Source organism: Brevibacillus sp. NPDC003359 (assembly GCF_042878995.1).
In the GTDB taxonomy this organism is placed as follows: domain Bacteria; phylum Bacillota; class Bacilli; order Brevibacillales; family Brevibacillaceae; genus Brevibacillus.
Window position 1 is genome coordinate 1,572,745 of the sequence record NZ_JBIAOR010000001.1, and the last position, 56,341, is coordinate 1,629,085.

The window sequence follows — 56,341 nt, forward strand, 5'->3', positions numbered from 1 at the left end:
CGCCGAGAAAGTCTTTTTCCACTCGAAACGTCTGTTGTTCCATTCTTATCAGACCAGCCTTCTAGGAATAGTGGTTGCTACTTCCCCTCCATTCTACCACAGTTTGACCTAGGAAGACCTATCCACCTGAAACACTCTTATTTGTTTTTACGTCTTACTATTTATAGGTACCATTTCATACCAGACAGAATCGAGGGATACCATGAAAAAAATGCTTTTGCTGCTGTTGACGATCGGCTTGCTACAAGGATGCACGAGTGGCACAAATAGCCCTTCCACTCCAACAGAACAACAGAAGCCACCCGTTGCAACCGAACCCGAGACACCTGCTTCTGAGCCACCCACAACCACGCAACCACCTACAACGGCTGAGAAGCCATCAACGGAACAACCTGACCAACAAGAGACTGTCTATGCCAATGATATTTTCCGCAATGTCACTGTGAAGAAAACCGCCCAGGACACGTTTGAAATCAAAGGACAGGCGCGCGTGTTCGAAGCTGCCCTCAATTATGTCGTAGAAGATGGACATAACGAGCTGACGCAAGGAGTCGTGCAAGCTACGACGGCTGCTCCTGATTGGGGAGATTTTACCCATACACTGAAAGTGAAAAAAGCGGAGCCGAACAGCACACTGACACTGATCTTGTTTGAAACAAGCATGAAGGACGGTAGCCGAAGAATGGAACTCATCATTCCGCTCCCGGAATAAGGTTTGCTAAAAAATCAGACCCTCTCTATTTAAAGAGAGGGTCTGATTGAAAGGGTCTATTATTAGATAGCAGTAGACAGTCAGTTGCCGTATGCTTTGCTGTGACTTTTACTCGCCTTGTTCTTCCTTGAAGCATTCCATGCAAAGTGCACCATTGTTCTCGATTTCATACTCGGTCAAGCGAACCTGGCAAGACTTGCATTGTTTTTCCGTGAGCACTAAGTTCAAGACTATATCTCCTCTCAATGATGTAACGTAGTCTATTTATATTATAACCAAAGATTTATATGAGACAAATAGCTATCTGTTAAAATTTCGTGAATTTTCAAATATAAAAAATAATAAACAAAGAGGAGACCATCATGACCTCACCCTATTTTTCACTTGTCCTGACAGGGGAGCCCTTTCGGCTGTTTTCCCCTTCCCACCTGATCACCTTGATCGTTGTGCTCTGTCTGGTCATCCTTACCTATTTCTTTCGGAAAAAACTCCAAGTCCCGTCAAATCAACTCGCCACACGCTACGTACTCGCGGGTGTCTTACTTCTGTCAGAGGTTTGTTATCAGCTTTGGCATTTCTATACCGAGAGCTGGACCGCTGCTTACACATTGCCCTTGCAGCTGTGTAGCGTGACCCTTCTTCTTTCTGCCATGATGCTGATGACGAGAAGCTACGGGTTGTATGAGATTACGTTTTTTGCCGGGATTGGCGGCGCCATGCAGGCATTGCTTACACCCGAATTATTTTATCCGTTTCCGCATTTTCGCTTTGTGCATTTTTTTGTAGCCCACGCAGGAATCGTCCTTGCTTGCTTGTACATGACGTGGGTAGAAGGCTTCCGTCCGACTGTCCGTTCGATTTGGAAAACGATGGGCTTTCTAAACCTGCTCCTGCTCGTCGCCCTTCTCGTAAACCAATGGACGGGAGGAAATTACTTATTTGTCTCGCGCAAACCGGACAATCCCAGTCTGATTGACTTTTTGGGCCCATATCCATGGTACATCGTTTCGTTGGAAGGCGTAGCACTCGCGTTGTTTTTCGTGTTGTACCTGCCCTTTGTCCGAAAGCAGCCACAGCGGCAGGATTTCAGGGGCGATTTGTCTGTCTGAATCACGCCTGTTGCTCATTTACCCATTCCGTTACAAACTGCAAAAAACGTTTGGCAGCCGGTGACTGCTTGGCAAAAGAGGTTGCTGCCACCCCCAACGAACGGTAATGCTCCCCTTCGAGCGGAATCATCCGGATATTTGCAGGCAAGCGGAACAATATCATTTCCGGGAGAATGCTGATCCCGAGCCCATTTTGCACCATCGCAATAATCGCATGATCATCTCCCACTTCATATTTGATTCGCGGCACGATCTGATACTGGGCCAGTAAGCGCTGTATATCATTGTCACAGCCCGTCTTCGGCATAATAAATGTCTCGTCGGCCAATTGATTCACATGCACCCGCTCCTCTCCATAGAGCGGGTGTTCGTCTGTCACCAGCAGATACATTTGATCCTTTTTTAATGGCATACATTCCAAATCCTCTGTTGTCGGTAAGGAGACGAAGCCGAAATCAATCTCTCCGGTTTGAATCCAGCTCTCAATCCCATCGTAATATCCTTCCATCAGCTTAATCTCGATTGCCGGATACTGATCTTGAAACCGTTTGAGGATTCCGGGAAGCCATTGCGTGGATACACTCGTAAACGTTCCGATTCTTACCGTCCCGACCTCCAACCCGTTGATGGCAAACACCTCTTGTTTCATCCGCTCATGACAGCGCAAGGTCTCACGCATGTACGGTAGCAGTCGCTCTCCATTACTCGTGAGGCTAATACCCGATCGTCCTCTCGTCAAAAGCGAAAACCCATATTCCCGCTCCAGACTCGCAATCGCATGGCTAATCGCTGATTGTGTCAGACCTAGTATTTCTCCAGCTTTGGTTAAGCTCCCCGACTCAATAACGGTGATAACTACCTCAAACTTATTCAAACTCACCTTTCTTCGTCTCCTTTGCATGAATCTGATTCATGAAAATCATCACAAACATTCATTTTTCTTATTTAAACGATACTCGTATACTGTTTATGGCGCAACACTGATTAGGACCCGCTTTTTCCCGGGCAAGGAGGCTCATCCCATCATGAAACCGCAAGTGAAAGCCGATTTGGCTATGATTTTGGTCACCCTGTTTTGGGGAACCTCGTATGTGTTTATGCAAATGGGATTGAAGGATTTGGAGACTTTCAATCTGATCGGCATCCGCTTTGGCATTGCTTTTGTACTGGCAGCCGCCTTATTCCATAAACGCTTGCGTGCCACGAATCGAAAAACATTGCTCCATGCATTCGTACTCGGTTCGCTCCTTTTCGGGGTTTTTGCCACCATCACGAACGGAGTAAAATCAACGACGGCTTCCCAGGCAGGCTTTCTCGTTAGCTTGACCGTTATCTTTGTTCCGCTCTTATCTATTCTTTTGAGAAATCGGCCAGAAAAAAGAGTCTTTGTCGGCGCTGGACTGGCCATGATCGGCATCGGCCTGCTCACACTAAGCGCTGAATTTCGCATCAGCCAAGGAGATCTTTTGTGCATTGCTGGCGCCCTCTTTTATGCGACACATATTACCGTAACAGGCCGATGGGCCACTCAATCGGATACGATCCAGTTGGGGATTTACCAGCTTGGCTTTACGGCACTGTTGGGCATTATTTTTTCGTTTGCGCTGGAGACTCCCACATTGCCGCAGACGACAGAGGCTTGGATCGCCGTCCTCGCCCTTAGCGTATTGTGCAGCGCAATTGGTTTCGTCGTACAAACGGTGGCCCAAAAATATACGACCGCTACGCACACCGGTGTTATTTTTTCCTTGGAGCCAGTCTTTGCTGCCCTGTTTGCCTTCTTGGTCACAGGCGAAACGCTGTCTGCTCGCGGGTACATAGGCGCAGGTCTCGTTTTGATCAGTGTGCTGATTGCTGAAATCGATGTGAAGAGCTTGCTGCGCACAAAGCAGCTGACAAAAAACCCGACTCACTTATCCTGAGCCGGTTTTTTTGTATGGGTTATTTGCTATGATAGAAAAAATGAGTTTGGAGGGATGTACTTGAACCAAAACAGCGAAACAAACAAAATCGCAACGCAAGTAGGAGAATGCGAGATTGCCATCACCCGCGTATTGGATGCTCCACGCGACCTTGTGTTTGATGCTTGGGCGAAAGAGGAAAACCTGTCGAAGTGGTGGGGACCTCGAGGTTTTACGACGACTTTTCAGAAGTTTGATATGAACCCGGGCGGTACATGGGAGTTTATCATGCACGGTCCTGATGGCGTTGATTTTCCCAACACCAACGTCATTGTCGAGGTCATCAAACTCGAGCGAATCGTCTTCAAACATGCTGTGTTTCCCCATTTTCTAGCGACAGCCATCTTTGAAGATCTGGATGGTAAGACCAAACTCACTTATCGCACAGTTTTTGAAGAAACTCCCGCTGTATTCGATAAGGTGAAAACATATGCCGTCCCAGGTGCCGAACAGACCATGGACCGTCTTGAGGAACTTCTGGCAAGTATGTCTGAAAAGTAGATCGTTCACTAAAACAGCGGCCGTCTAGGACTTTATTTTTCTTGTCCAAGGCAGCCGCTGTTATGATTTTCGGGGTCAGTTTACTACTGTTTTTTCAAGACGTGTAGCATACTTTTCCGCCAATGACCGTCATCATGACCTTTGTCGAGAGCAGTTCGTCTGGATCGATGGTAAACAGGTCTTTGGAATAGACGGTCATATCCGCATATTTTCCACGAGACAGCGTACCTTTGACATGATCCTCGTTCGTCACCTGTGCACTACCCAACGTAAACAGATGAATCGCCTCCTCCATCGTCAGCTTTTCTTGCGGGAAGTATCCATCGTGTGTTTCTCCTGGTGCTTTACGCGTGACCGCTGCGTGCATCCCCAACAGAGGATCGATTGGTTCTACCGGTGTGTCCGAGCCCGCAGCGCAAATGATTCCGTAATCCATCATCGTTTTCCAGATGTACGAGTGTTGGATCCGCTCCTGTCCTACGCGATCCATCACCCACGGGAAGTCTCCTGCGAGAAAACGCGGTTGGATATCTGCGATTCGATGAGGATGTTTCAAGCGGTCGAGCAGGTCTGGCCGCAAAATTTGTGTGTGAATGAGGCGATCCCGATAGGCGACTGCCGGGAACTGGTCCAAGCTGTCTAGCACCATTTCCAGTGCTTTGTCACCAATGGTGTGTACGGCGATTGGCATCCCGAGTCCACGTGCTTGTCGAACCAGCTCTGTCAGCTCGTCTTGCTCATGCACGGGATAACCGCTGGTGCTCGGATCATCGGCGTACGGAGCAGACAGGTAAGCCGTCCTGCGTCCCAATGCGCCATCTGCAAAAATTTTCACCGCACCAATTTGCACATGAGCGTTACCGTAACCTGCCGTCATGTTTAAGTCCCGCAGTTCATGCATATGCGGATAGTAGACAAGCAGGTTGCTGCGCAGCGCAAGCTCTTCGCCATTGATTAACTCATCATAGAGTCGATACGTTTGCGCCAGTCCGCCCAATTCACGTAAATCCTCCGTATGCGCTCCTGTCAATCCATGCGCCATTGCATAGCGAATCGAGCTGTGCAGGCTCTGCTTCAGCTGATCGTAGTCGGGCCTCGGGATATGCTTCGTAATCAGGTTGGAGGCTGTTTCCAACAACATGCCCGTTGGCTTTCCGCTCACAGGATCATGGACAATGACTCCCCCCGCAGGCACCTCCATGTCACGATGATAGCCACATAGCTCCAATGCTTTGCTGTTGACCAGATTCGCATGTCCACATATTCGTGCCAGAAGAATCGGGCAATGCGGTGCAGCTTGATCAAGCTCCTCGATGGTAGGGATACCGCCACCATCCGCGAACAAATTCTCATCCCAGCCGTAGCCCTGTAACCACGCATTTTCAGGTGTAGCTTGCGCTTTCTCTTTTAAGAGAAACAGCATCTCGTCTTTGGAGCGAGCTTTACTCAAATCCAGCTGCATAAAGGTGAGGCCGAGCCACCCCAAGTGCAGATGACTGTCAATCAGTCCTGACGTTGCGGTACATCCTTGCAGATCAAGGACCGTTGCATCACTGCCTCCGTATTGAAGAAGCATGTCCGCATCGCTGCCCAAGTCATAGACAATTCCATCCCGAACGACCAGAGCTTGTACGAACAAATGCCTGGAATCCCCTGTGTAAATGCGTCCATTTCTGAAAATGGTTGTCGCCATCTCGTGACCTCTTTTCTGTTCGCTTCTGTATTTTCGCATGCCTATCCTCACTTAATTTGTTTGCCGCTAGTCGTTTTCCTCCCTGAAATGAAATAACGTTCAAAAAATTGCGATCTTCACTATTCATTTGGAAAAGCATGGTGTTTACTCACTTCTCTGTTGAAAGCAGCAGCGGTGGGGCACGTTATGTTCATGTCCTATTTTTGCGCGGAGGGAACGTATGCAACAAAAAACAAAAAAACGCCTTCCACCCTTCCTTCAAATTCAGGAGTCCACTGGTCTGAAAATGTCGCGCCACGAGCCTTCTCATCAAAAGCAATCAGGTCGTCTGGACAATCAAGCCAAGCTGCTGCTCCTGGTCAACGCAGTATTCATTGCCGCTGGGGCGCTTTCCGGCACGTTTGTAAACGTCTATTTGTGGAAGGTAAAAAGTCAGTTTGCTCCGATCGCCTGGTTTACTTTTGCCGCCCATCTCGCTGGTGCACTTACCTTCTGGCTTGCTGGCTGGTACGTCAAGCACTTGAATAAAATGAATGTCCTGCGTGCTGGAATGGCGGTTTCTGCCCTTTTTTATTTGCTCGTTCTTCTGGCGGGTCCCAAAGCTGTCTCTTATACCGTACCGCTTGGTCTCGTACAAGGCATGGCGAATGGCTTTTTCTGGCTTTCTTTTAATGTGGTGTACTTCGAAATCACGAATGCCGACAATCGCGACCTTTTCAACGGTTGGGCGGGATTACTGGCTTCCATCGGGGGCATGCTCGCTCCATGGATATCAGGCTTGCTCATTACGCGGCTTCCGGGTAATAGCGGCTACTCCCTTATTTTCGGAATCTCTCTTGCGCTATTTGTCGTCGGCGTGTTCATCAGCTTTTTTCTGAAAAAACGCCAGTCGGAAGGGACGTATTCCTGGAGCTTTTCCTTGCGTTGTTTGCGAGAAGAGCCTGAGTGGCGCTGGGCGGCTGGAGCTTTAGCTGGTCAAGGACTTCGCGAAGGCGTATTCGGCTTCGTGATCGGTCTACTCGTCTACATTTCCACGAGAAGCGAGATGACTCTGGGCAACTACTGGCTGACTACATCTGCCGTCGGGCTTGTGAGCTACTTCCTGATCGCCAAATGGTTCGCTCCTCGCTATCGCAAGTGGGGAATGCTCGCTGGCGCAGTCATCATGTGGGGTATTCTCCTCGTGTTCTTCTGGAAGGTGAGCTTTACGACACTGCTTATTTTCGGGATTGCCGTGTCCATCGCTTATCCGCTGTATTCTGTACCCATGCTCTCCACGATTTTTGATCTGATTGGCACTAACGAAGAGAGCGCACGCAATCGTGTCGAGTATGTCGTGCTGCGAGAGTTCGCTCTGGATGTTGGTCGGCTCGTAGGGATTCTGATCTTTCTGCTGGTAACGTCCTTGAGCGTCTCTCCTCTTACGCTGAATTGGTTGATTCTATGTATCGGAATCGGTCCACTCATCGCATGGGCGTGCATGACCAAGCTCTTCCGTCACGTCCCTGCTGCTAAAAAAGCAAACAACTAAACAGGAAGTGCGCCCATGACAAAACCCGCTTCGGCTGACTACCTAGCGGGTTTGTCACTGATTTATGAAGACAGTCTCCAGCCACCTGTCGTTTGCTGTAGCTTCCAAAGCCGTGCATACAAACCGTTTTGCATCACAAGCTCATCATGCTGTCCCTGTTCGACGACCGTACCATTTTCCAACACGTAGATGTTGTCAGCATTACGGATGGTTTTCAGGCGATGAGCAATGGCAATAACCGTTCTCCCCTCGATAAGCGTATCGATTGCTTTCTGAATTTGCGCCTCATTTTCGGGGTCTAGGGAGGCTGTTGCTTCATCCAAGAGAATGATCGGGGCATTTTTCAAGATCGCTCGGGCAATGGAAATGCGCTGTTTCTCCCCGCCTGATAGCGTGCTTCCCCCTTCCCCTACGAGCGTATCGTAGCCATCGGGCAGCTTCATGATGAAATCATGGCAACACGCTTGTTTGGCCGCCGCCTCGACCTCAGCCTGCGTCGCATCCCTTTTTCCGAAGCGAATGTTGTTTGCAATCGTGTCCTGGAATAGATACACATCCTGAAACACCATCGACACGCGGGAGAGGAGTGCTTCCGGGTCCATATGAACAAGTGGTTGATTCCCCAGCTGAACAGTGCCTTGCGACGGGTCATAAAATCTGGCAATCAGCCTCATCACGGTGCTTTTTCCACTGCCGGACGGCCCGACCAATGCTGTAAACGAACCGACTGGCATATGCATGCTCACGTTGTGCAGGACATTCTTTTCGATATAGCCAAAAGAGACGCCTTCGAGCTTCACGTCGTTTTCCGCAGGCGGTTGCTGCTCGCCTGTCATAATCGGCTCCGTCAGTAACCGTACAATCCGCTCCCCAGCTTGTTCGTGGTAACGGAATTCAGCATAGTTGACGAGTGCCGCTGTCAATGGATCAAAGATACGTGTCCCAACCAGCAGGAACATGACAAACGTGATCAGGTCTATGCTGCCCGCTACGAGCAAATACACGCCGACCATGACCATGAGTGTGAGGCCAGCCCGGATAAAAGCAATGGCGGCCAGCACAATCGGTCCCAGCAAACCTTCGATCCGTATGCTCTGCCGCATGAACTCGCGAAAGGATTGCTCCAGCCGCACAAAGCGTTCTCCTGTCAGATTGTACGCCTTGATGACGCGGATGCCGTTCAAATATTCCTGCAAGCGATTGGCGGCGTCAATTTTGGCTCGCATATGTGTCGCTCCGAGCCTCCGCTGCAGTCCTGATGTCATCAGCACCAAAAGAATCGCAATGGGAAACGCAGCGAACAAGGCTAGTGCCATGCGCCAATCCACGAAAGAAAGACCTACGATCGCCATGACAGGCATGATGATCGCCCCCAACATTTGTGGTACGAGATGGGAAATCCCGTGCTCCACCATGGTGAAATCCCCCATCATCATATTGGCCAAATCCCCTGGGTCTCTTTTGTTCAAGTAACCGAGTGACAGCTTGCGAAGGTGCTCTGCGAGCTTGGTTCGCCCCTCAGCAGCCGTGCTGTAGGCGCCGCGAAACTGTGAGCGATACGCTGGAATTTCGCATACAAATAAAATCAGCAACGAGACGACCATCCATCCGCATACCCACCAGAGTCGCTCAATGTTCAATGGGGCACCCGGCTGAGCAAATGGTTCAAAAATCAATCGGGCAGCCTCCATCAGGAAGGCAAACGGCAATATTTGCGCAAGGTTGGCAAGTGTCGTGTACATAACGGGTTTGATCAGCGCCCGCGGCTTACCTGCTGTGATATTGTTCAGCATACTCATCTGCATCCGCACTCCCCTTTCCTTCGCCCATTTCCCAATCCTGCGCATCGGTGTAAGCCTTCCACATCCGCGCATAGAGCCCATTGGCCTCTACCAAGGATTGATGCCTTCCTTGTTCGATCAGCTTCCCTCTTTCCAGCACCAAAATTTGATCTGCATCCCGAATCGTTGACAGGCGATGCGCAATGACGATGACAGTTTTGCCCTTCATCAGCTCTGCCAGAGCCAGTTGCATCTCATACTCATTTTCTGGATCCGCAAAGGCGGTTGCTTCGTCGAGGACAAGAATCGGTGCGTTTTTCAGGATCGCCCGTGCGACCGCCACACGCTGCTCTTCTCCCCCGGACAAGTAGACTCCCCCTTCCCCGATCAGGGTGTCGTAGCCTTGCGGAAGCTTTTGAATAAAATCATGGCATTGGGCTGCCTTCGCCGCTGCATAGACCGCCTCTGGCGTTGCATCTGGCAATCCGATGGCAATGTTGTTGTAAACCGTGTCGTAAAACAAAAACGTATCCTGAAAGACGAAAGCAACGTTGTTCATCAAATCGGTGCTCGACAGCTCCCGAACGTCTACATTGCCAATGCGAATCGCTCCCTCCGAAACATCCCAAAATCTCGGAATGAGATTCGCTACCGTAGACTTCCCTGCACCAGACGGTCCGACCAGAGCTGTCACCTGCCCGTGCTTCGCCATAAAGGATAGGCGAGAAAGTGCCTCTCCTCCTGTTACCCCCTCTGTTGCGTAAGAAAAAGAGACGTTTTCAAACGCGACATCAAAGCTCTGTGGGCGCTGGGAGCTAAGCGGTTCCGCAACGGGTTGCTCTGCCAAAATCCGATCCATGCGCTCCACCCCCTCGCCAATGTCACGCAGGGTAGAGGTCAAAAACAAGAGCTTAAACATCGGTGCAGATACACCTGGCGCCATTACGAGAAAAAAGAGCAGAACAGAAGCAAACGCGACATTTTGCGGATCTTGGCTCAGCATGAACACCCCTACCGGGAGAATAAAGGCCGCAAATGAACCAAGGATCACTTTGAACACCAAAAATCCGTTTTGAAAATCATCGGTATGCTTGACGCAATAGTCCCGATAGGTGATCATGTCTGCATAAAAGCGGCGAAAGGAATGAACCGTCTGCCCGAATACCTTGATCGCTGGCATTCCGCGTACATACTGGACGGCAGATCCGTTCATCCGTTCTAGCGAATCGTAGTACCTCTTGATATTTTCTTTTGTTTTCGTCCCGGAAAAAGTGATGATTTGCACAATCAGTCCCAGTATGATTGGCACGACGCAGGCAAGCGCCAACCAGACGTTCAAGTAAAACATCACGCCGATCATGAGCACCGTCGTCACGACTACATGCACCAAATCCGGAAGCTGATGCGCGACAAACGTCTCAACCTTTTCCACATTTTGCTCCAATGTTTTTTTGACTGCACCGGTAGACGTTCCGTTCAGCCAGCCAAGCGGCAAACGACCGATATGCGAAGCCAATTTGACCCGCATTCCGTATAAAATGCGAAACGCAGCGATATGCGACATCATCCCGCCTGCATACATCATGACGAGACTTCCCACAAGCCCCAAAAGCGCTATAACTCCCCACCGAATCATGTAAGCCCCGTCCGCCATAGCGGGAGACGCTGCATGCGTTAACAGTTCGCGTAAAATGAAGTAGACAGATGCATAAGGCACCAACATGCAAATTGCGCTCAAGGAAGACAATATTGCCGAGACGACGAGCAATCCGCGCTTCTCATCCGCAATCTCCAGCAAGCGACGCACGCCTTTTTTGGGCTGCATCCCCGCTTTGCTCTCCATTGTCATTCTTGTTCTCCTCTCTTCTGCTTCCTTCTTTTGTCCTACTCCATATCATAATGTGATCTCCTGCCCTCTACCGCCGATTGCCGGATAGATCTTGCCCCTAGCCGGAGTATTTATGAACAACAAAAAACCTTTCCCACATGGAGGCTAGCTCCGACAGGAAAGGTTGCGTTGGTTTTTTCGATTATGGTTGGACTACTTTCGCTTTCGTTACGATGTGGTGACCAAGCGGCAAGCCGCGCTGCTCCAGCTCATCAGCTGTCACAATATGGAGCGTCTCACTTTTACACGGCATGGGCATCAATCCGCCCAATGGACTCATTACTCTTCCGATCGTGTCTGTCTCAATGAGCACGTACAGGCCTTTTTCCTCCAATTGTTGCATGAATTCTCCCCAACGCTTGGAAGTAATTTGATCGGCGTGCTTAGTGAATATGACACCCATTTCTTGTGCTAGCATGCAAAATCTCCTTTGTTCTATCCGTCAAATATATGCTTCAAAAGATAATCTAACAATACAGGGAAACCTCCCTTCTGGCAAAATCCGTGTAAGCCAAAAAAACACGAAAAACGGTTGTTTTTGACCGCTTTTCGTTTCAGGAATCTCGCATCTTCCTCGCACACACCGTTTCAACGTGGCACGCTGTTTTTTGCCACTTGCTTTTGAAAAAGAGACCTATTTTTGCTGATTTCCTGCGTGATTCTCATGCACCCCCCATCATGTACCTGCATTTCCTCGATTTAGAAGCTCGCTGCCAGCTCCACATGCAGCAGTCGGGCAAAAGGAACCCAATGAATCTCGGAGCCTGCCTGAAGCTTGAGACGTCGCGCTGCTTGATCAATATGGATAACGTGGGCGGACAGGCGTCGCGGCTCTCGCCCGTCATAATAGGTCAGCGTCAGGATACTCTCTGTCTGGAACGCCTGCCATACCAGCTCGCTCAAGGCACTGAGCTGCTCCTGATCCAGCTCGGGTGGTACATAACGACGCTCTTCTTCTTTTATGCGCAAATACATTTCCCGATGCTCTGGCAGCACAAATCTACTGGCCACGAATACATTATCCTTTTTGGACACGCGTCTTTCCCTCATCGCTTCTTCTCTCCTCGCTGATCATATCGGGTCCACAAATGGACGAGCTCCTGACACTCTGCCCGCAATACCTCAATCGTATAAATCGCTTCTCGAACATATCCGCGTTGTCGATAGTGGACGACATACATATGTCCCTGACGTCGTGAGCTGACTACTGTGCACCCTCGCTGCCGCAAGATGCGACGCAACTGGTGATGCTGTCGTTCCGCCCACCGCGAGAGCTCATCGAACATCATCTGATAAGAAAACTTCAACGGCACAATCCGCATCTGCCCCAGATCGACCATGACCGCCCGAAACAAAATGCCAAATAAAATATACTGGCGTATCAATTCCTGCTCGTCTGACACCATTGGCTCCGTCACTTGTAGTGTCCTCCGATCTTACGTGCGCGCTCTTTCGCCTGCCCCGCTTCCAAGACAGAGGCAGCACGCAAAATCGCGTCCTGACCGTATCGAGTCCGGATGTCATCCATTGCTTGCGCCAGTGAACGCCGCTTGTGATTATCCGTAAACAGATTCAGCTGGACGACGTTGTCAGGGACAAGCTGCCCCAAATTGACACCGATACTGCGGACGGGCGTTTTCTTCCAGTGGCGGTCAAACAAAAGGCAAGCGGCTTCGTATAACGTCATGGCATCATTCGTCTGCTCCGTGAGCTTCATCTGCCGTCCAAAACCCGCTCCGGCAGCCAAATCGGCTCCACGACAGCCCACAGACACAACGGAGCCCATCAGCTCCTTTTTCCGCGCCCGACGGCATACTTCCTCGCACAGCTCTAAAAGCACCACTTTGATTTCCGCAGCGGTATGGTAATCCCGAGGCAACGTCATGTGATGACCGATCCCTTTTTGTGAATCATAGGAATCCAAAGCCACAGGCGAATCGTCGATTCCGTGAGCCGTACGCCACAGTACTTCCCCGTTCACTCCCCAATGTCGGGTGAGGATGGCTGGCCTCATATCTGCAAGCTGCCCGATCTGATAGACGCCCATCCGATGAAAATGGCGCTTCATGCGTGAGCCTACCCCGAACAGCTTTTCAATCGGAAGCTTCCAGAGTGTATCCGCTAACGTTTCCCGCTTGAGCCAAAAAACGCCTTCTTCCCGTTTCTTGGCGAAATTGTCACAGGCCATCTTGGCCAGTACCTTGTTCTCCCCGATGCCTACCCGACAGTTGATTCCCGTCTCCATCCAGACGCGCTGCCGAATCTGTGCAGCCATCTGCAACGGATCACCAAATAGATGGACGCTGCCCGTCACGTCGAGAAACTGCTCATCGATCGAGTACGGCTCCACCTTGTCAGTAAATGCCTCGAATATGCGAGTGATTTGCATGGAGATGCGAATGTACATCTCCATGCGCGGACGAACAACGATGAGCTGGCGACACTTTTGCTGCGCCTGCCACAGCGCTTCGGCCGTGACCACTCCGTATGACTTGGCAATCGGACACGCTGCCAGCACGACTCCGCTGCGACGCTCTGGATCACCTGCGACGACAATCGGCTTGTTTCGCAGCTCTGGATTGGCCCCTTTCTCGATACTGGCATAAAAGCTCTGCATGTCGATCAAAAACACGATCCGCTTGTTCGCATTGGACACACGATCATCCCCTAAATAAGAACTTATGTTCCCTTATTGCTTTGTTCTTATTATAGCAAACAAACGTTCGCTTTTATGCCTGTCTCGCACAAAAAAAGTTGGTAATTATTTCTTCTCGGACAGACACACGCAGGTAGGTGTTCCGCCAGTGAGAGCGAATGCAATAGAGGGTTACTTTTTCACGACAGGAATCCAAATCTCACTTCGAAAGGCTGGTGATGAAATCTCTTTATTTTCGTTCCACAAAATTTCCGGACCGTTAGCCTGTTCATAACCAGAAGACAAAAACCATTCCGAATAAATGCGGCCCCAAACATCTTGCAGGGTGTCGGGAAAAGGACCTACGACTTCGAAGACGGCCCAGGTGGAAGCAGAGACCTCCAGTGCTGTCAGATTTTCTGGACATTCCTTTGTGGTGGCTACGCCGATATAGTGATCGAGCTCACCATATTCCAGCCGACCTTCTGAAAAATTCGTAGATGCACTGAGCAGTCCTAATGGTTCGACATCGGATAGCGATTTCCATTGATGAATCGTCTCCCTATCGAGCGAAGCCCACATGGCCGCAATCTCCGGATTGACCCCGTGATAAATCAACGGGACTCTTTTTTTCAAACCAATAATGCGAAATGCCTCTTTTTCTTCCATACGGTAGTTCATGGCACTGCCTCCTTTTATGGATAGATGAAAGGTCATTCGCGGATAAGCCTTCAAGGAATGGCCAATGTGCCTGGCTTCTGTCGGAGTGACTCCATGCACATTCTGAAAAGCTCTGGCAAAAGAATCAGCCGATCCGTAACCGTATTTGATCGCAATATCAATGACCCGCTCGTTGCTGTCCGCAAGCTCAAAAGCTGCAAGCGTAATGCGTCGGCGCCGGATGTACTCGGATAGCGGAACACCAGCGAGAAAAGAAAACATCCTTTTGAAGTGATACTCGGAGCAGCAAGCCACCCGGGCGATTTCTTTATAGTCAATCTCGCTGGTCAAATTGTCTTCGATGTAGTCCAGAGCCTCATTCAGCTTTGTAAGCAAATCCATGGTAATGACCTCTCTTTCCCCTTCAGAATAGCAAATGCCACATCAGGCAATCCGACATTTCGTGCACGATTATGACGGGTCCACCTTATGAAAAACGCCTATTGAAAGGAGCTCTATCACAATGACAACCACGTCCCCCCTGCTCCCCCAAATCGGAGCCATTTTTGTAGCAGTCAGCGACATCGAGCGCGCACGGGACTGGTACTGCCGTCTCTTGGGCATTCCCGCGGACGGTGAGATTATGTTCGGACATATATATGGCATTTCCTTACAAAACGGATTGACGCTCGTCCTAGATAGCAAAATCTTTCCGAAGCGCATCGCAGACGATGCTCCCTTGTTTCATTTCAACACACAAGATATTGAAGCCTCTTATGCATTTCTCAAAGAGAGCGGAGTCGAAGTCGTCGTTCCCATCCAGCATGGCCACTGGTTCAACTTTCGCGATCCCGACGGCAATCTGATCATGGTAAGCAAATGTTAAGCGGAAAAGGAGATACACGCATGACCATCCACTTGCGCCGCACTACACCGGCAGACATTCCCTTTGTATGCGAGGTAGAAAACGCGCCAGAGAATACCCCGTTCATTATTCCGTGGAGCGAAGAGCGGCACCACATCGCTCTAGACAACCCTGACATCCTCCATATGATCGCCGAAAAAAAAGAAACAGGCCACCCCGTCGGCTACGTCATCATCGCCGGGCTGACCAATCCTCATCAAAGTATTGAACTCATGCGTATTACAATCGCAGTAAAGGGGGAAGGCTACGGTCGCAACATCCTGCGTCAAATCAAGCATTGGGCATTCATCGAGCAAAAGGCCCATCGACTCTGGCTAGATGTAAAAGAAACGAACGACCGCGCCCGTAGCCTTTACGTATCGGAAGGATTTCGAATAGAGGGCACCTTGCGCGATTGCCTAAAATCAGGTGATACTTACGAATCCTTGATCATTTTATCGATGCTCACAACGGAATATGACGCTTAAGGGGAAAGTGGCTCTGGAGTCGTGACATACAGCCATTTGCCGTCGTTGCTAGCTCCCAACATAGATACACTTGCTGGCAACCCGTTCACCAGCACAGATTGTTGCTTACGATCGGCATCGAACGAAAAGAGCGACGGCACAGACTCCACTCCCTGTTCAGCTTTTTCCCAATCGATATAAACCAAATGATGAGTACCTGGAATCCATACCGCATCTGGCTTCATTTCCATCAGTTTGACGTCGCCCTTAAACACCCCTGCATTCCAATACATTTGATAGGCGCCATCCGTCGACTGGATATAGCCGGACCAAGCTTCTTTGGGAACGGGTGGATTCCAGCTGATCACTTTTCCTGACTGCCAATCGTAGCGTTGACGAAGCTCTTCAAAACTTTCTTCCTCTGTTCTCATTTCAAACGTCGCGTAACGTCCATCGTCCATAAAACTGACGGGCTGGACTTGCCCATTCATCTCATCTGTTGGAACCCATCCTTTGATTACACCTGAGAGGCGCCGTTCTTTTCCAGTCGCCAAATCGTACACAACCAGATCGAGATCCTTTTTCTGCTCGGTCTTGCCTACTGCCATCAATACATGCTTGCGATCATGGCTAAAGCTGGCTCCATGTACGTATCCATCTACCTTGACACGAGTGGCAAACTCGCTTTTCGATACTTCTGTCCCTTTCGGTGGATGAGCGAAAAAGAAGCCGCGACGATCTGCCATGAAGTCGCCTGCACCGCTATAGTTGTCAGTCAGCTCCACTGGATAAGCGGTCAGTTCTCTTGTCTGTGTGTCATAAATCGAATACAGCATGGGGAAACGGGCGTCGCACTCACAATATTCTGTAAATCGCTCCAGCAACACATACCGCTCCTCAGGGTCGATAAACTCCATGGGAGTCCTGACGGCAAAGTCCGTCATTTTTTCTTTCACCTTGCCATCCACGGAGACTCGCCAGATCTGAGACGGAGCAAACACCACCGCCTTAAAGTAATTCTTATCGTCCAATATGGCTCCCTTCGCTGTCTTCGCTCCTGCTACGTTCAAAACGTATTCCGTCCAGTCTCTGTCTTTGGCAAGCGTATCAGGAAGGGTCGAGAGCAGCTGCAGTTGACGGTCGTGCACCCAGTGAAACGTAACCATCGGCTCCACGTAACCCAAGCCCTCTTTCTTGCTCTCTTCCTGGGCATTTTTGCGGATAGCCGCTTCGACTGTTCCACGGTTCACGGCTTCCTTAAAAAAGAGGGTGTACGCCTGTGGTGCAGGTCCCACGATCGTTCTTCGAGGAGAGCGGAGCTGTGGAGCATCGTTTAGCTGAATGACCACGTCTTCTTTCATCGCCGCGTAGTCGTAAGGCAGTTCCTTTTGCTTCCATTCCTTTGTCGCTTGGCTGGTCGTATGGGAGGGGCCAGTCTGAGCAATCCGACTGTCCGTGGAAGATGCTTGCGCGAAGTCCGTTCCTGTCATGATAAGTAATGCGAATACGATGGACATGCTAATTCCCCGCATTTTTGGCAAAGACAAAAAACTCGCCTCACTTCCTAGAAAAATTTACCTTACAGAAGATAGACGTCGAGAGCCTACTTAAAGTTTCACCCCACAAAAGAAAAAGCCTCTCCACACTCTTGAAGTGGGAAGGCTTGTTTCCTTTCTTAATCGAAGACGACACCGTCCAGCACGCCCTCATTCTTCAAATAGTCACGCAGCCAGCGATACTTTTCGTCCCGCCAGAAGGAGGCCTCTGCTACCAGCTTGACAGTCTCCTGTCTCGCTACCTCCAGCGCTTTGTAATCACTTAATAGATCAGCGACTTTAAACTCCGGCAAACCGCTCTGCTTCGTCCCGAAAAAATCACCCGGTCCACGCAATTCCAAGTCGCGCTGCGACAGCTCGAATCCATCCGTCGTCTCGCACATGACACGCATCCGTTCTTTTCCGATCTCGGATTTCGGATCGGCGATCAGCACACAATACGACTGTTCAGAGCCACGTCCTACACGCCCACGCAATTGGTGAAGCTGAGCAAGACCAAACCGCTCCGCATCATAAATGACCATATAGGTAGCATTCGGAACATTCACACCAACCTCTACGACCGTTGTACTGACCAGGACAGCGTGCTCTGCCGCAAGAAAGGCTTGCATGACTGCATCCTTTTCCTTCGCTGGCAGTCGCCCATGCATCAGGCCTACGCCAAATTCAGGGAAAATGTGTGTGAGCTGAGCATGTACATCAATCGCATTTTGCACATCAAGCTTTTCGGACTCCTCAATGAGCGGGCAAATAACGTACGCCTGCCGCCCTTTGCGCAGCTCATCCCGCATTTGCTCCAGCACAGCCGGAAACTGATCATGCTTTTTCCATGTCGTCTCAATCGGTTTGCGCCCCGCAGGCATTTGATCAATCGTCGAGACGTCCATGTCGCCAAATGCCGTAATTGCCAGTGTTCTCGGAATTGGCGTTGCTGTCATAAACAAGACATCAGGTGACAACCCTTTGTTTCGTAAAATTCGCCGCTGCTCCACACCGAAGCGGTGCTGCTCGTCCGTAATCACGAGACCAAGACGCGAGAAAAAGACATCCTCTTGAATGAGCGCATGGGTACCGACCACGACATCGATTACCCCCATTTGCAGAGAGCCGATGACTTCACGTCTGCGTTTAGCCGTCAGAGAGCCCGACAAGAGCGCGACCTGAATGCCATAATCGGACAAGAGCTTCGTCAACGACTGCACATGCTGTTCGGCGAGAATCTCCGTCGGTACCATCAGCGCTCCCTGATAACCTGCTTTCACCGCAGCAATCAGCGCGATGGCAGCTACGACGGTTTTCCCCGAGCCTACGTCCCCTTGCAACAACCGATTCATCGCATGAGGAGCCCGCATGTCGTCTAATATTTCTTTTACCACTCGTTTCTGCGCATCTGTCAGGGGGAACGGTAACCCTTTGACAAATTCCCGGACCTCTTCCATCGGAATCGCCAAAGCAACGCCTTCTGTTTGCTGCCGATTAATTTTGCGCAGTGTTTGCATTTTCAACTGGAATAAAAAAAGCTCCTCGAACATAATCCGTCGCCGCGCTTGACGGCCGTCTTCCGCATTTTCTGGAAAATGAATCGAATGAAAAGCATTCATCCGCGGCATCAGTCGGTAGCGCTCCACAATATCCGCAGGAAGGATCTCAGGAATCTCCTTGCCGTACTGACGCAACGCCAGTTGAATGGTTTTGCGCAGCAGTGTATGTGTCACATCGCCGCCAAGTGGATAGACAGGGGCGAGCTCGCCTCGTTTTGTCGCACGTTCTGAGTCTACTTCTGTCATCTCGCTCACAGTGATTTGTAGCTTGTGCTTGTCCCATTTTCCTGTGACGAGTATTTCCTTGCCTGGCGACAGCCTGCTTTTGACAAACGTCTGATTGAACCAGACAGCTGTCACCACGACACGATCCATGACAACCTTGACCGACAGTCGTGATTTTCTTTTTCCATAAAAACGAACAGAGGGTTCGCCGTACACCGTACCTGCCAGCGTGACCCTCTCTCCGTCTTTTACTTCTGTCAAATCGCGCACACGGTAATCTTCATAGCGAGACGGGAAATACTCCAGCAAATCACCTATGCTGTTGATTCCCAGTCCTGCAAATGCCTTCGCCCGCTCTTCCCCTACCCCGTGCAAAAGGGAGACGGGCGATTGATATGCACCTGCCATCTTACTTCTCCATCCGTACGCCGAACACTTTGGCTTCGATCATGCGGCCCGTTTGCGTAGCAGCAAGACCACCCTGTGCGGTTTCCTTCAGCGTAGTCGGCATGGCACAGCCGATCCGGTACATGGCATCGATGACTTCATCTGTCGGGATTACGCTCTTGATGCCGGCCATTGCCATATCAGCGGCTACCGTCGCAATCGCTGCTCCCATCGCATTTCGTTTGACACATGGTACTTCAACCAGTCCGGCTACGGGGTCACAGACCAGACCGAGCATATTTTTCAATGCGATCGCCACTGCTTGGGCAGATTCCTCAGGTGTACCGCCAGCCATTTCCACAATCGCCGCAGCAGCCATGGCCGTTGCAGAGCCTACCTCTGCCTGGCAACCACCCGCAGCACCCGAAATGAATGCGTTATTGGCAATGCAATACCCGATAGCGCCTGCCGTGAACAAATAATTGACCATGTCCTCGCGGGTCGGCTGCAACTTGTCAGATACGGCAAACAGCGTCCCCGGTACAATGCCACATGCTCCTGCTGTTGGCGTTGCGACAATCGTACCCATTGCAGCATTTACTTCGTTAACCGCCACGGACATGGAGACGGCATTCAGAAGTGTGGGACCAGACAAAAACGTCTTGGTCTCCATATATGTTTGCAGCTTTTTCGCATCGCCGCCCGTCAACCCGCTATGCGAGCGTATATCTTCGGTAAGCCCACGACGCACTGCTTTTTCCATCACATCGAGGTTGGCGTACATATCTTGCATAATGGCGTCCCGACTACGCTGGGAAACTTCCATTTCTGCTTCAATCATCACCTGGGAGATCTTCTTCCCCTGGGACTCGGCCAACTCTACTAGTTCAGCCACATTACGAAACATCTGGTTGCTCACTCCTCTAATCCTGCTCGTCCTTTTCCTTAGTGCAATGCGAGCAGGGATACGTCAAAGATATGGGGGATTTGGCGAATTTCCTCCAGGACTTCCGGAGAGATCGTCGAATCCGTTTCGATTGCCATCAAAGCACGCGAACCACGTGTGTGTCGAGACACTTCCATGAACCCCACATTAATGCCGTGCTGGGTCAGCACTTTTGCCACAGCCGCAATCATTCCAAAGCGATCCTCATGCAAGACCAAGAGCGTCGGTGTATCGAAGCCCAACTGAAAGGAAAACCCGTTCAATTCCAACACTTCGATCTTCCCTCCACCAATGGAAACACCAACGAGTTCAATCTCATTCTCATCATCGGACAGCTTGATCCGCGCCGTGTTCGGGTGCTCTGTCAGAACCTCAGAAGTGGTCAACTCCACTTCCATGCCGGCTTTTTCTGCGATCACCAGTGAATTTTTCAGACGCAAATCCGACGTGTCAAAGTCAAGAATCCCTGCCACTGTCGCCACATCAGAACCATGTCCTTGATACGTTTTTGCAAATGAGCCGTAAAAAACAATTTCTGCTCGCGCAGGCATTCTGCCAAACAGCTTGCGAGCTACACGACCGATACGAGCTGCACCAGCCGTATGGGAGCTAGATGGCCCAACCATAATTGGACCGATAATATCAAATACGCTTTTGTACTTCAACCGGTTCTCCTCCTGAATCACAAGGGGTGGGGCAAGATTCACTCTCATTGTATCCTACAGCCTTTGAAAGCGCTACAGAGGAAAATGCACGTAAAGCAATCTTAACCGATTTATGCCGACAACATGCGGTCAAATCAGGCATTATGAAAAAACTCCCTTTCAAAAGAAGAAAAAGTTCGGTAAAACTTCCTTATAAAAAAGAAGCCCCCTACCTCAGGGAAGCTCCTCTCCATATTATACGACATACGATCCTTAGTTATCTTTTACCATGACAATCCCGAGCAGCCCTGGACCTGTATGCGTACCAATCACGGGACCAATCTGTTCCAACCAAGAATCCGTTACCGTAAACTCTTGCTTGAGTCGCTCCAAGAGCTCAGCCGCTTGATCTGGCACACTGCTGTGCAGCACGGCGATTTTCACCGGGGTGGCTTGCGCGTATTCCTGCAAAGCTTCGAATACGCGATTCAGGGCTTTCTTCGTCCCTCTTACCTTGTCAAAAGCAGACACGTATCCGGCGGTATCCAGTGTCAAAATCGGCTTGATATTCAAGAGCGAACCGATGACGGCAGATGCTTTGCCAATCCGACCGCCTTTTTGCAGGAACTCCAGTGTATCCACAATAAAGTAAACCTGCACCTCATCCAAATAACGATCAATCTGGTCCAGAATCTGCTCCTTGTTCTTGCCTGCTTGTGCGGCTTTGGCAGCCTCCACGCAGATCATTCCATGAACAAACGAAGCTTTGCGAGAATCGATCACCGTAATGTCGATATTTTCATCCAACATCGACTTGGCGATCATCGCTGATTGATACGTACCCGATAAGGAACCCGATAAGAGAATGGCAATAATTTGGACATCCTTGCCATATTCCTCATAGATCTCTTTGTACGCTTCGGCAAATTCAAGAGGAGACGGCTGCGAGGTCGTCGGCATCACGCTCGATTGCTTCAGCTTATCAAAAAACTCCGAAGAAGAGATAGTCACTGCGTCCACATACGTTTCCGCCCCAAACATGATTTTCAACGGGACGGCCACGATCCCCAATGACTGCCTCACAGACGCATCGATATCAGACGCGCTGTCGGTAAGAATCACAATTGGCATTCTCGATCGCTCCTCTCCCTATTCGTTCGTGCTAACAACCTCAATTACTCGACGGAAAAAATGAATGGATACAACGGTTGACCGCCAGCCTGGATCTCTACTTCCACATCCGGGTAGGCATCGGACAAAGCTTTTTCTAAAGCATGAGCCTGATCTTCTGTCGCATCTTCTCCCAAGAATATCGTAATGATTTCGGAGTCTTCATCCACCATTCCCAAGAGCAGCGTCGTTGCGCATTCTAGCAAGTCGGGGCCTGCCGTGACGATTTCTTTCTCAGCCATGCCGATAAAATCGCCTTCTTTGATTTGTACCTCACCCATTTGCGTGTCGCGAACCGCATGCGTCACCATACCTGTTTTCACTTGGGCAATCGCCTTAGTCATCGCTTGCACGTTCACTTCCGACTCGACATCTGCGCGGAAGCTGACCAGTGCTGCCAATCCCTGCGGAATGCTCTTCGTCGGTACGACAGAAACAGGAACTTCAGCCAGCTCAGACGCCTGTTGTGCTGCCATGATGATATTGCTGTTGTTTGGCAGGATGATGATTTGCTCGGCATGGAGTCCTGCGACGGCATTCATGAAGTCCTCAGTACTCGGGTTCATTGTTTGGCCGCCCTCTACTACCACATGCACACCCATGCTGCGCAAAATCGTAGCGATTCCCTCACCAGCAGCTACCGCGATCAATCCGTATGGAAGCAGCTCTGTGGCAGGTTGAGCAACTGCTACTGGCTTCGCTTGTCCTTTGCTTTCTTCCGCTTTTAGAATGTTCGCATGCTGCTCGCGCATGTTTTCTATCTTCAGTCGATGCAGACTACCGAATTGCTGCGCGTATTGCAGTACATTTCCCGGATGCTCTGCATGAATATGTACCTTGACAACTTCATCATCAGAGACGACAAGCAATGAATCTCCCATCGTATCCAGATGGTTTCGGAACATCGCTTCTGAAAATGGCTTTTTGTGCGGCTCGGTGCTATGCGCGACATGAACCATAAATTCCGTACAGTACCCGTACGTGATGTCTTCTGTTTTCATGTGGATTTGCGCATTATGCTGATCAGAAATGAGCTTGTCCAGCTCTTCCTGACCGATTTTTGGTACCGAACGCTCACGATCAGCGGATAGCTCTTCCCCGCGCAACGCTCGCAAAAACCCTTCATAAATAAACAAGAGACCTTGTCCACCTGAGTCGACTACGCCCACTTCTTTTAGAACAGGCAGCATTTCCGGCGTACGCAACAGCGTAGCTTGCGCCTGCTCGTATGTTTTTTCCATGACAGAGATAATATCATCTGACGTGCGTGCTGCACGCACAGCCATCTCCGCCGCTTCACGGGCAACAGTCAAAATCGTGCCTTCTACCGGCTTCATCACTGCCTGATACGCAGAGTCAACACCAGCTTTCAAGGCATCGGCAAACTGACGGGCGTTAACCTCATCTTTTCCATTGACTGATTTGCTGAAGCCGCGGAATAACTGGGACAAAATCACGCCGGAATTACCGCGCGCGCCCATTAACAGACCTTTTGCCAAAGCAGCAGCCGATTCGGTGATTCGGGGGGATTCCTTTCGGGACAGCTCCTCCACACCGGAAGAGAAAGTCAAATTCATGTTTGTCCCCGTATCGCCATCCGGCACAGGAAAGACGTTTAATCCATCCACTACTCTGACGTTGTCGGATAAAAGGTTCGCCCCCAGGTAAACCATCCGGCTAAACAGCACGCCATCTAGACGCGTATGTACCAACTGATGTTCCTCCTTACATATCCCTGTCTGTACGAACTCCCTGCACAAAAATATTAACAGCAGTCACATCAATGCCTACCGTTTGCTCCAAGGTATATCGAACACGGCGTTGAACGTTGCCTGCCACCTCAGAAATTTTCACGCCATAGCTGACGATAATGTGCATGTCCAATACTACTTCGCCGTTTGTGTTATGAACGACGACACCTTTGCTCAGGTTGTCTCTTCCTAACAACTCAGCAATTCCATCTTTCACCGCTTTGCGAGAAGCCATGCCCACAAGTCCAAAAACTTCCATGGCCGCGCCTCCAGCAATCCGTGCGATCACGTCTTCTGTAACATCGATCTTTCCAAGCGATGTGTTCATTTCCACTGTCATGCAAGGACTCCTCCTCTGTTAAACAGCTTGACCGTCATAGGTAAGCGTAACCATGCTTCCTTACAATTCTACACTAACACAAAAGAGAAATGAAGCGTTTTGTCGATCCTATCAACCCTATGAGAAAGACTGGGCAAATCATCTTGTCAAGTATTGCAATTGACAGCAATGGTGTGCTAATATAGTCGAGTATTTGTATTTCCCACAAAGGAAATCCCGTTTATATGTAACAAGGGAGGTGGATTATAATGGCACGTCGTTGCTTTGTAACAGGTAAATCTGCTAAAGCTGGAAACGCTCGCTCCCACTCCATGCGCGCAACTCGCCGCACTTGGGGTGTCAACGTACAAAAAGTGCGCATTCTCGTAAATGGAAAACCGAAGCGCGTTTATGTAAGTACTCGAGCACTGAAATCCGGTCTCGTAACTCGCGTATAGTTGATCTCAACTATGCGAAAAAAAGCACCCTCGAGGTGCTTTTTTGCATTTCTCCCGTTTCTCCACTCTTCTCCCAAAGGAGGCTCGGGGCCGAAGCTTCATTTTTTCTTGTTGAACGCCTCGATGATGCCCCGAATCATGCCACCCAGGAACTTCGGCAACTTGATGGTGTAAAACCGCATGCTACCCCTCCTCACCGAAATTACTACACACGATACAAATACACGCCGGCCCCTATGAGTGCTAATGCCAATAGGCTATACCAAACCCACGGAGGTGCCCAATACAGGAAAATGGTGATTCCCCCGACAGCCAACGCAACCCCGAGAACACGTCGCAAGGAGCCCCCCTGTCGCAGGCGATAGGAGCGCAATCCCATTTCGTGCCGCACCTCCTTTAGGTGTTCTCAAAAACGTGCATATTACATCATATTCTGCTGTCGGATAAACATGTATCCTGCCACATGAAAAAAGTATATGTCTGCGAAGCAAAAAAATCAGGCAACGAAACTCGCTGCCTGATTACATTATGTGGATAGTTTGTACTTGATACCGATTTTTCCTGTTTCTTACGCGACTCGGTCGCGTGCAGGGAACAGCAGCTGTGATGCGCTGCTAAGCACAACTGTCAAGACGACTCCCGCGATAATCATTTCTGGCAGCAGGTACGTGATGTTATAAATGAGGGAATATTGCCAGACTGGTACACCTTCTGGCGCGAAGCTGCCAAACCAAACAATACCCGATAGAAAATGGCAGACAAATCGTCCAATCACGCCGATGAACAAGCCGCTCCACAGTACCATGATTCGTTGTTTCGTTCCTTCGTAGCCAGACAGGCGAACAAACCCAGCAAGACCCAGCGCCCCAAAAGCAAGCGGATAATCCAGCAACAGCTGAACCGGATGGACAACTGTACTGCCCAAGAGCAACTGAAGAAATCCGACAACAAGCCCTGTAATGACACCAGCGGCGAGTCCACGGCGAACGGCGATCAACGCGATTGGCACCATTACCAGGGACACAGAGCCACCCTGTGGCATTTCGAAAACCTTGATCTGACTAAACACAATTGCAAGAGCCGCCATCATCGCCATTTCCAACAAAATGACCAACCGTTGACGATCCAAAATAGTCACTCCTCAAAATAGAATAAATAGAAAAATTCTTTCTTAAAATAATAGATGTTCAAAAAGTCAATTTTTTGAACTACCTCTGCTAGGCTGTTTCTGATTCTAGCCCAAGTCTATGCTCGTGTCAAAGAAAAAAGCCGCTGCCTCATCGGCACTGCGGCTAGTTGTATTACCGAACCTTCTCCAAAAACTGCTGGGCACGTTCACTTCTCGGTTTTTGGAAAAACTCTTCTGGTGGCGTCTCCTCCAAGAGACGGCCATCATCGAGGAACAAAATACGGTCTGACACCTCTTCAGCAAAGCGCATTTCATGTGTGACGATTGCCATGGTCATTCCGCTATCAGCAAGACCCTTCATAACCTCCAAAACCTCCTTGACCATCTCTGGGTCGAGGGCTGAGGTCGGCTCGTCAAATAGCATGATTTGTGGCTCTATAACAAGCGAACGGGCAATAGCTACACGCTGCTTCTGACCACCTGACAAGCGCGATGGAAAGACATCCGCTTTGTCTGCCAGCCCTACGCGTGCCAACAGCTCCCTCGCCTTTTGTTCCGCTTCAGCCGCAGACATGCCTTTTACTTTCATCGGGGCATAGGTCAGGTTCTTCAAGACTGTCATATGCGGAAACAGATGAAAGTGCTGGAAAACCATCCCGATTTGCTGACGAATGCCCATCACATCAGCCTTTGGAGCGGTGATTTCCTGTCCATTGATTGTAATCGTACCGGAAGTCGGAGTCTCCATCAGGTTGATGCAACGCAATAGCGTTGATTTCCCCGATCCAGATGGACCGATGATGGCGACAACCTCCCCTTTTCCAATATTCGTCGAGATGCCCTTCAATACATTCAGTTGTCCAAATGACTTCGTAATGTTATCGATCTTAATCACTGAGTCTCATCCTCCGTTCCAGTACGCGAGCTACCCACGTCAGGATCATAACCATGACATAGTACAGGGTACCAGCGATCATGTATGGCTCGAAATAGCGGAAGATGGTGCCCTTGACCACATTCGCGTTTTGCATGATGTCTGCAAGACCAATCGTGGAAACGAGTGCGGATTCCTTCAACAGTGCAATCGTTTCATTAACAAGTGCAGGCAAGATATTTTTGACAGCCTGCGGCAAAACAATGTCAAGCATCATCCGGTGATAAGGTACACCAAGCGCTTTGGCCGCTTCCCACTGCCCTTTATCCACTGCCAAAATACCACCGCGAATCGTCTCAGAAATGTATGCACCTGAGTTTAGTGTAAACGTCAATACAGCTGCTTCCAGTTGCGAAATATTATAACCAGTAAGCTGAGGCGTTGCAAAATACACAAAGGTCAGCTGCAAAATCAAAGGTGTCCCGCGGAAAATAGAGGTATAGGCAACCGCGAGCCAGTTCAGCAATTTTACATTCGAAATTTTAATGAGTGCGAGAATGGATCCCCAGAAAAATCCCAAAACAACTGAAATCAAGGTAACAAGTAACGTACCCTTTATCCCTTCCAATATGAAAGGAATATAGGGCACGATTTGTTCAAAATCCAAATTCATGCCCGTTCTCCCCTCTTGCTACTTATGCAGTTATTCTTCGGTGCCTGGAGAGATTATTGACCGAACCATTTTTGGATCAGCTTGTCCATTTCTCCGTTATCTTGCATCTTTTTAATGACTTCATTAAATTTCTCTACGTGCGGCGATCCTTTTGGGAACGCAACAGCGGAGCCATTCTGTTCATTTTCTGCCAGAGTGGTGAATTGCAGAGAGTCATTGTTTTCCACGAAGCCTTTCGCTACCGTGTCTTCGATAATGGCAGCATCTACACGGCCCGCTTTTACTTCTTCGACGATCTCAGGCAATTTGTTCAGCGAAGTGATCTGCAAGCCGGAAACCGTCTTTGCAATCTCCTTTGCGGCCCCTTCCTGAATAGAACCGAGCTGTACCGCCACTTTTTTGCCAGCCAATTGCTCAGGCTTGGTCAGATTGCTGTCTTTCTTTGCTACGATCGTATTTTTTGCATCGTAATAGATGGTGGAGAAATCAGCGTTCTTCTCGCGCTCAGGTGTTGCTGTCATGCCAGCCATAACGAAATCTGCGCGATTCGTTTGCAGTGCCGGAATAAGCCCGTCAAAGTTCATGTCGTTGATTTGCAGTTCATAGCCGAGCTCTTTGGCAATATATTTCGCGATATCAATGTCAAAGCCGACAATCTCATCTTTCCCGCTACTCAGGTCGTGATATTCGTACGGCTTATAGTCAGCAGAAGTAGCCATAACCAGTGTTTTCTTATCGCCAGCAGAAGGCGCCGGTGCTTGTCCTGTCGAAGTTTGGTTGCCTGTTCCGCATCCTGCGATAACCGCTGCTACCAGCAAAGAAGTAAGTGCAAGTGAAATGAATGATTTAGATTTTTTCATGTTGAACCCCCATAAATATGATTTATACGCATAAAGCAGTCTATTTGCAGCATTAATTTGCATGAAAACTTATATTTATGCATCACAATGATTATTTTACTCATAATCTGAACAATTTCAATCATTTTTTACTTACATTTTAAATGCGGAATATACTGAATATTATTCACAAATCTTTATTTATGTGGCAGAAAAGCAAACAAGGCTTTATAGTGCTAGTAAAAGGAATCACAGGAGGCTGACATGGAAAAAAATTGGACGTCTTATTTTCAGCAGCAGCTCCCAGAAATTGTCGAGGAGCTACGTACATATGTAGAGATGGAGACACCCACCCATAACAAGCAAGCTGTCGATCAATTGGGCAGCCTGATTGCAGAACGCTTTCGTCAATTGGGGTGTCGGGTGGTGAGCTTGCCACAAGAGCAATACGGAAATCAGCTGCGAATGGAGTATGGGGATGGCGACGAACAAATCCTCATTCTCGGTCACTTTGATACCGTAAAAGAAATGGGTACATTAGCCGCAGAGCCTTGTCGCGAGGAAAATGGCCGACTCTATGGGCCTGGTACATACGACATGAAGGCAGGGATCGTTTTTAGCTATTTCGCCCTGCGCGCCATGATGGAACATAACCTTTCACCCAAAAATAAGCTCGTCTTTTTTTGGAACACCGATGAAGAGATTGGCAGTGTTTCCTCCGAGAAGCTCATTAGAGAGGAAGCAAAAAGAAGTAAATATGCATTGGTACTGGAGCCTGCCGCTGGAGATGGCTCTTTGAAAACAAGCCGAAAAGGCGGCGGAGACTTCATTTTAAAAGTAACAGGCCGCGCTGCACATGCGGGCAATGATCACGCCAAGGGGATCAATGCGATTGCTGAGCTGGCTCACCACGTCCTCGACATTCAATCGTTTACGAATTATGAGGCGGGTACAACCTTGTCTGTCGGTACCATTACAGGTGGAAGTGCATCGAACGTCGTGCCTGACTTTGCCATGACAGAAATCGATGTGCGCATCCAAAGCCGGGAGGAAAGTGAGCGCATTACCCGATTGATGAGCCAGCTGACCCCTGTCCATCCAGAAGCCAAGCTATGCGTGGAAGGCGGGATCACTAAGCCTCCCATGGAACGAACCGTCGGTACCGAGCAACTATTTTTGCATGCGCAAGAACAAGCACGTCTGGAAGGATTTGAATTGACGGAACAAGCTGTCGGTGGAACAAGCGATGGAAACTTCGCCGCTGATGCAGGAACACCAACACTTGACGGATTAGGACCCGTCGGTGATGGAGCCCACGCTTCCCACGAGCATATCGTCATTGACGCCATTCCTGGCAGGATTGCCGTCATGCTTCGGATGTTTTTAACCTTGTCATAATAAATTTACAGGTGTATAATTTTATGGAAAATTAAGGCTCCGTCTACTGAACGACGGGGCCTTATCTGCACTATTTTCGAATGGGCAGTCATATATATTCCTATTCGAATAACAAGGAGAGGGAAAACATGGAATCAGACACCACATTGCAAAGCAACCCCGTAGGATTTTGGCGCCGGCTCGGTGCCGGTCTACTAGATGCACTCATTATCGGACTACCGCTACTATTGATCAGCTATATCATTACAGGAAATACAGAAGACAATCTTGTTACCAATATCATCTCCACGCTGTACAGCCTCCTCGTGCCTGTATTCTGGCATGGTTATACAGTGGGCAAAAGAATTGCGGGTATCCGCATCGCCAGAATCGATGGAGAGCCTGTAGGAATCGGAACCATGCTGTTGCGCAACTTCGTTGGAGGGATCGTGTACGTTATTACACTCGGTATTGGTTTAATCGTCAGCGCCATCATGGTCGGTGTTCGTCAGGATAAGCGCTCGATCCATGATTTGATCGCTGGTACGTATGTAACATCGAATCAACCTTAAAATTCCATACATCATAAATAGGATAGCAACTCTACGACGAGCCCTCTTAGAACCATCATGGGAAAAACCATCAGGTTTGCCCGATGAAATCTAAGGGGGCATTTTAATATTCTGTCCATATTGTGGGTAGCAGTTCAGATTGGCGCTCAAAACTCCATGTCCTGACTAAAAAAAGGCCGGATACAATCATCCGGCCTTTTTTCACTTCTATACATCAAGCCGTTTATCGGAACAACACCTTATCTGTTGTAGCATCAATAAACACCATTGTTGTATAGGACGGTAGGCTTGCCCGCACAATGATATAAGGTGTCTGCACCGCTGGCGTTGTAATATCTTCTGGCGCAGGATTTGTCAGCTCTACATAAACAGCGAGCATTTCCCATCCTTGCTGAGTACCAACAACCTTCAAACCATAGCCAGAGGTTGGCATTTCACCCCGGGAGACCACATACAGGTCGCCTTGGCGATGGACACCCTTTTTCGATTTTACTTTTCCTACGAATGCTCGTTCATCCGCCGACAAGCTACCTTCTTTTTCGATAGAGAACTTTTTGGTTTGCACGTCTACTTGAGAAGTCGAGATCGGCCCCGAATCTTTTTGTTCAGCGTGCACTGCAGCTTGTGAAAATGGCAGGATGGAGAGAATTGTGAGAACCGCTACACTGTTTTTCCATAACGATTTCATACATGATCAACTCCTGATTTTTTTTAGAGGGCGAGAACCTTCTTGATACTGGCCAGTATCTCTCAGACAGGAAATATTTACCATCATCTGGATAATTTGATTTAATCATTATATTTATTAAAAAGCAATATTTTCCAAAATGTTTTATTTTTGTTAATTTACCTTTACCATCTATCCTCTAAAATCCTTATAAAAACAGGAATAATTCGATTACATTATATGCGTAGTAAGAAAAATAATAATACTTTTATCTTTATTATTAATTGATTTATCATATAATTAGTTAAAATATTCAGATGATTACAAACGAACCTTGACAGTAGAAAGTACAAAAAAGCTGACGCCGATTGAATATCGTCGTCAGCTTACAGCTACGTGTTATTCTTACTGTCCACGAATCGCAGCGATCGCTTGACCGCGATCTGCCTGATTGAATACCGCGTTTCCTGCAACGAGGACAGTCGCTCCTGCTTCCTCGCACAACCGTGCTGTTTGTGCATTGACACCGCCATCGATTTCGATTTCCACATGCCCCAAACCACGTTCGTTCAGCATTTGACGCAACTGGGCAACCTTTGGCACAACGTTGTGAATGAATTTTTGTCCACCAAAACCAGGATTCACTGTCATGAGGAGAACCATATCCAAATCAGCAAGGACCGGCTCGATTGTGGAAATCGGTGTAGCCGGATTCAATACCACTCCCGCTTTCACACCTTGCTCCTTGATCAAGTGCAGTGTGCGATGCAGATGACGGCACGCTTCCTGATGAACAGTAATCCAGTCTGCCCCACTTTTCGCGAATTGCGGAATGTATCGATCTGGTTCCTCGATCATCAAGTGTACATCGAGAGGCAGCTTGGTCACTGGACGAATCGCCTCCACAATCAGAGGGCCGATCGTAATGTTTGGAACGAAGTGTCCATCCATCACATCCACGTGAATCCAATCCGCGCCTCCCTTCTCGACATCGAGAATTTCTTCACCCAGACGGGCAAAATCAGCAGATAGGATAGAAGGTGCGATTTTTACCATGGTTTGTTCCTCCGTTGGTATTCTTTTAGCTCTTCGCGGAATTGTTTGTAGTGTTCGTAGCGCTGCTCATTGATCTCACCGGCTTCCAATGCGGCTTGTATGGCACAAGCTGGCTCACTTATGTGAAGACAACCGCGGAACTTGCATTCCGAACTGCGGTCAGCAAAGTCTCGGAAGGATTCCGCCAAATCAAGCTCGGAGAAATCGATAAATTCCAGTGAACTGAATCCTGGTGTGTCTGCCACATAGCCGCCGCCCGCAAGCGGAATCAGTTCGACGTGACGCGTTGTATGCTTTCCGCGTCCGAGCTTTTGGCTGACATCTCCTGTCTGCAGGCTGACCCCCGGATACAGCATGTTGATCAGGGAGGATTTGCCTACACCTGACTGACCTGCAAAAACCGAGATTCGGTCCCGCAAAATCTCACGTACGTCTTCCATACCGCGTTCGTCCACTGTTGAGGTCGGAATCACGCGATACCCAATCGCTTCATACTTTTCGACGATTTCGGTTACCTCTTCTTCCGAAACTTGATCGGCTTTGGACAGCACAATCACGGAATCAATCCCTGCATGCTCCGTGTGCGTCAGGAACTTGTCCAACAGCAACGGACTGAACATCGGCTTGTACATCGAAAAGACGAGCACTGCCTGATCCACATTGGAAATGGGCGGACGAACCAACTCATTCGTCCGTTCGCCCACCTCCATCACATAGCCTTCTTTTTCATTGATCGCATCGTATACGACCCAATCGCCAACCAATGGATTTACTTTTGCATCTTTTTTCTTGAAAAGCCCTCGTGCACGGCAACTGTAGATTCGCCCTTCGTCGGCTACATAATAGAAACCGCTGAGCGCTTTCACAATCCGTCCTTCTGGCATTCATGTCCCTCCACTACACTAAGGCAAGCTGTTATACGAAACTGGAATCGTCTGGTATTCATTGAAGCCTTGATCAGTCGATCGTTTCACAAAGACCTTGACTACCGCGTCCTTCTGTGGCGCCAAGACGACTGGTACATCGTACTCTTTATTTTCGGTGATCGTATCCGTGTGGAGAACTTTTGCCTCTCCACGAGCATCTGTCACTTCAATTTTCACTTCCAGTGTTTCACCAGGCACAACCTCTACATAAACTGGAACGTTTGCCAGCTTGGCGTCCTGCGGATATTGACCATTGCTGACCTCAAGCGGAACCGCTACATCCTTTTGCACATCCATTCCCGGATCGTAAGGGTGAGTACTGAGAACAATACCTGGTTTGTCCGTCTTATAAGTAGGCACTTCGGTGATTTTCCCAACAGCCAGTCCCTTCTTGTACAATTCTACTTGTGCAGCTTCTACCGATAAATTCCGCACATCCGGCATTTTCACGAAGGCTTTACCTTTACTAATCGTGACCGTCACATTCGTTTTGGTTGGGAACACCATTTCATTTGCGGCTGGAGACTGCTTGATAACCGTTCCTACCTCGGCCTTGTCGTCCTCTTCCTCTACGAAAGTGACATTCTCCAATTTGAAACCATTACTTTTCAGAGCTTCCTCTGCTGTTGCCCGCGGCAACGTAACCAGATTCGGCATATTGATCTCTTGTTGTCCTTTGCTTACATACAAGGTCACAACGGAATTTTCCTTTAACCGCATGGGAGGTGCAGGGTCCTGGCGTATCACCATTCCCTTTTCTATCGTATCATTGGCTTCTTCGACGATTCGGGCAACGAGTTTCGCTTCCTGAATCTTCTTCTCAGCCAGCGTCACTTCTATCCCTTCAACATGAGGTACCTGTGCCTCTGGAACGGACGGGAACAGATTCAGCAGTAAGTTAAATCCGAAGAATGCCAGTACGAAAAACAATCCGATACCGCCCACCCACAACAGGGCTTTGACCCACCATTGTTTCTTGGCTGGTTTGGCATCCTCTTCTTCCGTGCGCTGCTCATAGCGACTACGCCCCGCTCCGCCGGTTTTGCCATTGGAGTGGCCTTCGAGCATGTCAGGTGTGATGATCGGCACCACACGCGTCATCTCTTCATCCACCGGAAACGTCAGCTTTTCTTCGTTTAATCGTTCTGGAAACAGGCAGGTCTCCAAATCTTCTAGCATTTCACTCGCGGATGCGTATCGGAGAAACGGATCTTTTACCAGCGACTTCAAAATGACATTTTCCACACTCTGTGGGATAGCCGGATTGACTTGGCGCGGTTCTGGAAGCGGCTCCTGCAAATGCTTGAGCGCCACTGATATTGGCGAATCACCGGAAAACGGCAGTTCACCCGTCACCATTTCGTACAAGACGATCCCCAGCGAGTAAATATCGGATTTTTCCCCGGTAATTCCACCACGCGCCTGCTCTGGCGAAAAATAATGGACAGAGCCAAGCATTGCATTCGTATGCGTAATCGTTGCTGAAGTAACAGCTCGGGCAATTCCGAAGTCGGTAACCTTCACCCGACCATTTTTTCCAATCATAATGTTATGCGGCTTGATATCTCGATGAATGATCTGATTTTGATGTGCATGATCGAGTGCATCGCAAATTTGCTCGGCAACCCGCACTGCCTCTTCTACCGGCAGCGCACCACGTTGAATGATGACCTCTTTCAACGTATAGCCTTCTATGTACTCCATCACCATGTAATGGGTATCGCCTTCCTGACCGACATCATACACCCCAACCACATTGGGGTGAGATAAGCTCGCCACCGCCTGCGCTTCACGTCGGAAACGATTGACGAAATCTTCGTCCGTACCAAACTGTGAACGCAGCACTTTGACTGCCACTGGACGATTCAATATTAAATCCTTGGCCTTGTATACAATGGCCATACCGCCCCCACCGACGCGGGATTCTATTTGGTATCGTCCTCCCAGTCGTTGACCTTCCATCTCTCTCACCCCTCTTCCTGACCGGCATCAAGCGTATTTCGTACGGCAACCAGCGTTATGTTATCTTCCCCACCGGCATCCAGTGCTTCCTGCACCAGACCGTCCACCTTCGCTTGTAACGATATCTGTTTCTGCAAACTTTCTTCTAAGGAGGAATGACTCACTTTGTTGCTCAGTCCATCTGAGCAAATCAAGACGATATCACCCTCTAACCAATCAAACTGGCCAAGATCAATGAGCACATCCGGTTCAGTCCCAAGCGAACGCATAATGACGTTGCGGTGAGGGTGGACAGACGCCTCCTCGGCAGTGATCTGTCCACTTTTCACCAGCTCATTTACAAGGGAATGGTCTTCTGTTTTCATGACCAGTCCGTCTTGGTTGTAAAAATACAGACGGCTGTCGCCAATGTGCGCGGTAATCACCGAGGATTGATCGAACAAGGCAGCAACCACTGTTGTGCCCATGCCACTGCACTCCGGATGTTCAAGCGCATATTCATAGACTTCTTTATTTGCATGCAGGACGGCGTTCATCAATTGCTCACGCACATCCTCTGCTTCGAGGTCCCCATCCAGGTGACGCAGTTCTTTTACTATTCGCTCAACAGCAAGGCGACTGGCGATATCACCAGCCTGATGGCCACCCATACCATCTGCTACAATGGCGAGCACGCGTCCGTTTAAATCGGTCACACAGTCATAGTAGTCCTCGTTAACCTGTCGAACGCGGCCAACATGGGATTTCATCGCGATTTCCATGGCATCACCCCACGGTTTCTTTAGCGTGTTGTGCCCTCAATTGTCCGCAAGCAGCAGCAATGTCACTGCCTTGCTCGCGTCTGATGGTCACATTGATTCCTTTTTCCTCTAAAATGCGTTTGAACTGAAAAATCTCATTGCGTGGCGTGCGCACATAATCGCGCTCTGGTACGTAGTTCACCGGGATCAGATTCACGTGGCAAAGCATGTCGCCAATGAGACTCGCCAGCTCCTCTGCATGCTCAGGCTGATCGTTTTTCCCGCCGAAAAGACCGTACTCAAAACTGATGCGGCGCCCTGTCTTGTTAATGTAATGGTGACATGCTTCCATCAGCTTAGCAAGCGGGAAGCCGCGGTTGACCGGCATCAGCTGGCTTCTCAGCTCCGTGTTTGGAGCATGCAAGGAAATCGCCAGGTTTACTTGTCCGCCTCGCTCAGTGAACTCGTAAATCTTCGGCACAATTCCACTGGTGGAAACCGTAATGTGACGAGCACCGATGTTCAAGCCACGATTATCGTTGATCACAGACAAGAAAGCCATCAAGCTCTCAAAGTTCTCGAAAGGCTCCCCGATCCCCATGACGACAACGTGACTGACACGCTCACCTTCCGCATCCAATCTGCGTTGTGCCGTCAATACTTGAGAGACGATCTCACCTGCATCCAGGTTACGCTTCAGTCCACCTAACGTAGATGCACAAAACGTACATCCGATACGGCAGCCAACCTGTGTCGTAACACAAATGCTGTTTCCGTAGTTATGACGCATAATAACCGTCTCAATCGCATGTCCATCAACAAGCTGGAACAAAAACTTGATCGTTCCATCCTGTGATTCCTGATGCGTGATTTCCGTGAGCGGGCCTATGCGGAATGTATCAACCAGCTTTTGGCGCAGCTCCTTGGACAAATTGCTCATCTCGTCAAAAGAAGTGACGCGCTTTACATATAGCCAGTCAAAAATTTGCTGCGCACGAAATGCTTTGTCGCCGGCACTGACCAGCCATTCCTTCATTTCGTCTTGCGTCAAACTGTAAATAAGCGGCTTTGCGCTAGTAAATGTCGTTAACGGCATACGATCTCCACATCCTCAAAATCATTGCTTATATAAATCCATTCTATCATTGTACCTCGTGGGGCGTCTCGCTTCAAACGGTTTTGACACCCAGATTCATAAATGCGTCGCTTTTCCTAGTGTAAACCAATCCGAGCGCTCGCAAACAAAGGCAAAGGAGTGGCATTTTCCACCTCTTGGTGCGCCACCCCTTGTCTCATTATCCTTTTCGTTTCAATCGCGCGATAAAGAATCCATCACTCTCGAAATGGTGAGGCAAAATTTGTACGCAGGCTCCGGTTTCATCGACATGCACGCTGACAGCGTCAGGAAGATCTTTTGCTAGTGTATCATCGAACACGAAATCAGGATGTTCCTCGACAAAGCGGCGAACAATCTCCTGATTTTCTGCTGGCTCAATCGTACATGTGCTGTAAACCATGACACCATCCTGTGCAAGCATCGGCGCCAATGTCTTGAGCAGTTCGTACTGTAGCTGAGCAATCGCACGGATATCTTCCGGCGTTTTGTTCCATTTCAGATCAGGTTTGCGACGAATCACACCCAATCCGGTGCACGGCGCATCGAGCAGAATTCGATCGAAAGTTCCCAGCGCTTTTTCAGGCAGGTCCAGCGCATCGCTTACGATCGGCTCGATGATCGTAATCCCGAGCCTTTTCGCTGCATTCGCTATCAGATCGCGTTTGTGCGGATGCACGTCACTCGCAATGATTTGCCCGCGGTTTTCCATCATTTCCGCTATGTGTGTTGTTTTTCCACCAGGTGCCGCACAAGCATCCAGTACGCGCATGCCGGGTTGGGCAGCAAGAGCTGGTGCTACGAGCATGGAGCTCTCATCCTGGATCGAGAAGTAGCCTTCCTTAAATAAGCGTGAACCTGCTGCATGTCCACCTTCCATCAGAATGGCATGAGGACTGACAGAAGACGCTTGTCCTTCTAACCCTTCTTCCGCCAGCTTGTCCAGCACTTGATCCTTCGTCGTCTTCCAAGCATTGACCCGAACAGAGCTATGCGGCGTTCTGTTGTTGGCTTCGCAAATCGCAATCGTCGTCTCTTCGCCATATACGGCGAGCCACTGGCGCACAAGCCATTCTGGGTGAGAATAAGCTACGGTGATTTGCAGGGCACGGTCGCCTTTTGGCTGACGCTCCCACACATCCGGCTGGCGCAACACATTGCGCAAAACACCGTTGACCATCGAAGCAATCCCTTGGTGACCGCGTTTCTTGGCGATTTCAACCGCCTGGTGTACGGCAGCGCGCTCAGGAATACGGTCCAAAAAGCGAATTTGATACAAGCTGAGACGTAACAAATTGCGAACCCAGGTCTGGACCTTTTTATTCCCAACAAAATGGGACAGAACATGATCCAGCGTCAACTTGCGCTGAATGGTACCGTACACAAGCTCTGTCACCAACCCTGCATCTGCTGCGCTGAGATTTTCCCGATCCAAGACGTTGCGTAGCTCAAGATTGCTGTAGGACTTATGTTCTTCTACCCTGTTCAAAACATCGAGGGCGATATCGCGAGCTCCCTTTTTTGCCACGGACTATTCTCCTACCTTTGTGCCGATTTCAATGTTGCTGCCCGCTCCACGCAAAAAGTCGAGTGCACTCATACGTTTTTTGCCTTCTGGCTGCAATTCGGTTATTTTCACTGCACCGCTACCGCAAGCGACCACGATACCGTCTTCCTCACGGGCGATGATCGTTCCTGGCTCCTTGCCTTCGCCCGACGTAGGCATTTTTTCTACCCACCACAGCTTCCAAATCTTGCCTTCACATGTAGTAAATGCGACCGGCCAAGGATTCAAGCCGCGGACTTGGTTGTAAATCTGTTCCGCAGAACGGCTCCAGTCAATTTTTTCGTCTGTGCGCTTAATATTCGGAGCAAATGTCGCTGCCGAATGATCCTGTTGCTCTGCTACGAGCTCACCAGCCAACAGGCGTGGAACGGTAGCCAGCAACAGTTCAGAGCCTGCCGCAGCCAATTTGTCAAACATGGTCCCCACGGTATCGCGCTCCTCAATCGGAACGACTACCTTGGACAGCATATCCCCTGCATCGAGAGCTTCCACCATGTACATGATGGTCACGCCTGTTTCCGTTTCTCCCTCGACAATTGATTTATGAATCGGGGCACCCCCACGATATTTCGGCAAAAGAGAAGCGTGCACATTGATGCAGCCATATTTCGGTGCATCGAGCAGTTTCTTCGGCAAAATCTGTCCATACGCCGCGGTAATGATCAGATCAGGCTCGAGCGCCAACACTTCATCCAAGGCTTCTTCTGCCTTGATTTTCTCCGGTTGCAATACCAAAAGTCCATGACGCAAAGCCGCCTCCTTCACGGGGGGCGGCGTCAATACTTGCTTGCGTCCAACGGGACGATCGGATTTTGTTACGACTCCAATCACGTTGTAGCCTGCTTCGAGTACAGCCGTAAGACTCGATACAGCAAAGTCAGGCGTTCCCATAAACAGGATGCGCGCATCTTTCAAATGGTTATTCCCCTTCCTGGTTCGGGTTTACTTTGTACACCTTGTCAGCTACATCGATAAAGAGGACACCATTCAAATGATCGATCTCGTGTTGAGCGCAACGGGACAACAAGTCGTCTGCCTCGAGCTCAACCACATTCCCGTTACGATCATGACCGCGCAGTTTGATCCATTTGTGGCGACGAACGTCCCCTTGCACACCAGGAATGCTCAGGCAACCTTCTGGATAATCGTATTGCTCACCTTCATGCTCCACGATTTCCGGATTGATCATTTCAATCAGTCCATCACCGCAATCCATCACGATGACACGCTTGGAGATGCCCACCTGTGGAGCCGCCAAGCCTACACCGTCTGCATCGTACATCGTATCTGCCATATCATCAAGCAGCTTGTGCAAGTTGGAATTAAATTTGGTTACAACCATTGCCTTTTCACGCAAAATCGGATCTGGATGTTTTACAATTGTGCGAATCGCCATGTGTTTCATATCCTCCCTAAAGCAGTACGTAAGGGTCGACGTCAATCGTCATCAATACTTTCTGCTGTTTGTTCCATTCTTCAAACGCAGCTGTCGCCTGAGCGAGCAGGTCTGACAGTTGCGGTTCATCACGATATTTTAGCATGATCTGAAAACGAAATCTATCCTTCACCCTAGCAATGGGCGAAGCGACTGGACCCAAGAGGATCGTCGTCTGTGCCAAACGCTGCCGCAAATAGTCAGCCATCGTATGCGCACCACGGATAACAACAGGTACATCCTCGTGGCTAAACGTAATTAATACGAGGCGGAAATAAGGCGGATAGCCAGTTCGTCTGCGCTGCAACATTTCATCCTGATAAAATGCGGGATAATCATGCTTGGTCGCGTGAACAATGCTGTAGTGCTCCGGCGTATACGTCTGGATCACGACCTCACCGTCCAGCTCATGCCGTCCTGCGCGCCCACCTACCTGCGTCAGGAGTTGAAATGTCTTTTCCGCTGCACGGAAGTCAGGCAGATGCAAAGAAGTATCTGCTGCAATGATTCCCGCGAGCGTCACACGTGGAAAATCAAGGCCCTTGGCAATCATCTGGGTACCGAGCAGAACGTCACCTTGACCCGTGCGAAATTTGTTCAACAGCTCTTCGTGAGAGCCTTTTCGCGAGGTCGTATCCACATCCATTCGAATGACACGGATGCCAGGGAAAAGTTTTGCCAGCTCTGCTTCCACCTTTTGCGTTCCTGTACCAAAAAAGCGAATATGCTCACTCTGGCACTCCGGACAATGTTTAGGCTGTACAATGGTGTATCCACAGTAATGGCAGCGCGCCGTGTGATTCGATTTATGATAAGTAAGCGAGATGTCGCAATGAACGCAGCGCATCGTATAGCCGCAGGAGCGGCACATGACAAAGGTAGAGAAGCCTCTTCGGTTAAGGAAAATGACCATCTGTTCTTCTTTTGCCAATCGATCTGCAATCATCTCATGCAGCTTCCGGCTGAACATCGAACGATTCTGAGCCTGAAGCTCCTCTCGCATATCCACGACATGTACCTCTGGCATCGGACGATTCCCGACACGCTCTGGCATGCGTAACAGCTCGTATCTGCCTCGGGTAGCCAGTGCATATGTCTCCAAAGCCGGAGTCGCGCTTCCCATGACAAGTACACCCTGATTCTCTTTCGCTCGCCACAGAGCTACTTCCCGTGCATGATAGCGAGGGGTCTCTTCTTGCTTATAGGAACTCTCATGCTCTTCATCGATCACAATCAACCCAACATTCCGAAACGGAGCAAAGATGGCAGATCGTGCACCTACCACCACTTTGACCTGCTTGCGAATGATCTTGCGCCACTCGTCATAGCGCTCTCCTTGTGACAACGCACTGTGCAAAACAGCTACGTCCGCACCAAAACGGGCTTTGAAACGCTCCACCATTTGCGGAGTCAAGGAAATTTCCGGAACGAGAAAGATCGCTTCACGACCTTTTTCCAACGTCCGTTCGATCGCTTCGAGATACACTTCTGTTTTACCGCTTCCCGTAACGCCGTGCAGCAAGTAAGAAGCATACGTTCCCGATTCAATCGTTTGCAAGATGGGCGTCAGTGCCGCTTCCTGAACAGAGGTAAAGACAGGTTTCTGTTTTTCCTGGAAACGTCGATTGGCGTACGGATCCCGGTAAACTTCCACTTGCTCGATGGCGATCCAGCCTTTTGATTCCAGGCTTTTCAACGGAGAACGCGTAATTCCGTATTCATCCCGCAGCATTTGCACAGACAAGGACTGTTCCTTGTGCATGAGCATCAGTTGAAGGACACGGCGCATCTGCTCCGCTCGTGCTGGCAAAGAACCAATCGCTTCTTCCAGCTTCCCCTCATCCAACAAGCTTCGGACAAATGATTGCTGTTTGCGGGTAATTCTGTCCCTTACTTGATACTCCGTTGCAAGCAGACCACTTTGTATCCAGCCTGGAACGAGCAAATACTCCTCCGCAAATTGTTTCTCCACTTCAGTCAGCGGTATTTGCCGTTTGCGAAACAACTCCCAAAGAAGCCCCGATCTCCCGCATGCTTCTTCGTCCAATGCCTCTGTCGCCGTCAGCCACTTCTCCGACTTTCCTTTGAGTACAGCCGGGAGCATCGCCTGTACAGCGGTTACCCACGGACACAAGTACTGTTTGGACATCCATTCGCTCATCTTTAAAAGCTCTGGCGTAAGAGGTGGCGTATCGTCTTGTACTTGCACCACATCTTTGAGTCGCGAACGATCTGAAATGGCTTCGTCGTCCTCCATGATCCCGATGACGTAGCCTTGCAGTTGACGAGGACCAAATGGGACAACCACTCGGCTGCCGATGCGAATCAGTGGACGTAACCAAGGCGGAACATGGTAATCAAAAGGTCGATTCGTTCGATTGACCGGAACGTCCACGATAATTTGGGCAATCATGACAGGTCTCGGAGCGGTTTATGCTGTTGCACTGCGAGGACAGCATCAAACAGCTTGTCTGCCACAGCCCGCTTGCTCAATTTATCCAATGCCAGTTGCTCACTGCCACGGGTTAGCAAGGTTACAATATTCGTATCGCTTCCCATACCTGCTCCCTCAAGCAATACGTTATTGGCTACGATCATATCGAGATTTTTCCGCTCTAGCTTGGATTGGGCATGCTGTAACACATTTTGGGTCTCTGCTGCAAAGCCCACGACGAATTGCTTCGTTTTCCGCTCACCAATGGTCTTTAAAATATCCGGTGCTTTCTCCAGCTCCAGTTCGAGTGGACCATCACCCTTTTTCATTTTATGCACAGCCACATGCTTCGGTCGATAATCGGACACGGCTGCGGATTTGACGACGATGTCACAGTGCGGTAGCTGTTCCATGACGGCATCAAACATTTCTTGTACCGATTCCACTGCGATGAAATCAACTCCATCAGGACGTATCAAGGAAGTTGGCCCACTTATTAGTGTGACTTTCGCGCCTCTATCACGTGCCGCTTCCGCGATGGCGTAGCCCATTTTTCCTGAAGCGTGATTGGTTATGTAACGAACGGGATCAATTTTTTCACGAGTCGGTCCCGCTGTGATCAGTACGTGCTTGTCCTGCAAATCTTTTTCTCGGATCGTTTGTCTTGTCTCATCGGAAGCAAACCATTGACGAACAGCTTCGACGATTTCCTCCGGCTCCGCCAAACGACCTTTGCCAATCCAGCCACATGCCAGAAGCCCGACACCCGGTTCAACAAACCGATATCCATAGGCCGTAAGCTTATCCATATTTGCGATAACCGCAGGGTGATTGTACATATTGACGTTCATGGCAGGCGCGACCATGACTGGCGCTTTCGTAGCCAATACGGTCGTCGTCAGCATATCATCCGCAATGCCATTCGCCATTTTGCCAATCACGTTGGCCGTTGCTGGCGCGATCAAAACGAGATCAGCTCGATCAGCCAGTTCAATATGGCTAATCACATGCGGGTCTGGCTCCGTAAATGTATCTGTATAAACAGGCAGATGAGACAAGGCTTGAAACGTCAAGGGCTGAATAAACTGCAAGGCACCCTCTGTCAAAATGACATGCACCAATGCACCTGCCTGTGTCAGCTTGCTGGTGAGTGCAGCTGCCTTGTAAGCAGCGATGCCGCCAGATACTCCAAGAACAATTCGTTTTCCTGCAAGCGAATGCATCTGCATTCTCTCCTTTCTCCCCTATCCGAAATCCGAAAAAAACAACCTACATGTAGGTTGTTTTTTAAAGGCGAATGCTTATTTGCGACCGTCCGAAAACTCGTGAACGAGCTCGTCGGAGATGAACTCTTCCAGTGCCAAACCTACAAACTTTTTGGATTTTGGTCTCACCACTTGAACTTCGCTGTTTTCGCGAAGCTGGCGCGCACGCTTGGATGCTACTGTCACCAGGATGTACTTGCTCTCTGCCTTTTCGGTCAATTCGTCAATAGATGGATACAACATAATTCTATTCAACCTCCTGTAACCATTTGCGATATTTGTGAACCTGACGATCTTTTTTCAGATGTTCGGCTGTAATAATCGCTTGGATTCGATCGCATGCCGATTCGATGACGTCATTGACGACTACATAATCGTAATGGTCCATGAGCTCGATTTCAGCGCGCGCCACTTCCATGCGCTTGCGAATGATTTCTCGTGATTCTGTCCCGCGTCCCACAATCCGGTTTTCCAGTTCGTTTAAATCAGGTGGTGCTAGGAACAAGAATGTACCTTGCGGGAAACTTTCTTTTACTTGAAGGGCACCTTGAACTTCAATCTCGAGAATGACATCGCGCCCCTCATTGAGCATATCGTCTACGAACTGACGAGGTGTTCCGTAGTAATTCCCTACGTACTCTGCCCATTCCAGAAGAGCATCTTCTTCAATCATCTGCTTGAACTCTTCTTGACTTTTAAAAAAGTAATTAGTCCCTTCTACCTCTCCAGGACGCGGCTGGCGTGTGGTAGCAGAAACAGAATACACCAGATCAGGCATTACTTCACGAAGCGCCTTGCATACTGTCCCTTTTCCCACACCAGCTGGTCCGGAAAGAACCAAAAGGAGACCACGATCAACCATACTCATTGTTTACACTCCTACTTTATTCGTCCGATTCGTCATCCTTCGTAGTCAAGCGCTGTGCCACTGTTTCTGGCTGTACCGCTGACAAAATCACGTGATCGCTGTCTGTAATGATTACCGCACGTGTACGTCTCCCATAGGTCGCGTCCACTAGCATGTTGCGATCGCGCGCTTCCTGGATGATCCGTTTGATAGGAGCGGACTCCGGACTTACAATTGAAATAATGCGGTTGGCATTGACGATGTTGCCAAAACCGATATTGATTAGCTTGATTGCCATGACGGCCCAGCCCATCCTTTCATGCTACTCGACATTCTGTATTTGCTCCCGCATCTTCTCCAGTTCTGTCTTGATCTCGACAGCCAGATGCTGAATGCGCAAATGATTCGCTTTGGAAGCAATCGTATTGGCTTCCCGATTCATTTCCTGGAGCAGAAAATCCAGTTTTCGACCAATTGCTTCTTCTTTGCCTAATTGCTTGGCAAACTGTAGGCAATGACTATCTAAACGGGTCAACTCTTCACTAATATCACTTTTATCAGCGAAAAAGGCAACCTCTTGCGCTACGCGAGCAGGGTCCAATTCAAAAGGTGTCAAACCGGCCCACTCACTTACGCGTTGCTCAAGTCGGCCCTTATATTCTTCCTTACAAAGTGGGGCCAACTGGGAGATCTCCCGCGTCCAGGTGTTGACGGCAGTCAGGCGACTGGCTAGATCAGCGTGCAGCAGATTTCCCTCGGTCTCTTTCATCGAAACGAGATCCATTGCGGCGCCCCTGACCAGGTCTTGGAGCCACTCTGCCAGCTCCGCCACATTGTCTTCTGACTCTTTGGTATGTATCACGTCAGGAAAGTGTAGCAGATCCTTGACGGTTAAAGGCGTCTCTAGCGAAAAACGCTGAGTCATCTCCCGAGAAATGGAGACTAGCTGTTCAGCTACATCCCAGTCAATGTCCATGACCGTAGCAGAAGAATTTTTCCCTTCCACAGAGATAGTGACATCGACACGCCCTCTTCTGACATACTGCGCGACCAGCTTCCTAATCGAATCCTCAAGCATATTCCATGCTTTGGGCAAGCGCACGACAATCTCAGAAAATCGGTGATTCACTGCACGAATCTCGACTGTTGCTCGAATGGAGCCTCTGCTATCTTCTTTTCTACCGTAACCCGTCATGCTTCGAATCACAAGTTCTCACTTCCATAGACGCAAAATCGTTAATTTATTATAGGAGACAACTCTTGGCAGTGTCAACCGAAGCAACCGCACTACGATGAGATTCCTCCTCGCTCTGACTTATGCTACACTGTGACTGGCAGCTCTCTATTTATTATTCTAGCCATTTTTTTGATCTGAGGTGACTTTTGTGGCATTTGATGGCGTAGTAACCCGCTCCGTTGCACGGGAATTACATAAGCTGGTAGGAGGACGCATCTCGAAAATCCACCAGCCACACCATAGTGATATTGTTATGCAAGTACGGACACAAGGAGAAACGGTAAAGCTCCTCCTGTCTGCAAACCCGACCTATCCGAGGATTCATATCACGACAGAAGAATTCACGAATCCGTTGGAAGCTCCGATGTTTTGCATGCTATTGCGCAAGCATTGTGAGGGCGGCGTGATTGAATCAGTCCAGCAAATCGGGATGGAGCGAGTCATTCACATCGACGTACGCACCCGGGATGAGCTGGGTGACACGGCTGTCCGCCGAATTATTGTAGAGATCATGGGCAAGCACAGCAACATCATCCTCATCGATCCTGCAACCGGAATGATTTTGGATAGCGCCATGCATGTGACGCTCGCCATTAGCCAGTACAGACAAGTTATGCCTGGCAGACCTTATGTCTCTCCTCCGAGCCAAGATAAACGCGACCCTCTCACTGTAACCGAGCAAGCGTTTCTTTCTTCCCTCGACTGGAATGGTGGTCGGTTGGACAAGCAAATCGTAGAAGGCTATACCGGAATCAGTCCCTTATTGGCAAAAGAAATTTTGCACAGAGCTGGCCTCGCGAATCGTGAAACCCTGTGGGCTGCCTTTTCACAGGTGATGGAGGCAATCAACGCTCATGAGTATGTGCCATCCATTGTAGAGGCAAACGGCAAAGCGTATTTTCACGTCGTCGAACTGACTCATCTCTCAAACGGAGCTACCACCCCCTATCCTTCCACTCAAGAATGCTTGCAGGCATTTTACGAAGGAAAGGCGCTCCGTGACACTGTTAAGCAGCGCGCGCACGATTTGATTCGTTTTGTCACCGGTGAGCGCAATAAAAATGAAAAGAAGATCGAGAAGCTCGAGCAAACGCTGCAAGATGCGCATGAAGCAGATCAGTTCCGCCTGTATGGTGAATTGATCACCGCCAATATGCACCAAATGAAGCGAGGAGATCGCGAGCTCGTCACAGTCAACTGGTATGACGAAGCAGGCGGTACCATGACGATTCCGCTCGATCCATTGAAGACCCCTTCGGAAAATTTGCAGTCGTATTACAAGCGGTATAACAAGGCCAAAAACAGCATTTCCATCGTGAGTGAACAGATTGATCAAGCTCAGGTTGAACTCTTGTATTTGGACGGCGTATTGGTTCAACTGGAACATGCCACCTTAAAAGATGCGGAAGAAATTCGCGAAGAGCTCGTTGAGCAAAGCTACATGCGAGATCGTAAAAAACGCGGCCCGCGCAAGAAAAAAGATACCAGACCAGAGCTGGATACGTATCATTCTTCGGACGGCATTGAAATTTTGGTCGGCAAAAACAATAAGCAAAATGAATATTTGACCAACAAACTCGCATCGTCGCAAGAAACATGGCTGCACACCAAGGATATCCCTGGGTCCCATGTAGTTATTCGGGCTCGGGAATTTTCAGATGAGACGCTGCTCGAAGCAGCAAATCTGGCGGCTTATTTCAGTCGTGCCAAAGAAGGAAGTCAAATTCCCGTAGACTACACGCTCATCAAGCATGTAAAAAAACCAAGCGGTGCCAAGCCTGGCTATGTCATCTATGAGCAGCAACGAACGTTGTATGTAACACCAGATGAAGCGCTCATCCGCCGTTTAAAATCAAACACCTCTTCTACGAATAGTGCGACTACCTAAGTTCATACTAAGGGCATGAAAGGTGGTGTTCGTTCTTTGAACATCGTTCTCAAGCTCTTGTTTAATGGAATCATTGCCATTCCAGGGCTTTGGTGGTCGGGGACATCCCTTATGTTTGCAGTGCTCGCAAGCGTGATTGTCAGTTTACTGGGTTATATACTTGATTTGACGATCCTCCCGCGAACGAACAATACGTTTGCGAGCTCCGCTGATTTCTTGTTCGTGTTTGCCTCCCTGTGGCTTGGCTGTTACTTGTTTGGCCAGACCATATCCTTATCTGGTTTGTTGTTGACGGCATTTGCCATTACGGTGGTGGAATACTTTTTCCATGGTTACCTGCAGCGACACGGTGTTCATCATTCCAAACATCCGGGCTGAAGCATCATTTCAATTTTGGAAGGAGGATCAGGATGAACGTCATTGGTATCATCCAGACCGATCTTAACGAATTCAACGTGCTGTTTGAGCAGCAAGGCGGGCAAGGCGGACAGGGACAAGGTCAGGGACAGCAATCACACGACAGCGGACAAAACAATCAACAAAACCAAAACAGCGACTCGATGTTTCTCAGCTTTCTCGATGAGCAGCCGAGTTCAAATGAAAACAGCGGGCAAGGAAACAGCCAAGGCGGACAGCAGCAAAATGGCCCGCAAGAGCTGACCGTTCGCATTAAAGGAATTCCTGAGGGGCAAAAAGCAAACTTCCTGCAAATGTATCAAATTCTTCAAGACGCCCAAGACTCCCAAACACTTGAAAAAGACCTGACCATTGTCGATCACGGGGATCAAGACCAGGGCTCCCAAAAACAAGGGCAGGGGCAGGGACACAGCTCGGGCAAGCAAAACAAAACCACCCATTGATCAAGGTACAAAAACAAAAACCACCTGGAAGCAGATTCCAAGTGGTTTTTGTGCTATCGATAATTCATTGCAATCATAAACGGCCAAGTCCCCGCTCTGCCGTTGACCTCATGTTTCTATAACCTGCGCTCACACAGGTGGGTGACCCTTCTGCACTTCAGCCTTCCCATGCATCCAAAAAGGAGGTGGGCCTGACATCCATCACAGTTTCCGTCTCCCAAAAAACACGTATAAGGTTAGAAACATTTACGGCCTATCGTACATCGCAGGATCTTGATATCCCTACTTTATCACAGAATGGTCCTTTGCTCAACGGATAAAGTTCCCTTTTGGACATTTATCTTATCCGATTTACGATAACTCCGAGAATAGTTCCGCACCAAATTCGCCACCCTAGAGAGGAACATGAATGAAAGGAATGAAAACCATGCGACTTCCATCAAACATGCTGACAACCTGCTTACTCGCCATCACCTTGACTGCTGTATCATTCCCCACCATCATTCCCTCTGCATCTGCCAGCACGCATTCTCATCCTGTTGGCGAGGACAAGGGACGATACGAGAATGAATCGTTTCGGAAAATTACGATCACCAAAACAGGCGAAGGGCAATATACCATCAAGGGTGAAGCCCGCGTGAACGAAGCCAACGTACGATTCGTCGTAACGGACGGAGACAAAACATTGGCAAACAGCTTTGTGACAGCAAGCATGGGCGCTCCCGATTGGGGGAGCTTTTCCATCGATCTCAAGCTGGACCCGGGCGTAAAATCACCTGTGCTCTCTTTGTTCGAGGAAAGTGCAGCGACAGGACAACGCATTCATGAACTAAAGATCCCACTGCCAAAATAAATCGCTACGTCCGCTTCAGCTTCGCTTGTACAAGTGTCTGAAATTCAGGACGTGCGATGAGGGACGGCTGCTGTTGCTTTTCCCAGGCCAGTGCATATTCTAGGCCGTTTGCCTGGCAGCGTCCCAACCCTTCTTTTGTTACGGCATACGCCTGTTTCGGCAGGCGACGTACCGCAGCAACCAATTTTTCAACCTCACTTTCGACTTGACTGGCTTCTACCGCTCGATAGATCAAGCCGATTTCCTCCGCTTTTTTCCCTGTAATTCTTTCTCCAAGCAGTGCGAGCCGCTTTGCCCACGCCGTACCAACAAGCCTCGGCAAAAGGTATGTCCCGCCAAAATCCGTTGTCAGACCGATCTGGACAAAAGGCTCCTGCAAAAGGGCATCTTCCGTCGCAATGACAAAATCAGCATGCAACGCGAGATTGAGTCCGGCTCCGACGGCTACTCCCTCGATGACCGCAATAACAGGCTTTGGCATTTGATGCAAGTTGGTGATGAAATCATTAATGATCGTCAACGATTGATCAGCGTCACTCTTATCCGTCCGTGCAGTCAACACGCCCAAATCAGCGCCGGAGCAAAAATTTCCCCCTGCTCCCCGCAAAATAAGCACATCGACCTCCTCATCTGTTGCTACTTTTGCGAAAGTGTCCTGCAAAAGGGAAAACATTTCAACTGTCATCGCATTGAGGACATGTGGTCTGTTGAGCGTAATCGTGCAGATTCCACCAGCTTTTGTTACAATCAGTTGCACATTATGATCCTGTTCCATCATTTTTCTCACCCTTTCCTAAGAAGAAGCGGCAGGAATAACCCCTTGCTTCTGCAGCCTGCTCAAATCCTCCTCTGTGAGGTTCAGTTTGCGTTTGAGCAGCTCGTACGTGTAATCGGTGTGCCATGGGGGTGACAACCTCTCCGCCCTGTAACGATGCGCGTAGCTCCCCTCTCGATCGGGCGCCTTCTTTTCCAAATAAGGAAGCGTATAGGCTATCTCTCTGTTCGCAACGTACGGATTGTCTGCCCAGTTTTCCCAATCTTCCACAGCAGTCAGGCAGCAATCCACTTCACTGCCCAGCTCACTCCACTCGGCTTGGGTTCTGGACAGAAACAGTGCTTTCATATCTTCAAATACTTCTGGCTGCTCGGCAACGCTAGCTCGGTGGCATAGCTCCCAGTCTGCTCTTCCTACCGCGCGGCAAAAATTGAACCAGAACTTTTCTTCCAACGCAGCTAGTGCGACATACTGACCGTCTGCCGTCTCAAAGACCTGATAAGCCAGCAAGCTCCCTCTCCCAGTCTCCCTTCCGATCGAAGAGCTGTATGACATAAACAGTGCATGCAGCCCCGTCCAAGAACTAAACAAGTCAGCCGAAGAAACATCCAAATAAGCTCCTCGCCCTGTCCGCGCACCTTGAACAAGCGCCGCGCATATTTGTTCACTGGCATACAACCCAAGCGCATAATCAGAAAGAGGAATATCAGCAACGACAGGTTTGCCTTCTAGATCGCGAACCAGCGAGAGAAATCCGCTTACTGCCTGGACATTCAAGTCATGCCCCCCTATTTGGTAAAGCTCCCCGCTTTGTCCATAGCCCGTCACAGAGCAATAAATGACTGCAGGGTGCATCTCCCACAGGCGATCGTAATCAAGACCCAAATGTCGCATCACACCTGGTCGATAGCTTTCCACCACGACATCAGCCTGTCTGGCCAGAGCAAACGCGAGCGCTTTTCCCTCATTCGTCCGCAAATTCAAGGAAATACTTTTATGATTGCGATGTGAACGCAGGTAAAACGCTCCCGTCTCTCTAACTTCAGGATGAGTAGGCCTGGTTATTGGTGAGTGAGCTTTGTCGTGAAACGGTTCCACCTCGATGACCTCTGCCCCCAAATCAGCCAGGCGCATCGTACAAATCGGACCTGGAAGATGGCGAGAAAAATCAACTATCGTCACTCCCGTCAACATGATTTGACTCCCCCTTCACCGATTACACTCTCTTGTAATTCGAGATGAACGGTTGTTCACCCTCTTTTTTAATAGAAAATTCAAATAAATACAAAAAGCCGTCCCAAGTGGAACGACTTTCCCAAGGAGGTTATTTAATCAAACGGAGAGTGAGCGGGTAACGGAATTCTTTTCCCTCATTCGCCTTCACCGCAGCGATAATAACGAAGATCGCCCAAAAGATAAAGAGGGCTCCCAATAATAGTGCGCCGATAAAAATGATGATCAACAAACTTGAAATAGCGGCATAAATCGTCACCGAGATGCTAAAATTCAGTGCCTCTTTTCCATGCTCATAAAAAAAGGCTCCCTCTTCACGCTTGATCAACCATACGATTAAAGGTCCTAGTACATTGCCGAACGGAACGATAAAACCAAGGAAGGCAGATAAATGTACAATCATCGCCCACATTCGTTCCTCTTTCCCATTCAGGAATTGCATATCCATACCTCCATTAATCCTTTTCCACTATTGTACGACAAATTGCTCAAAACTTGCGAAAAAACGAAAAAAGCGCCACCACGGCGCCTTTCTCTATTAATACTTACTCTCGTGACTTCCACCGTACATGCCGCCGTACATGCCGCCGTACCCGCCACCATGAGAGGAGCCGTAACCATCGAAACCGCCGTACCCTCCGCCAAAGTGGCCATAACCGCCACAATGTCCGTGTCCCCCACTACGACCGTATGGTTTACAATGGGTTTTGTAGTGTGGCTTGTAGAAGCAATGCTTTCTGTACACTTTCTTTTCGCAGCATTTAAAGCATCTGCGACGAGATCTTCTGCATCCGCAACTCATTAACCTCACCCCTTCCTGTTCGTTACATCTACAAGGTATGTAGGTGAAGACATATCGGCATGGACAGAAGTCTATACACTAGTCAAAATCAGCGGATGTCTCGTAGGCTATTCATTCATCTAACTTAATGGGTAACGAGCTTGCGCAGCTCATTAATACCATGGTGGTCAGGGATCTCTTGAAATTCCTTTACTTTTGGCAACGTCAGCAAATGAGGTTTCACCATATAGCCAGGCTTAGAAATATACACGACGTCACAAGTCGTAATCAAATCAAACACTTCGGCATGGTTCGCTTCTATGGTCCGAATATCTAAATGCGTAATACCTGCGTTGTAGAGATCATTGATCATCCCCGCACCACCTCGTATGGTCGCACAGATCAACCCGACTTTCGTATTTCGTGGGTAGGCCTCCATGGCAGGGATCACCGTGGTCGGGTCCGGGATAAAATCAAGGCTAACGACAGGAGGAGCATCCTTCGGGAGTTTCAGGTTAACGCAAGGTGGGATAACGATGGCTTTGTATTGTTGCAAAAAATTGGAATCACATTCTACCTGCTGGGAAAAATCCTCGATGGTTCTCCCTTCGACCATTACACTCGGAAGATGGTACTGCACCAAACGCATATATTCAGTGACCTCCAGCTCTGTGAACCGCAAAAAAAGAACCGGAAACTGATTGATTTCTTGCAAGACACAGGACAAGACGCGCGAGAATTCATCCATGCTGTAGCCCAGTGCTTTTACTTTATGAATGGTTTCTTTGGCGAGTAAAGCTAGATGGATCGGATTACGTGTCAATAGCCCATCACCTGCGCTATTGCTTACGATTGTCCCCCTGCCTTGCCGACAATCAACCAGTCCTTCTTGCTGGAGGCGCAAATACACGCTACGAACGGTGTTGTAATTGATTTTCAACTGTGCCGCCAACTCCCTAACCGTTGGCAAATGCTCTTGGGAGGGAAGCTCACCGCTTCGAATTGAGGAGGAAATTTGTTGGAATAATTGCTCGTGATAAGATATATTTGATTCCTTTTTCAAGGTCAAACGTAGCATGAATTCACCTCTCCAAAAGTAATTAAAATGATCGTATAGGAATTCAAAATCTAACGTCAATAGAAGGGAGGGCATGAAGCCTCCGTACCGGGTCATACTAATTCAGATGACAATTCCTTAGGAAGAAGGTGCCTTCGTGGGAGAACACAGCCGTTTTCGTGAAGGAGAAAAGTCTCCGAAAAATGCCGTATACATGGAGATTGGTGAGTCCGGTGCAAGTGTGCAGGACCCGATGATCATCGAGCTTTCGAGAGGGGAAAAATTCCCCGCTACACGAAATAAAAATCGCGTATGGACGCAAAAGTAAGGAATGCAAAAACCAACCTGGCACCATGCACAAGGTTGGTTCTCTTTTTTACTAATTGTCGTCGTCTTCGTCGTCTTCTTCCTCTTCGTCTTCTTCATCGCCACTCAAGTAAATGATGGTGACACCCAAGCTTTCCAATAACGAAAGGACTTCTTTGTTCAACTCCTGATCCATGAGCAAACCCAGGCTTTCCACGAGTTCGAGCTCTTCCAGATCTCCCTGTTCAGCGTCCTCGATCAGTTCTATGATTTCGGTCATTCGCTTTTTTTCCAATACGGCTACGAGTTCATCTCTTGTCATAAATGGTTTTACACCTCATTTTCTACTCTCTATGCTTTATAATAGTACATAAACGAACCATTGAAAACCAAGCAGTGAGGTGAAGGCCACCATGTATCCGCAACCGTATCTGGATTATTTGATCCAGTTTCATGTAGAACGCGATTATTTCGAGTGTCATGAGATTCTGGAGGAGTATTGGAAAAGCGCTCCTTCACAAGAGCGACAGCCAGTGTGGGTTGGTTTGATTCAAATCTCCGTCGCTCTTTATCACCAGAGACGCGGGAATCAGTCAGGTGCTATCAAAATGCTCACAAGCGCCATTTCCCTTGTCAAAAAGCATCATCTAGATATTGAAAAGCTTGGGTTGGAAAGCGCCAATCTGGCGAGCCTGCTTGAAGAGCGCTTGACGGAAATGAAAAATGGTCAGCCCTACCGAAGCCTTTCCTTGCCCATGTCCGATGCTTTGAAACAAGCGTATCAGGAGGCTTGTACGATGCAAAATCACCCTGAACATCGAGATAGCGATATGCAAGACGCCTACTTGCTGAATAAGCATTCCCTGAGGGATCGAAGCGACGTCTTGGCAGAACGTCAGCACCAGTTGGAAATGCGCGAAGCACGCCGAAACAACCAGTCGAACTAATCGGTGTACATCTGCAAATAACTGGGGGGCACAGCATTGCTCAAACAATAGTGCGCACCCACTCGGTAAAAGCAAATGCCGGCTTCATGGGCATCCTTTGCATTCACGGTGACAAGGCGCAATGTGTCTGTCGGCTCTCCAATTTGCTCCGGTCTTTCCGCAAGCTGCACATACTCACTGGCAATCGGCAACAGGCCGCCAGTGAGTACTTGTCTCCATAACTTTCGATGTGTTCCGTAATAAAGAACGTCAGGTGGTACGATCTCGATAAGCCTGCTTTTTGCAATCGAGGGCAAAAATCCGTAGGTCACTCGAATGAGTGCTCCTCCGTCCCATTCGATACTCCGCTCCGGATCGAATTCAACGACTTGATGAAGATCGTGCCGGGTTATGTATTCGCACCCTTTCAGCGTATGAAGATAATCCAGCAACGGCTCGATCGGGGTATAACCATACGTATCGTAGTAGAGTTGAAATGCTTCACTGTTTTGCCGAAGTATACTGAGCAATCGCTTGCGAAGTCTCGTTTCTTCATGAATCGCCAGCATTCGTTTCCCCTCCTATCCGGTCAATAAATCCAGAGAACCATAGCTAGTGCGAGGCCCAAATCCGCGAACAAATGACTAATCCAGTTTGGGTAAATCGAAGGAAATATTCCTTTCGTCCATCCCCAAATCAGCCCTGCTCCAAAAACCATGGATGTAATTAACAAGCCGTTTCGAAAACCAAATAGGATCGTAGAGATAATCAGGTGATACAAGGAATAAAAAAAGCTGGAAAGAAAAATGGACATCAAACAGGATAAGGATGCGCGCAACCGCTGTAATACGAAGCCTCGCCAAAACAACTCTTCCAGCAGCGAGTTAATGAAAACGAGGTAGAAGGAAAAACCCCAAATCCAGCGGCGTTCAATCCCCCACGCTTCCATACCTGTTCGAACGGTTTCATGTCTTCCCGGTTCCTGCAAGAGTAACCAAAGCCCAGCCAGCACTCCAGTCAACATAAGAACGCCAAATGCCAGTCCGTATAAAGTACCCTGCCATTCAAAACTTCCCCAGGCTAAACGCCAGTGCTTTCGCAAATCTCCTTCCCACCATCCGTGAATGACGGGGATACAAATGCAAACGAGCACATGAAAAGAAAAGAACGTGACAATCACGCTATGCTTTTCCACCAGTCCATAAAAGATCGTGAGTGTCGCAGCAAATCCATACACGATCAACAGTAGCAACGTCCGTTTTCGGGCCATTTACGAATAGCTCCTTTTGGGCGTACTGGCCGCAGTATTGCGTTAGTTTGTCCGTTATGAATACGAAGAATACCCACAATGACAATAAATATACAAGCGTTTGCATGAATGCTATACTAGAGAAATCGTTTTTCATCAAAATGAATGGATCGGTTCAAATTTTTACCTATCTAACGAATGTTTGGAGTGGCTCTCATGTTATGGCGTAATCGTACCTTTCTGCTTTTAATGAGCGGAGAGATTGTCGCGGGAGCGGGCATGTGGATTTCGATTATTGCCAATCTTGCATTCATGCAGAAACTCGTTCCTTCTGATACGGTGAAGGGCTTGATTCTGATGTGTGGATTGGTGGTCAGCATTCTCCTCGCCCCTAAAGCAGGTGTGGTGATTGACATGTACGACAAAGGCAAGATCATGCTGTTTGCCAGCTTGGTCCGAACACTCAGCCCAGTCTTCATGTTCCCGGCTCTTGCAAACGATTCTCTTCTGTGGATGATCGTATCTTTGATCGTGATGCAATGCTCTGCTGCGTTTTATTTTCCGACCGTGCAGGCTTCCTTGCCAGCCATCCTTTCCCAGGACGAGTTACTCAAGGCGAACAGCGCATATTTGAATATCTCTACCCTCTCGCGCATTGGAGGAACGGCAATCGGCGGTATACTCGTTGCCTCCATGGACCTGTCCATGCTGTATGTATGCTCCATCATCGCGTACGCTGTACTCGCTGTCGTCACACTCTTTCTCCGCATTCCGCAAGTCACTTCTCGGAAGATTCAGGAAAAAGTGGAGTTCCGCGAAGTACTGACGATCTCGCGACAGGACCCGGCCTTGTTTGTCGG

The 56,341-nt window shown here is 49.1% G+C and carries 62 protein-coding genes and 1 other RNA gene (2 of these 63 running past the window's edge); 17 read left to right on the forward strand and 46 right to left on the reverse strand.

Annotated elements, in window-relative coordinates:
- Positions 1-43, reverse strand: partial view of an aspartate ammonia-lyase gene (gene aspA / locus ACFYU8_RS07230; RefSeq protein WP_390294461.1) — the 5' portion only. The gene continues 1,382 nt to the left of window position 1, outside the view; only the first 43 of its 1,425 coding nucleotides appear in the window; it begins with the start codon at positions 41-43; the stop codon falls past the left edge of the window.
- A 159-nt stretch (positions 44-202) separates the two neighbouring features.
- On the opposite strand from aspA, the gene ACFYU8_RS07235 reads away from it, so the two are divergent.
- Together ACFYU8_RS07235 and ACFYU8_RS07240 are read left to right on the forward strand one after the other, a co-directional pair.
- Positions 203-712 (forward strand): Gmad2 immunoglobulin-like domain-containing protein, encoded by a 510-nt coding sequence (locus ACFYU8_RS07235; protein WP_390294459.1) that lies wholly within the window; start codon positions 203-205, stop codon positions 710-712.
- 362 nt (positions 713-1,074) lie between these two features.
- Entirely contained in the window at positions 1,075-1,821 is a 747-nt protein-coding gene (locus ACFYU8_RS07240) for a YwaF family protein (RefSeq protein ID WP_390294457.1), read from the forward strand.
- Between the two features lies 1 nt (position 1,822).
- On the opposite strand, the gene ACFYU8_RS07245 is transcribed toward ACFYU8_RS07240, so the two are convergent.
- Entirely contained in the window at positions 1,823-2,701 is an 879-nt protein-coding gene (locus ACFYU8_RS07245; protein ID WP_390294455.1) for a LysR family transcriptional regulator, read from the reverse strand.
- A 145-nt stretch (positions 2,702-2,846) separates the two neighbouring features.
- Between ACFYU8_RS07245 and ACFYU8_RS07250 the strand changes: the two genes are divergently transcribed.
- Both ACFYU8_RS07250 and ACFYU8_RS07255 read left to right on the forward strand, forming a co-directional pair.
- Positions 2,847-3,743, forward strand: coding sequence for a DMT family transporter (locus tag ACFYU8_RS07250; protein ID WP_390294453.1), 897 nt, complete (start codon positions 2,847-2,849; stop codon positions 3,741-3,743).
- Between the two features lie 60 nt (positions 3,744-3,803).
- On the forward strand, positions 3,804-4,283 hold the full coding sequence (locus tag ACFYU8_RS07255) for an SRPBCC family protein (RefSeq protein WP_390294451.1): 480 nt from the start codon (positions 3,804-3,806) through the stop codon (positions 4,281-4,283).
- 94 nt (positions 4,284-4,377) lie between these two features.
- On the opposite strand, the gene ACFYU8_RS07260 is transcribed toward ACFYU8_RS07255, so the two are convergent.
- Positions 4,378-5,976 carry an amidohydrolase gene (locus tag ACFYU8_RS07260; RefSeq protein ID WP_390294449.1) on the reverse strand — a complete coding sequence of 533 codons (1,599 nt, stop codon included), beginning with the start codon at positions 5,974-5,976 and terminating at the stop codon, positions 4,378-4,380.
- 220 nt (positions 5,977-6,196) lie between these two features.
- On the opposite strand from ACFYU8_RS07260, the gene ACFYU8_RS07265 reads away from it, so the two are divergent.
- On the forward strand, positions 6,197-7,507 hold the full coding sequence (locus ACFYU8_RS07265) for an MFS transporter (RefSeq protein WP_390294447.1): 1,311 nt from the start codon (positions 6,197-6,199) through the stop codon (positions 7,505-7,507).
- Positions 7,508-7,569: 62 nt separating this feature from the next.
- On the opposite strand, the gene ACFYU8_RS07270 is transcribed toward ACFYU8_RS07265, so the two are convergent.
- From ACFYU8_RS07270 to ACFYU8_RS07300, 7 genes are all read right to left on the reverse strand, one after another.
- Complete coding sequence (locus ACFYU8_RS07270; RefSeq protein WP_390297196.1) at positions 7,570-9,306, reverse strand: ABC transporter ATP-binding protein; 1,737 nt, start codon at positions 9,304-9,306, stop codon at positions 7,570-7,572.
- Positions 9,275-11,113, reverse strand: coding sequence for an ABC transporter ATP-binding protein (locus ACFYU8_RS07275; RefSeq protein ID WP_390297193.1), 1,839 nt, complete (start codon positions 11,111-11,113; stop codon positions 9,275-9,277). The genes ACFYU8_RS07270 and ACFYU8_RS07275 overlap by 32 nt, the downstream gene beginning before the upstream one ends.
- 205 nt (positions 11,114-11,318) lie before the next feature.
- Positions 11,319-11,594, reverse strand: a complete 276-nt coding sequence (locus ACFYU8_RS07280; protein WP_390294445.1) for a hypothetical protein — start codon at positions 11,592-11,594, stop codon at positions 11,319-11,321.
- A 281-nt stretch (positions 11,595-11,875) separates the two neighbouring features.
- Entirely contained in the window at positions 11,876-12,226 is a 351-nt protein-coding gene (locus ACFYU8_RS07285; protein ID WP_390294443.1) for a YolD-like family protein, read from the reverse strand.
- Positions 12,223-12,594, reverse strand: a complete 372-nt coding sequence (locus ACFYU8_RS07290; RefSeq protein ID WP_390294441.1) for a YhjD family protein — start codon at positions 12,592-12,594, stop codon at positions 12,223-12,225. Before ACFYU8_RS07290 ends, ACFYU8_RS07285 begins: the two co-directional genes overlap by 4 nt.
- Entirely contained in the window at positions 12,591-13,832 is a 1,242-nt protein-coding gene (locus ACFYU8_RS07295) for a DNA polymerase IV (RefSeq protein WP_390294439.1), read from the reverse strand. Before ACFYU8_RS07295 ends, ACFYU8_RS07290 begins: the two co-directional genes overlap by 4 nt.
- 171 nt (positions 13,833-14,003) lie before the next feature.
- Positions 14,004-14,873 carry an AraC family transcriptional regulator gene (locus ACFYU8_RS07300; RefSeq protein WP_390294437.1) on the reverse strand — a complete coding sequence of 290 codons (870 nt, stop codon included), beginning with the start codon at positions 14,871-14,873 and terminating at the stop codon, positions 14,004-14,006.
- Positions 14,874-14,994: 121 nt separating this feature from the next.
- On the opposite strand from ACFYU8_RS07300, the gene ACFYU8_RS07305 reads away from it, so the two are divergent.
- The gene (locus tag ACFYU8_RS07305; RefSeq protein WP_390294435.1) at positions 14,995-15,357 is read left to right on the forward strand and encodes a VOC family protein; all 363 of its coding nucleotides are present in this window, start codon (positions 14,995-14,997) and stop codon (positions 15,355-15,357) included.
- A gap of 20 nt (positions 15,358-15,377) precedes the next feature.
- Positions 15,378-15,863, forward strand: coding sequence for a GNAT family N-acetyltransferase (locus ACFYU8_RS07310; protein WP_390294433.1), 486 nt, complete (start codon positions 15,378-15,380; stop codon positions 15,861-15,863).
- Here ACFYU8_RS07310 and ACFYU8_RS07315 read toward each other — a convergent pair.
- The 7 genes from ACFYU8_RS07315 to ACFYU8_RS07345 form a co-directional block, all read right to left on the reverse strand.
- Positions 15,860-17,359, reverse strand: a complete 1,500-nt coding sequence (locus ACFYU8_RS07315; RefSeq protein ID WP_390294431.1) for a hypothetical protein — start codon at positions 17,357-17,359, stop codon at positions 15,860-15,862. The genes ACFYU8_RS07310 and ACFYU8_RS07315 overlap by 4 nt on opposite strands.
- A 158-nt stretch (positions 17,360-17,517) precedes the next feature.
- The gene (recG, locus tag ACFYU8_RS07320; RefSeq protein WP_390294429.1) at positions 17,518-19,572 is read right to left on the reverse strand and encodes an ATP-dependent DNA helicase RecG; all 2,055 of its coding nucleotides are present in this window, start codon (positions 19,570-19,572) and stop codon (positions 17,518-17,520) included.
- 1 nt (position 19,573) lies between these two features.
- Positions 19,574-20,458, reverse strand: a complete 885-nt coding sequence (sdaAA, locus tag ACFYU8_RS07325; protein WP_017249446.1) for an L-serine ammonia-lyase, iron-sulfur-dependent, subunit alpha — start codon at positions 20,456-20,458, stop codon at positions 19,574-19,576.
- A 38-nt stretch (positions 20,459-20,496) separates the two neighbouring features.
- Positions 20,497-21,162 carry an L-serine ammonia-lyase, iron-sulfur-dependent subunit beta gene (sdaAB, locus tag ACFYU8_RS07330; protein ID WP_390294427.1) on the reverse strand — a complete coding sequence of 222 codons (666 nt, stop codon included), beginning with the start codon at positions 21,160-21,162 and terminating at the stop codon, positions 20,497-20,499.
- A gap of 252 nt (positions 21,163-21,414) precedes the next feature.
- Positions 21,415-22,272: a DegV family protein gene (locus ACFYU8_RS07335; protein ID WP_390294425.1), complete on the reverse strand. Its 858-nt coding sequence runs from the start codon at positions 22,270-22,272 to the stop codon at positions 21,415-21,417.
- A gap of 44 nt (positions 22,273-22,316) precedes the next feature.
- Entirely contained in the window at positions 22,317-24,023 is a 1,707-nt protein-coding gene (locus ACFYU8_RS07340; RefSeq protein ID WP_390294423.1) for a DAK2 domain-containing protein, read from the reverse strand.
- A gap of 13 nt (positions 24,024-24,036) precedes the next feature.
- Positions 24,037-24,402, reverse strand: coding sequence for an Asp23/Gls24 family envelope stress response protein (locus ACFYU8_RS07345; RefSeq protein WP_144614271.1), 366 nt, complete (start codon positions 24,400-24,402; stop codon positions 24,037-24,039).
- A 248-nt stretch (positions 24,403-24,650) separates the two neighbouring features.
- Between ACFYU8_RS07345 and rpmB the strand changes: the two genes are divergently transcribed.
- Positions 24,651-24,839 (forward strand): 50S ribosomal protein L28, encoded by a 189-nt coding sequence (gene rpmB / locus ACFYU8_RS07350; RefSeq protein ID WP_005831020.1) that lies wholly within the window; start codon positions 24,651-24,653, stop codon positions 24,837-24,839.
- Between the two features lie 98 nt (positions 24,840-24,937).
- Here the strand turns inward: rpmB and spoVM are convergent, their stop codons facing one another.
- From spoVM to ACFYU8_RS07380, 6 genes are all read right to left on the reverse strand, one after another.
- The gene (gene spoVM / locus ACFYU8_RS07355) at positions 24,938-25,021 is read right to left on the reverse strand and encodes a stage V sporulation protein SpoVM (protein ID WP_005831022.1); all 84 of its coding nucleotides are present in this window, start codon (positions 25,019-25,021) and stop codon (positions 24,938-24,940) included.
- Positions 25,022-25,044: 23 nt separating this feature from the next.
- Positions 25,045-25,218, reverse strand: coding sequence for a hypothetical protein (locus ACFYU8_RS07360; RefSeq protein ID WP_390294421.1), 174 nt, complete (start codon positions 25,216-25,218; stop codon positions 25,045-25,047).
- Positions 25,219-25,407: 189 nt separating this feature from the next.
- Positions 25,408-25,968 (reverse strand): energy-coupled thiamine transporter ThiT, encoded by a 561-nt coding sequence (thiT, locus tag ACFYU8_RS07365; protein ID WP_390294419.1) that lies wholly within the window; start codon positions 25,966-25,968, stop codon positions 25,408-25,410.
- A 172-nt stretch (positions 25,969-26,140) separates the two neighbouring features.
- Positions 26,141-26,863 (reverse strand): amino acid ABC transporter ATP-binding protein, encoded by a 723-nt coding sequence (locus ACFYU8_RS07370; RefSeq protein WP_390294417.1) that lies wholly within the window; start codon positions 26,861-26,863, stop codon positions 26,141-26,143.
- Positions 26,856-27,515 carry an amino acid ABC transporter permease gene (locus tag ACFYU8_RS07375; protein ID WP_390294415.1) on the reverse strand — a complete coding sequence of 220 codons (660 nt, stop codon included), beginning with the start codon at positions 27,513-27,515 and terminating at the stop codon, positions 26,856-26,858. Before ACFYU8_RS07375 ends, ACFYU8_RS07370 begins: the two co-directional genes overlap by 8 nt.
- A gap of 53 nt (positions 27,516-27,568) precedes the next feature.
- Positions 27,569-28,375: a transporter substrate-binding domain-containing protein gene (locus ACFYU8_RS07380; protein WP_390294413.1), complete on the reverse strand. Its 807-nt coding sequence runs from the start codon at positions 28,373-28,375 to the stop codon at positions 27,569-27,571.
- A 243-nt stretch (positions 28,376-28,618) separates the two neighbouring features.
- On the opposite strand from ACFYU8_RS07380, the gene ACFYU8_RS07385 reads away from it, so the two are divergent.
- A complete protein-coding gene (locus ACFYU8_RS07385; protein ID WP_390294411.1) occupies positions 28,619-29,752 on the forward strand; it encodes a M20 family metallopeptidase in 1,134 nt (377 codons plus the stop codon).
- 128 nt (positions 29,753-29,880) lie between these two features.
- Positions 29,881-30,303 carry an RDD family protein gene (locus ACFYU8_RS07390; protein ID WP_390294409.1) on the forward strand — a complete coding sequence of 141 codons (423 nt, stop codon included), beginning with the start codon at positions 29,881-29,883 and terminating at the stop codon, positions 30,301-30,303.
- A gap of 223 nt (positions 30,304-30,526) precedes the next feature.
- Here the strand turns inward: ACFYU8_RS07390 and ACFYU8_RS07395 are convergent, their stop codons facing one another.
- From ACFYU8_RS07395 to ACFYU8_RS07465, 15 genes are all read right to left on the reverse strand, one after another.
- Positions 30,527-30,991: a protease complex subunit PrcB family protein gene (locus tag ACFYU8_RS07395; protein ID WP_390294407.1), complete on the reverse strand. Its 465-nt coding sequence runs from the start codon at positions 30,989-30,991 to the stop codon at positions 30,527-30,529.
- Positions 30,992-31,375: 384 nt separating this feature from the next.
- Entirely contained in the window at positions 31,376-32,026 is a 651-nt protein-coding gene (gene rpe / locus ACFYU8_RS07400; RefSeq protein ID WP_390294405.1) for a ribulose-phosphate 3-epimerase, read from the reverse strand.
- Positions 32,020-32,910, reverse strand: a complete 891-nt coding sequence (rsgA, locus tag ACFYU8_RS07405) for a ribosome small subunit-dependent GTPase A (protein ID WP_390294403.1) — start codon at positions 32,908-32,910, stop codon at positions 32,020-32,022. The genes rpe and rsgA overlap by 7 nt, the downstream gene beginning before the upstream one ends.
- Positions 32,911-32,928: 18 nt before the next feature.
- A complete protein-coding gene (gene pknB / locus ACFYU8_RS07410; protein ID WP_390294401.1) occupies positions 32,929-34,914 on the reverse strand; it encodes a Stk1 family PASTA domain-containing Ser/Thr kinase in 1,986 nt (661 codons plus the stop codon).
- Between the two features lie 5 nt (positions 34,915-34,919).
- Complete coding sequence (locus tag ACFYU8_RS07415) at positions 34,920-35,675, reverse strand: Stp1/IreP family PP2C-type Ser/Thr phosphatase (RefSeq protein WP_390294399.1); 756 nt, start codon at positions 35,673-35,675, stop codon at positions 34,920-34,922.
- 4 nt (positions 35,676-35,679) lie between these two features.
- A complete protein-coding gene (gene rlmN / locus ACFYU8_RS07420) occupies positions 35,680-36,750 on the reverse strand; it encodes a dual-specificity RNA methyltransferase RlmN (RefSeq protein WP_390294397.1) in 1,071 nt (356 codons plus the stop codon).
- Positions 36,751-36,949: 199 nt separating this feature from the next.
- A complete protein-coding gene (gene rsmB, locus ACFYU8_RS07425; protein WP_390294395.1) occupies positions 36,950-38,296 on the reverse strand; it encodes a 16S rRNA (cytosine(967)-C(5))-methyltransferase RsmB in 1,347 nt (448 codons plus the stop codon).
- A 3-nt stretch (positions 38,297-38,299) separates the two neighbouring features.
- Complete coding sequence (gene fmt, locus ACFYU8_RS07430; RefSeq protein WP_390294393.1) at positions 38,300-39,250, reverse strand: methionyl-tRNA formyltransferase; 951 nt, start codon at positions 39,248-39,250, stop codon at positions 38,300-38,302.
- A 4-nt stretch (positions 39,251-39,254) separates the two neighbouring features.
- Complete coding sequence (def, locus tag ACFYU8_RS07435; RefSeq protein WP_390294391.1) at positions 39,255-39,731, reverse strand: peptide deformylase; 477 nt, start codon at positions 39,729-39,731, stop codon at positions 39,255-39,257.
- Between the two features lie 16 nt (positions 39,732-39,747).
- Positions 39,748-42,183, reverse strand: coding sequence for a primosomal protein N' (gene priA / locus ACFYU8_RS07440; protein ID WP_390294389.1), 2,436 nt, complete (start codon positions 42,181-42,183; stop codon positions 39,748-39,750).
- The gene (gene coaBC, locus ACFYU8_RS07445; protein WP_390297190.1) at positions 42,180-43,427 is read right to left on the reverse strand and encodes a bifunctional phosphopantothenoylcysteine decarboxylase/phosphopantothenate--cysteine ligase CoaBC; all 1,248 of its coding nucleotides are present in this window, start codon (positions 43,425-43,427) and stop codon (positions 42,180-42,182) included. Before coaBC ends, priA begins: the two co-directional genes overlap by 4 nt.
- 78 nt (positions 43,428-43,505) lie before the next feature.
- Positions 43,506-43,712, reverse strand: a complete 207-nt coding sequence (rpoZ, locus tag ACFYU8_RS07450; RefSeq protein ID WP_390294387.1) for a DNA-directed RNA polymerase subunit omega — start codon at positions 43,710-43,712, stop codon at positions 43,506-43,508.
- 4 nt (positions 43,713-43,716) lie between these two features.
- The gene (gmk, locus tag ACFYU8_RS07455) at positions 43,717-44,337 is read right to left on the reverse strand and encodes a guanylate kinase (protein WP_390294385.1); all 621 of its coding nucleotides are present in this window, start codon (positions 44,335-44,337) and stop codon (positions 43,717-43,719) included.
- 16 nt (positions 44,338-44,353) lie between these two features.
- The gene (remA, locus tag ACFYU8_RS07460) at positions 44,354-44,614 is read right to left on the reverse strand and encodes an extracellular matrix/biofilm regulator RemA (RefSeq protein WP_015891999.1); all 261 of its coding nucleotides are present in this window, start codon (positions 44,612-44,614) and stop codon (positions 44,354-44,356) included.
- Between the two features lie 24 nt (positions 44,615-44,638).
- Positions 44,639-45,523, reverse strand: coding sequence for a YicC/YloC family endoribonuclease (locus tag ACFYU8_RS07465; RefSeq protein ID WP_390294383.1), 885 nt, complete (start codon positions 45,521-45,523; stop codon positions 44,639-44,641).
- A 178-nt stretch (positions 45,524-45,701) separates the two neighbouring features.
- On the opposite strand from ACFYU8_RS07465, the gene ACFYU8_RS07470 reads away from it, so the two are divergent.
- The 3 genes from ACFYU8_RS07470 to ACFYU8_RS07480 are packed head-to-tail and all read left to right on the forward strand — an operon-like array spanning position 45,702 to position 48,301.
- Positions 45,702-47,441: an Rqc2 family fibronectin-binding protein gene (locus ACFYU8_RS07470; protein ID WP_390294381.1), complete on the forward strand. Its 1,740-nt coding sequence runs from the start codon at positions 45,702-45,704 to the stop codon at positions 47,439-47,441.
- 36 nt (positions 47,442-47,477) lie between these two features.
- The gene (locus ACFYU8_RS07475; protein WP_390294379.1) at positions 47,478-47,819 is read left to right on the forward strand and encodes a DUF2512 family protein; all 342 of its coding nucleotides are present in this window, start codon (positions 47,478-47,480) and stop codon (positions 47,817-47,819) included.
- Between the two features lie 32 nt (positions 47,820-47,851).
- Positions 47,852-48,301 (forward strand): hypothetical protein, encoded by a 450-nt coding sequence (locus ACFYU8_RS07480; RefSeq protein ID WP_390294377.1) that lies wholly within the window; start codon positions 47,852-47,854, stop codon positions 48,299-48,301.
- A gap of 84 nt (positions 48,302-48,385) precedes the next feature.
- Here the strand turns inward: ACFYU8_RS07480 and ssrS are convergent.
- A non-coding RNA gene (ssrS, locus tag ACFYU8_RS07485) (6S RNA) lies at positions 48,386-48,576 on the reverse strand.
- Between the two features lie 134 nt (positions 48,577-48,710).
- On the opposite strand from ssrS, the gene ACFYU8_RS07490 reads away from it, so the two are divergent.
- Positions 48,711-49,154 carry a Gmad2 immunoglobulin-like domain-containing protein gene (locus ACFYU8_RS07490; protein ID WP_390294375.1) on the forward strand — a complete coding sequence of 148 codons (444 nt, stop codon included), beginning with the start codon at positions 48,711-48,713 and terminating at the stop codon, positions 49,152-49,154.
- Between the two features lie 4 nt (positions 49,155-49,158).
- Here the strand turns inward: ACFYU8_RS07490 and ACFYU8_RS07495 are convergent, their stop codons facing one another.
- From ACFYU8_RS07495 to ACFYU8_RS07510, 4 genes are all read right to left on the reverse strand, one after another.
- Positions 49,159-49,929: an enoyl-CoA hydratase/isomerase family protein gene (locus tag ACFYU8_RS07495; RefSeq protein ID WP_390297187.1), complete on the reverse strand. Its 771-nt coding sequence runs from the start codon at positions 49,927-49,929 to the stop codon at positions 49,159-49,161.
- Between the two features lie 18 nt (positions 49,930-49,947).
- A complete protein-coding gene (locus ACFYU8_RS07500; protein WP_390294373.1) occupies positions 49,948-51,123 on the reverse strand; it encodes a CaiB/BaiF CoA transferase family protein in 1,176 nt (391 codons plus the stop codon).
- Between the two features lie 130 nt (positions 51,124-51,253).
- A complete protein-coding gene (locus ACFYU8_RS07505) occupies positions 51,254-51,604 on the reverse strand; it encodes a DUF4870 domain-containing protein (protein ID WP_106838751.1) in 351 nt (116 codons plus the stop codon).
- Positions 51,605-52,088: 484 nt separating this feature from the next.
- Positions 52,089-53,021 carry a GntR family transcriptional regulator gene (locus ACFYU8_RS07510; protein WP_390294369.1) on the reverse strand — a complete coding sequence of 311 codons (933 nt, stop codon included), beginning with the start codon at positions 53,019-53,021 and terminating at the stop codon, positions 52,089-52,091.
- A gap of 136 nt (positions 53,022-53,157) precedes the next feature.
- On the opposite strand from ACFYU8_RS07510, the gene ACFYU8_RS07515 reads away from it, so the two are divergent.
- Entirely contained in the window at positions 53,158-53,328 is a 171-nt protein-coding gene (locus ACFYU8_RS07515) for a YjzC family protein (RefSeq protein ID WP_007728413.1), read from the forward strand.
- Positions 53,329-53,379: 51 nt separating this feature from the next.
- Here the strand turns inward: ACFYU8_RS07515 and ACFYU8_RS07520 are convergent, their stop codons facing one another.
- Positions 53,380-53,628, reverse strand: a complete 249-nt coding sequence (locus tag ACFYU8_RS07520; protein WP_390294367.1) for a hypothetical protein — start codon at positions 53,626-53,628, stop codon at positions 53,380-53,382.
- A gap of 91 nt (positions 53,629-53,719) precedes the next feature.
- Between ACFYU8_RS07520 and ACFYU8_RS07525 the strand changes: the two genes are divergently transcribed.
- A complete protein-coding gene (locus ACFYU8_RS07525) occupies positions 53,720-54,253 on the forward strand; it encodes a DUF309 domain-containing protein (RefSeq protein WP_390294365.1) in 534 nt (177 codons plus the stop codon).
- Here ACFYU8_RS07525 and ACFYU8_RS07530 read toward each other — a convergent pair.
- On the reverse strand, positions 54,250-54,801 hold the full coding sequence (locus tag ACFYU8_RS07530; protein WP_390294363.1) for an RNA 2'-phosphotransferase: 552 nt from the start codon (positions 54,799-54,801) through the stop codon (positions 54,250-54,252). The two genes, ACFYU8_RS07525 and ACFYU8_RS07530, sit on opposite strands and share 4 nt — an antisense overlap.
- Positions 54,802-54,821: 20 nt before the next feature.
- Positions 54,822-55,502 (reverse strand): CPBP family intramembrane glutamic endopeptidase, encoded by a 681-nt coding sequence (locus tag ACFYU8_RS07535; protein ID WP_390294361.1) that lies wholly within the window; start codon positions 55,500-55,502, stop codon positions 54,822-54,824.
- A 195-nt stretch (positions 55,503-55,697) separates the two neighbouring features.
- Here ACFYU8_RS07535 and ACFYU8_RS07540 point away from each other — a divergent pair, with 195 nt between their 5' ends.
- A protein-coding gene (locus tag ACFYU8_RS07540) for an MFS transporter (RefSeq protein ID WP_390294359.1) crosses the window boundary here: on the forward strand, positions 55,698-56,341 show its 5' portion. 556 nt of this gene lie beyond the right edge of the window; 644 of the gene's 1,200 nt are visible here — the first part of the coding sequence; its start codon is at positions 55,698-55,700; its stop codon lies off the right edge, out of view.

What these genes read in the sequence shown, in the direction of transcription:
- ACFYU8_RS07235 (WP_390294459.1), top strand. Translation starts at nt 203, where the DNA reads ATGAAAAAAATGCTTTTGCTGCTGTTGACGATCGGCTTGCTACAAGGA.
- ACFYU8_RS07240 (WP_390294457.1), top strand. Translation starts at nt 1,075, where the DNA reads ATGACCTCACCCTATTTTTCACTTGTCCTGACAGGGGAGCCCTTTCGG.
- ACFYU8_RS07250 (WP_390294453.1), top strand. Translation starts at nt 2,847, where the DNA reads ATGAAACCGCAAGTGAAAGCCGATTTGGCTATGATTTTGGTCACCCTG.
- ACFYU8_RS07260 (WP_390294449.1), bottom strand. Translation starts at nt 5,976, where the DNA reads ATGGCGACAACCATTTTCAGAAATGGACGCATTTACACAGGGGATTCC.
- ACFYU8_RS07265 (WP_390294447.1), top strand. Translation starts at nt 6,197, where the DNA reads ATGCAACAAAAAACAAAAAAACGCCTTCCACCCTTCCTTCAAATTCAG.
- ACFYU8_RS07270 (WP_390297196.1), bottom strand. Translation starts at nt 9,306, where the DNA reads ATGAGTATGCTGAACAATATCACAGCAGGTAAGCCGCGGGCGCTGATC.
- ACFYU8_RS07275 (WP_390297193.1), bottom strand. Translation starts at nt 11,113, where the DNA reads ATGCAGCCCAAAAAAGGCGTGCGTCGCTTGCTGGAGATTGCGGATGAG.
- ACFYU8_RS07280 (WP_390294445.1), bottom strand. Translation starts at nt 11,594, where the DNA reads ATGCTAGCACAAGAAATGGGTGTCATATTCACTAAGCACGCCGATCAA.
- ACFYU8_RS07285 (WP_390294443.1), bottom strand. Translation starts at nt 12,226, where the DNA reads ATGAGGGAAAGACGCGTGTCCAAAAAGGATAATGTATTCGTGGCCAGT.
- ACFYU8_RS07300 (WP_390294437.1), bottom strand. Translation starts at nt 14,873, where the DNA reads ATGGATTTGCTTACAAAGCTGAATGAGGCTCTGGACTACATCGAAGAC.
- ACFYU8_RS07305 (WP_390294435.1), top strand. Translation starts at nt 14,995, where the DNA reads ATGACAACCACGTCCCCCCTGCTCCCCCAAATCGGAGCCATTTTTGTA.
- ACFYU8_RS07310 (WP_390294433.1), top strand. Translation starts at nt 15,378, where the DNA reads ATGACCATCCACTTGCGCCGCACTACACCGGCAGACATTCCCTTTGTA.
- ACFYU8_RS07315 (WP_390294431.1), bottom strand. Translation starts at nt 17,359, where the DNA reads ATGTCCATCGTATTCGCATTACTTATCATGACAGGAACGGACTTCGCG.
- recG (WP_390294429.1), bottom strand. Translation starts at nt 19,572, where the DNA reads ATGGCAGGTGCATATCAATCGCCCGTCTCCCTTTTGCACGGGGTAGGG.
- sdaAA (WP_017249446.1), bottom strand. Translation starts at nt 20,458, where the DNA reads ATGTTTCGTAATGTGGCTGAACTAGTAGAGTTGGCCGAGTCCCAGGGG.
- ACFYU8_RS07335 (WP_390294425.1), bottom strand. Translation starts at nt 22,272, where the DNA reads ATGCCAATTGTGATTCTTACCGACAGCGCGTCTGATATCGATGCGTCT.
- ACFYU8_RS07345 (WP_144614271.1), bottom strand. Translation starts at nt 24,402, where the DNA reads ATGACAGTGGAAATGAACACATCGCTTGGAAAGATCGATGTTACAGAA.
- rpmB (WP_005831020.1), top strand. Translation starts at nt 24,651, where the DNA reads ATGGCACGTCGTTGCTTTGTAACAGGTAAATCTGCTAAAGCTGGAAAC.
- spoVM (WP_005831022.1), bottom strand. Translation starts at nt 25,021, where the DNA reads ATGCGGTTTTACACCATCAAGTTGCCGAAGTTCCTGGGTGGCATGATT.
- ACFYU8_RS07360 (WP_390294421.1), bottom strand. Translation starts at nt 25,218, where the DNA reads ATGGGATTGCGCTCCTATCGCCTGCGACAGGGGGGCTCCTTGCGACGT.
- ACFYU8_RS07375 (WP_390294415.1), bottom strand. Translation starts at nt 27,515, where the DNA reads ATGAATTTGGATTTTGAACAAATCGTGCCCTATATTCCTTTCATATTG.
- ACFYU8_RS07380 (WP_390294413.1), bottom strand. Translation starts at nt 28,375, where the DNA reads ATGAAAAAATCTAAATCATTCATTTCACTTGCACTTACTTCTTTGCTG.
- ACFYU8_RS07385 (WP_390294411.1), top strand. Translation starts at nt 28,619, where the DNA reads ATGGAAAAAAATTGGACGTCTTATTTTCAGCAGCAGCTCCCAGAAATT.
- ACFYU8_RS07390 (WP_390294409.1), top strand. Translation starts at nt 29,881, where the DNA reads ATGGAATCAGACACCACATTGCAAAGCAACCCCGTAGGATTTTGGCGC.
- ACFYU8_RS07395 (WP_390294407.1), bottom strand. Translation starts at nt 30,991, where the DNA reads ATGAAATCGTTATGGAAAAACAGTGTAGCGGTTCTCACAATTCTCTCC.
- rpe (WP_390294405.1), bottom strand. Translation starts at nt 32,026, where the DNA reads ATGGTAAAAATCGCACCTTCTATCCTATCTGCTGATTTTGCCCGTCTG.
- rsgA (WP_390294403.1), bottom strand. Translation starts at nt 32,910, where the DNA reads ATGCCAGAAGGACGGATTGTGAAAGCGCTCAGCGGTTTCTATTATGTA.
- pknB (WP_390294401.1), bottom strand. Translation starts at nt 34,914, where the DNA reads ATGGAAGGTCAACGACTGGGAGGACGATACCAAATAGAATCCCGCGTC.
- ACFYU8_RS07415 (WP_390294399.1), bottom strand. Translation starts at nt 35,675, where the DNA reads ATGGAAATCGCGATGAAATCCCATGTTGGCCGCGTTCGACAGGTTAAC.
- rlmN (WP_390294397.1), bottom strand. Translation starts at nt 36,750, where the DNA reads ATGCCGTTAACGACATTTACTAGCGCAAAGCCGCTTATTTACAGTTTG.
- def (WP_390294391.1), bottom strand. Translation starts at nt 39,731, where the DNA reads ATGGCGATTCGCACAATTGTAAAACATCCAGATCCGATTTTGCGTGAA.
- priA (WP_390294389.1), bottom strand. Translation starts at nt 42,183, where the DNA reads ATGATTGCCCAAATTATCGTGGACGTTCCGGTCAATCGAACGAATCGA.
- coaBC (WP_390297190.1), bottom strand. Translation starts at nt 43,427, where the DNA reads ATGCATTCGCTTGCAGGAAAACGAATTGTTCTTGGAGTATCTGGCGGC.
- rpoZ (WP_390294387.1), bottom strand. Translation starts at nt 43,712, where the DNA reads ATGTTGTATCCATCTATTGACGAATTGACCGAAAAGGCAGAGAGCAAG.
- gmk (WP_390294385.1), bottom strand. Translation starts at nt 44,337, where the DNA reads ATGAGTATGGTTGATCGTGGTCTCCTTTTGGTTCTTTCCGGACCAGCT.
- remA (WP_015891999.1), bottom strand. Translation starts at nt 44,614, where the DNA reads ATGGCAATCAAGCTAATCAATATCGGTTTTGGCAACATCGTCAATGCC.
- ACFYU8_RS07480 (WP_390294377.1), top strand. Translation starts at nt 47,852, where the DNA reads ATGAACGTCATTGGTATCATCCAGACCGATCTTAACGAATTCAACGTG.
- ACFYU8_RS07490 (WP_390294375.1), top strand. Translation starts at nt 48,711, where the DNA reads ATGAAAGGAATGAAAACCATGCGACTTCCATCAAACATGCTGACAACC.
- ACFYU8_RS07495 (WP_390297187.1), bottom strand. Translation starts at nt 49,929, where the DNA reads ATGGAACAGGATCATAATGTGCAACTGATTGTAACAAAAGCTGGTGGA.
- ACFYU8_RS07500 (WP_390294373.1), bottom strand. Translation starts at nt 51,123, where the DNA reads ATGTTGACGGGAGTGACGATAGTTGATTTTTCTCGCCATCTTCCAGGT.
- ACFYU8_RS07505 (WP_106838751.1), bottom strand. Translation starts at nt 51,604, where the DNA reads ATGCAATTCCTGAATGGGAAAGAGGAACGAATGTGGGCGATGATTGTA.
- ACFYU8_RS07510 (WP_390294369.1), bottom strand. Translation starts at nt 53,021, where the DNA reads ATGCTACGTTTGACCTTGAAAAAGGAATCAAATATATCTTATCACGAG.
- ACFYU8_RS07520 (WP_390294367.1), bottom strand. Translation starts at nt 53,628, where the DNA reads ATGACAAGAGATGAACTCGTAGCCGTATTGGAAAAAAAGCGAATGACC.
- ACFYU8_RS07525 (WP_390294365.1), top strand. Translation starts at nt 53,720, where the DNA reads ATGTATCCGCAACCGTATCTGGATTATTTGATCCAGTTTCATGTAGAA.
- ACFYU8_RS07530 (WP_390294363.1), bottom strand. Translation starts at nt 54,801, where the DNA reads ATGCTGGCGATTCATGAAGAAACGAGACTTCGCAAGCGATTGCTCAGT.
- ACFYU8_RS07535 (WP_390294361.1), bottom strand. Translation starts at nt 55,502, where the DNA reads ATGGCCCGAAAACGGACGTTGCTACTGTTGATCGTGTATGGATTTGCT.